Consider the following 55509-nt stretch of genomic DNA (forward strand, 5'->3'; position numbering starts at 1 on the left):
GACATCGCGATGGCGCAGCTGCTCTACCCGGGCACCGACGTCTGGCTCAACAACCCGCTGCGCCCGCTCGAGGCGTGCGGCACCTCGGGGATGAAGGCGGCGCTCAACGGCTCGCTCAACCTCTCGATCCTCGACGGCTGGTGGAACGAGTACTTCGACGGCGAGAACGGCTGGGCGATCCCCTCCTCCGACCGCGCGCTCGACCCGGAGGCCCGCGACACGCTCGAGGCCGAGGCGCTCTACGAGCTGCTCGAGACCGAGGTCGTGCCGCGCTACTACGAGCGTGACCACGACGGCGTGCCCCGGCGGTGGGTGCGGTCGATCCGGCACACCCTCGCGACCCTCTCGCCCGAGCTCTCCGCCGAGCGGATGGTGCGCCAGTACGTCGAGGCGCTCTACTCGCCGGCCGCCGAGGCCGGGCGCGCCGTCGCCGCCGATCACTTCGAGCCGGCCAAGGAGCTGGCAAGCTGGAAGCGGCGGGTCCGCGCCGACTGGGCCGGAGTCGCGGTCGCGTCCGTCGAATCCGGCGGGATCGACGCGGTGCCCCAGCGCGGGGACCGGCTCGCCGTGCGGGCGGGCGTGCGCCTGGGCGAGCTCTCGCCGGCGGACGTCTCGGTCGAGGTCGTGTACGGGACGACGTCCGCTGACGGCTCGCTCACCGAGGTCCGCCACCACGAGCTCGAGGTGGTCGAGGAGTCGGGTGCCGTGGTGCCGGCCGACGCGGTCGGGCGCGTGCCCTACGCCGGAGTGGTCACCCTCGACCGCAGCGGATCCTTCGGCTACACCGTCCGCGTCGTACCGCGGCATCCCCTCCTGGCCCGCTCCGCCGAGCTGGGCCTGGCCGCCGCCGCCGGCTGACCCCGCCCGGTCCCTCTCCGCGAGATGCCGCTCCGGTGCGCCTTCCTCGACGCCTCGCGGACCGGAGTGGGATCTCGCGGGAGGAGGACGGCGCATCGAGCGAAACGGCGCCCGGAGGAGGACGGCGAGGGATCGGGGGTCAGCGCGCGATGTCGGCGAGGAGGGCGGCCGTCGCGGCGACGAGGTCGGCGGGGGTGAGCTCGATGTCGAAGCCCCGGCGCCCGCCCGACACGAGCACCGTGTCGTGGAGCTCGACGGTCTCGTCGATCACGGTGCGATGCCGCGTCCTCTGCCCGAGCGGCGAGATGCCGCCGAGCACGTAGCCGGTCCGGCGCTGGGCCAGCACGGGGTCGGCCATCGCCGCCCGCCTGCCTCCGACCGCGGCCGCGAGCTCCTTCAGCCCGAGGGAGCCGGTGACGGGCACGACGCCCACCACGAGCTCGCCGTCCACGTCGACCATCAGGGTCTTGAACACGCGCTCCGGCTCGACGCCGAGCGCCTCGGCCGCCTCGAGCCCGTAGCGCGTCGTGGCCGGGTCGTGCCGGTACTGGCGGGGAGTGAAGGGGACGCCCGCCGCCGTCAGCGCGACGGTCGCCGGGGTCCCCGGCCCGCTCCGCGCCATCAGGCGTCCTGCTCGGCCGCCGGCCCGTGCGCGGCGAAGAGCTGCATCGAGGTGCCGGCCACGCGGATGACCTGCCCCGGCTCGAATGACTCGCCGTGCTCCAGCGGCTCCGGCTCCTCGCTGTTCCACAGGCGCGTGTAGCCGGTGACCCCCTCGCCGTCGGCGAGCACGACCGTGGTGTCCTGCTCGACGCCGTGCACCACCAGCAGGACGCGGTCCGGCTCGCCCTCGACCGGCGTCGAGGCGGCGAGGTACTGCAGCGTCCGGTTGGCGGCGGAGGTCCAGTCGTGCTCGCTCATCCCGCGCCCGTGGGCGTCGAACCACGTCATGGTCGTGGCGCCCGGCTCGCTCGCGTCGCCGCTGCCGTAGCGGGAGGGACGCAGCGCCGGGTGCTCACGCCGCAGGCGCAGCAGGGTGCGCGTGTGCGCGCGGAGCGCGAGCTGCCAGTCGGCCAGGCCCTCCCAGCGCACCCAGGTCAGGTCCGAGTCCTGGCAGTAGGCGTTGTTGTTGCCGCGCTGGCTGCGCCCGGTCTCGTCGCCCGCCGTGATCATCGGCACGCCGGCCGACAGCAGCAGGGTGCCGAGGAGGTTCCGCATCGCCTTGCGCCGCGCCAGCGTGATCCGCTCGTCGGTGGTGGGGCCCTCGAAGCCGTGGTTGAAGGAGCGGTTGGTGTCGGCTCCGTCGCGGTTCGACTCGCCGTTGCCGATGTTGTGCTTGACGTTGTACGAGACCAGGTCCGCCAGCGTGAAGCCGTCGTGCGCGGTGACGAAGTTGACCGACGCGAGGGGGCCCCGCTCCGCCGAGAAGGTGTTGGAGGAGCCCGAGAGCCGGGTCGCGAAGCCGCCGATGCCGACGGGGGCCGTGCCGGCGCGGCGGGCGTAGTCGATGTCCGAGAGCCAGAAGTTGCGGGCGCGGTCGCGGTAGCGGTCGTTCCACTCCGACCACCCGGCCGGGAAGTTCCCGGTCTGCCAGCCGCCCATTCCCACGTCCCAGGGCTCGGCGATCATCTTCACGCCGGCCAGCGCTGGATCCTCGACCGCGGCCCGCAGCAGCGGGTGGTCGCTCCGGAAGTGCGCGATCTCGTCCCGGCCGAGGGTCGCGGCCAGGTCGAGCCGGAAGCCGTCGATCCCGACCTCGCCCGACCAGTAGCGCATCGAGTCCAACGCGAGGCGCTGCGCCGCGGGCCGGCCGAAGTCGATCGTGTTCCCGCAGCCGGTGACGTCCACGTAGTGGCCCTCGGGCGTCTGGCGGTACCAGCCGGCGTCGTCGATCCCGCGCAGGCTCGACATCGGCCCGCCCGGCCCCTCCTCGGCGGTGTGGTTGTAGACCACGTCCAGGATCACCTCGAGGCCGGCCTCGTGCAGGAGCTTCACCATCCCCTTGAACTCGCGGAGCACCGCGGTCGGTCCGCCGCGCTGCGCGGTGGAGGAGGCGTACGAGGCGTGCGGGGCGAAGAAGTTCAGCGTGTTGTAGCCCCAGTAGTTGGTCAGCCCCTGCCGCAGCAGGCGCTGCTCCGACACGAACGCGTGCACGGGCAGCAGCTCGACCGCCGTCACGCCCAGATCGAGCAGCGCCGAGACCGTCGACTCGTGCGCCAGGCCGGCGTAGGTGCCGCGCAGCTCCACGGGCAGCGCCGGGTTCAGCCGGGTCAGCCCCTTCACATGCGCCTCGTAGATCACGGTGCGGTCCATCGGGGTGCCGGGCCGGGAGGAGAAGCCCCAGTCGAACGCGTCGTCCACGACGACCGAGCGCCACTCGTTCTCCGCCACCCGGTGCAGGCCGCGGGAGTACGGCTCCAGCAGGGCCCGGCGGGGGTCGAAGCGGTGCCGGGGGCCCGTCGGCCCGTCGACGCGCAGGGCGTAGCGGCGGCCGGGGGCCAGCAGATCGGAGCGCGCGGACCAGACCGCGGCGTCGTCGCGCGCCAGCGGGACCGTGCGGGTCACCCAGGTCGGGTCCTTCTCGTCGTACAGCAGCAGATCGACGGCGCTCGCGCTCTCGGACCAGACCCGCAGCTCACCGCCCTGATCGTCCACGGTCACGCCGAGCCGGGCCAGGGGATCGTGAGAGGTCATGCGACTTACAGTAGTGACGGGCACCGGCTCCCTCCGTGCCCCCGACGCGGGACGAAGGGCTGCTGTGATCTACCTCGACCACGCCGCGACCACCCCGCTGCGCGCCTCGGCGCTCGCCGCGTTCGCGGAGGCGTCCGCCCACGGCGGCAATCCCTCCTCCGTCCACGGCTCCGGCCAGGAGGCGCGCCGCCGGCTGGAGGACGCCCGGTCGGCGCTCGCCGGGGTGCTCGGCTGCGAGCCGATCGAGGTGATCCTCACCGCCGGCGGCACCGAGGCGGTCAACCTCGGGATCAAGGGCCTCTACTGGCAGCGCCGGAGCGAGGACCCGGCTCGCGTCCGGGTCCTGGTCGCCGAGGGGGAGCACCACGCGACGCTCGACTCGGCCGCCTGGCTCGCCGAGCACGAGGGCGCCGTCCTCGAGTGGCTGCCTCTCGACGACGAGGGCACCCTGCGGCCGGAGGCGCTCGCCGCGGCGCTGGAGGAGGACCCCGGCTCGGTCGCCCTGGTCACGGTGCTCTGGGTCAACAACGAGATCGGGACGATCAACCCGATCGCCGAGCTGGCGGCCGCGTGCGCCCGCGCCGGCGTCCCCCTCCACGTCGACGCGGTCGCCGCCCTCGGACACGTGCCGCTGCGGATCGCCGAGATCCGCCGCGCCTCCGGCTCCGGGCGCGGCGCGGGACTGGCCGCCGTCAGCGTCTCGGGTCACAAGGTCGGCGGGCCGATCGCGACCGGTGCGCTCGTGCTCGCTCGCGACGCCCGCGTGGTCCCGGTGCTGCACGGAGGCGGACAGCAGCGGGGCGTCCGCTCCGGCACCCAGGACCTGCCCGGCGCCGCGGCCTTCGCCGCCGCCGCGGTCGAGGCGGACGCCGAGCTGTCGGTGGAGGCGCAGCGCCTGGCGGCCCTGCGCGACCGGCTCGTCGCGGGCGTCCTCGCCGCCGTGCCGGGGGCAACCCTGACCGGGCCCGCCCTCGACTCCGGACGCCGGGTCGTCAACAACGCGCACCTCGCCTTCCCCGGTGCGCAGGGCGACTCCCTCCTCTTCCTCCTCGACACCGCGGGCGTCTCCGTCTCGACCGGGTCCGCCTGCACGGCGGGGATCCCGGAGCCCTCGCACGTGGTCCTCGCGCTCGGCCGGAGCGAGGACGAGGCCCGCGGGGTGCTCCGGATGACGCTCGGCCACACCTCGACCGACGCGGACGTCGACGCCCTCCTGGCCGCGCTGCCCAGCGCCTACGCCCGCGCCGCCCGAGCCGGACTGTCGAACCGCGCGGTGCTGCCCGCCTGAACCCCTGCCGGCCGCGCCCGCGGGAAACGTAGACTCGCACGGTGAAGGTTCTGGCGGCGATGAGCGGTGGAGTGGACTCGGCGGTGGCCGCGGCCCGCGCGGTGGAGGCGGGGCACGACGTGGTGGGCGTACACCTCGCCCTGAGCAGGATGCCCGGCACGCTGCGCACCGGCAGCCGGGGGTGCTGCACGATCGAGGACTCGATGGACGCGCAGCGCGCCGCGAACGTCCTCGGCATCCCGTACTACGTGTGGGACTTCTCCGAGCGGTTCAAGCTGGACGTCGTCGACGACTTCGTCGCCGAGTACTCGGCGGGCCGCACCCCGAACCCCTGCATGCGCTGCAACGAGCGGATCAAGTTCGCCGCCCTGCTCGAGAAGGCTCTCGACCTCGGCTTCGACGCGGTCTGCACCGGTCACTACGCCTCCCTCCGCACCGCCGCCGACGGCTCCCCGGAGCTCCATCGCGCGAGCGACGAGGCGAAGGACCAGTCCTACGTCCTCGGCGTGCTGACGGAGCAGCAGCTGCGGCACTCGATGTTCCCGCTCGGCTCCACGCCGTCCAAGGCGATCGTGCGCGCGGAGGCGGCCGAGCGGGGCCTCAGCGTCGCGAGCAAGCCCGACAGCTACGACATCTGCTTCATCCCCGACGGCGACACCCGCGGCTGGCTCGCCGAGCGCGTCGCCCCCGAGACCGGAGCGGTCGTCGATCGTGACGGCGCGGTGGTCGGCTCCCACGAGGGCGCTCACGGGTACACGGTGGGCCAGCGCCGGGGCCTGCACCTCGGCGTCCCGGCGCCCGACGGCCGGCCGCGCTTCGTCCTGGAGGTGCGGCCGGTGAGCAACGAGGTCGTCGTCGGTCCGCGCGAGGCGCTGCGCATCGGCGAGATCGCCGGCGAGCGGTTCACCTGGGCGGGGGCCGCTCCCGAGGACGCGGACGCGCCCTTCCGCTGCGACGTCCAGATCCGCGCCCACGCCGACCCGGTCCCCGCCTCCGCGGTGGTGTCGCACGTCGATGGCAGGGTGGAGCTCGTGATCACTCCGGACTCGCCGCTCGACGGCGTCGCCCCCGGCCAGACGGCCGTCGTCTACCTCGGCACCCGCGTGCTGGGCCAGTGCACGATCGACCGCACGGTCGCGGCCGACGCCGCGGTGCTCCGGTGAGCGCCGTCGAGCCCGCCGCCCGCGTCGAGGAGCTGCGGGCGCGGATCCGGTCGGCGAGCGACGACTACTACGCGGCCGACTCCTCGCCGCTGTCCGACGCCGAGTACGACGCCCTGGTGCGCGAGCTCGCCGCGCTCGAAGCCGAGCACCCCGAGCTCGCCGCCGAGGACTCGCCGACGCGGACCGTCGGCGGGATCGTCGGAGCGGGCCTCGCCCCGATCGACCACGCCGAGCGGATGCTCTCCCTCGACAACGTGTTCTCGGCCGAGGAGCTGCGCGAGTGGTGCGAGAAGACGGTGGCCTCGGCCGACCGCCCCGTCGCCTGGCTCACGGAGCTCAAGATCGACGGGCTCGCGATCTCCCTCCACTACGAGGACGGCCGCCTCGTCACGGCGGCGACCCGCGGTGACGGCCGCACCGGCGAGGACGTCACCGTCAACGCCCTCCGCGTCGCGGGCATCCCCGAGCGCCTCTCCGGCGAGGGCCACCCGGCACTCGTCGAGGTCCGCGGCGAGGTCTTCATCCCCGTGGCCGCCTTCGCCGAGCTGAACGCCCTCCAGGAGACGCTGCGCGACGAGGCGGTCGAGGAGGCGCGGACCCGCTGGTCGTCCCGCCCGCCCGCCACCCGAGGCGTCTTCGAGGAGGAGAAGGCGCGCACGAGCGCACTGCGGCGCTTCCCGACCTTCGCCAACCCGCGGAACGCGGCGAGCGGCGGCCTCCGCCAGCAGCTCGACAAGAAGTCGGGTCTCGACCTGCGCGCCGGCGAGGCGCGCGTCGGCTCCCTCGCGCTCTACGTGCACGGCATCGGCGCCTGGCCGGACCCGCCGGTCGCGACCCAGTCCGAGGTCTACGGGCTCCTCTCCTTCTGGGGACTGCCGGTCAGCGGCCACAACCGCGTCTCGGCCTCGGTGGAGGAGGTGCTCGCCTTCGTCGACCGCTACGGCCGCGAGCGGCACTCGGTCGAGCACGAGATCGACGGCGTGGTCGTGAAGGTGGACGAGCTCGAGCTGCACGACGAGCTCGGCGCCACCAGCCGGGCGCCGCGCTGGGCGATCGCCTACAAGTACCCGCCCGAGGAGGTCCACACGAAGCTCCTCGACATCGTCGTGAGCGTCGGGCGCACCGGCCGCGCGACGCCGTTCGCCCAGATGACCAAGGTGAAGGTCGCGGGGTCCGAGGTGCGCCAGGCCACGCTGCACAACGCCGACGTGGTCAGGGCCAAGGGCGTGCTCATCGGCGACACGGTCGTGCTGCGGAAGGCCGGGGACGTCATCCCCGAGGTGCTCGGCCCGGTGGTGGAGCTCCGCGACGGCTCCGAGCGCGAGTTCGTGATGCCGACGCAGTGCCCCGAGTGCGGCACCACGCTCGCTCCGGCCAAGGAGGGCGACGTCGACCTGCGCTGCCCCAACGCGGAGTCCTGCCCCGCGCAGGTCCGCGGGCGCGTCGAGCACATCGGCAGCCGCGGCGCGCTCGACATCGAGGCGCTCGGCGAGGTCAGCGCCGCCGCCCTGACCCAGCCCCTGGTGCCCGCCGAGCCGCCGCTGCGGACCGAGGTCGGCCTGTTCGAGCTCACGGTGGCCGATCTCTTCCCGATCGAGGTCGTCGTCCGCGACTCCGAGACGGGTCTGCAGAAGCTCGACGCGAAGGGCGATCCGAAGGTCGTCACGCCCTTCAAGCGCAAGCGGCAGCTCGCCAAGGACGGCGCCTTCGACCCGGAGGCGGGAGCCTTCGCGGGGGACGCCGCCTCCGTGCCCTCCACCAACGCCCTCCGGCTGATCGAGAACATCGAGCGGGCGAAGACCAAGGAGCTGTGGCGCCTGCTGGTCTCGCTCAGCATCCGGCACGTCGGCCCGGTCGCCGCGCGCGCGCTGGCGGGCTACTTCGGCTCGCTCGACGCGATCCGCGTGGCGAGCCGCGACGAGCTCGCCGCGGTCGACGGGGTGGGCGGGATCATCGCCGACGCCCTGATCGCCTGGTTCGAGGTCGACTGGCACGTCGAGATCGTCGACCGCTGGGCCGCGGCCGGAGTGCGCTTCGCCACGCCCGGCCACCCCGGTCCCGGTGCCGCGGACGCCGCTGGCGGGGTGCTCGCGGGTCTCACGGTCGTGGCGACCGGCAGCCTGGAGGGGTACTCCCGCGAGGGGGCGCAGGAGGCCATCCTCGCGGCCGGCGGCAAGGCCGGCTCGAGCGTCTCCAAGAAGACCGACTACGTCGCCGCCGGTCCCGGCGCCGGCAGCAAGCTCGGCAAGGCCGAGGCCCTGGGGCTCCGGATCATCACCGCGGCCGAGTTCCACCTCCTGGTGACGGAGGGACCGGACGCGATCGCGCTGCCGGAGGAGGCGTCCGCCGACGCTCCCGAGGAGGCCGCCGCCGGCCCGGACGGGGACGTCGCCGGCGCATCGCGCTCCGACGCCTCGCCGGAGGACGACGCCGTGCCGGAGACCGACGCCGTCCCGGACGCGGCCGCCCCGAGCACGGAGGAGCCGACCGGGCCCGATGCCTGACGCGGGCGGCGGGGAGCGGCGTGCGGTCCTGCGCCGCTCCCTCGCCGACGCAGCGTCGCTCGCGCTCGACGCCGCGGTTCGGCCCACCGCCGCCGAGCGCCGGACCGCCGAGGTGCTGGGCCGGATCGACCACCTGGTCGTGCTCTCCTTCGCCGGCCGCAGCCGCGACCAGGTCCTCGGCGCGCTCGACGATCCGGACGGTCCGGTATTCACCGGTGATACGGACGCCGTGATGACCGCGCCCGGCCCGGACGATCCTCCGGGCGCGCGCTTCGCCCCCGAGATGCTGCCGGTGCACGCGCTCCTCGCCACGGCCTTCGCTCGGGCCGACCACTGGCGCGCCGACGGCCGCGATCCGCTGCCGGCGGCCCTGCGCGCGGCCCGGGAGACCGGCACCGGCTGGGCTCTCGCGGTCGACGAGCGGCAGGGCGTCTCGACCACGCTCCTCGCCGATCCGGAGTGGCCCCACCGCGATCCGGGCGCCGCCGGCTCCCGCGGCGGGCGCCTCCTTCCCATCGACGCGCTGGCCGCCGAGGCCGCAGCCGGCACCCTGCCTCCGCTCGTCCTGGTCGAGCCGCGGTCCCTCGTCGATCCGGCCGACTTCGCCGACGCCGCAGCCGCCGGCACCGATCGATCCGCCGATGCGCGCCTCGCGGAGCAGCTGCTGCACGTCGTGTTCGACGCCGTCCGCGACGCGGAGCGGGCGGGGCGGCGGATGCTGTTCCTCGTCACCGCGCGGGGGAGCGCGGAGCGGCCTGGCACGGTGCCGGCGCTCGTGCTCGCCTCGGCCGTCCCCTCGGGTGCACGGATCGGCGTGCCGCTCGGTCCGGAGACTCCCGCGCAGCTCGTCCGCGCCCGGGCGGGCGTGCGCCGGGCCCTCGTCGATCCGCAGGTCCGTGAGCTGGCCGCACTCCTCAGCGGTCCCGACCGGTCCCTCGCGCGCTGGCCCCGCACGGCGCCGGCGTTCGCGCCGCCCGCGCCGGTCGGGCGCCGCCTCCGCGACGCGGCCCGCCGCGCGCACGTCGACCCCGAGCCGGAGTCGGGACTGCTCGCCCGCGTTCGAGCCGCCGTCCCGGGCGCGTCGCTACACTCCGAGCAGGCGCAGGCGGCGCAGGAGAGGCGGCGGAGATGACCAGCGAGCGGACGCCCTCGGAGCACGACGACGGAGCTCCCCGCTCCCGCTCGCGCCGCCGCTTCCTGGCCGGCACCGCCGCCGCCGGAGTCGGAGCCGGAGCTCTCGCCGGTGGCGCGATCGGCGCGGCCGTCGCCTCCGGCCCCCGCCGCGAGGAGGAGCCGCGACTGCCCGCCCGCACGGAGCCGGGATTCGACCACGTCGTCGTGATCATGTTCGAGAACCGCTCCTTCGACAACGTCCTCGGCCGCCTCTACGGACCGGACGACCTGCCCGCGGGCGAGAGCTTCGAGGGCCTCCTCCCCGACGAGCGGACGAACACCAGCGCCGGGGGACTGACCGTCGGCACGCACGTCTACGAGGGCGCCACCGACTCCGTGATGCGCCAGCCCGACCCGGACCCGGGCGAGGAGTACCCGCACGTCAACACTCAGCTCTTCGGCACGGTGGATCCGCCCGAGAACGCCGGCCGCACCGTCGGCGCCATGACCGCGCCCTTCAACGCGCCCGCCGACGCCTCCGCCCCGACGATGAGCGGCTTCCTCGAGGACTACGTCCAGCACCTGAGGGTGATGAAGAAGGGGCAGGAGCCCACGGCGGAGGAGGTGCGGACGATCATGGGCGGCTTCTCGCCGGAAATGCTGCCCGTCTTCTCCACCCTCGCCCGCGAGTTCGCCGTCTTCGACCAGTGGTTCTGCGCCGTCCCCTCCCAGACCTTCTGCAACCGGTCCTTCCTGCACGCGTCGACCTCGCACGGCTTCGTCACCAACAAGCAGGGCGGCGGCTACGAGAAGTGGCTCGCGGACGACCTGACCGACGCGCCGACGGTGTTCAACCGCCTCGAGGAGGCGGGGAGGACCTGGCGCGTCTACTTCGACGCGCTGCAGGTGGTCTCCTACACCGGCTTCCTGCACGCGCCGGTGCTCGAGAAGTACTGGAAGACCCACTTCTCGACGATGGACCGCTTCTACGCCGACGTGGAGAACGGCGAGCTGCCCGACTACGCCTTCCTCGAGCCGCGGCTCGTCTTCGACCACAACGACATGCACCCGCCGACCGGGGTCCTGCACGAGGACGAGGTCGACGGCACGCCCGTCTACGACAGCGCGCTGTCCGACGTCCGCGCCGGCGAGCTGCTGCTGCACCAGGTGTACTCGGCGATCCGGGAGAGCGCGAGCACGACCGGCTCGAACGCGGTGAACACGCTCCTGCTGGCGACCTTCGACGAGCACGGCGGCCTCTACGACCACGTCCCCCCGCCGTCGGCGACTCCGCCGGGCGACGGCCGCGAGGGCGAGATGGGCTTCGCCTTCGACCGGCTCGGCTGCCGCGTGCCGGCGATCGCGGTCTCGGCGTACACGAGGGCCGGCACGATCGTGCACGACGAGCTGCACCACGGCGCCGTGATCCGGACCCTCAGCGCCCTGCACGGCCTCGAGCCGCTGACCGCTCGCGACGCCTCCGCCCCGGACCTCTTCGGGGTGCTGACCCTCGACGAGCCGCGGCAGATCGGCGACTGGCCGACCACGGTGCCGCAGTACCTGCCGCCGAACCCCGAGGCGGCACCGGCGCATCCGGCGCACGTGAACCGCGACAAGCCGCTGAGCCCGCCCGCCGTCGGCCTGATGGGCCTGCTGCTGGCCCGGTACGGCGAGCCCGGCGAGGACCTGCCGACCACCTACGAGGGCGCGTACAACGCCCTCCTGAAGCACGGCGCCAGCCTCTTCGGCGGCTCCTGACGGGCGGGCGGCACGGGCGGAGGCGGTGCGGGCGCGCCGAGTAGACTGGCGGCCGGAAATCCCCCCGAACCACCAGACGGAGACGCATGTCCGAGATCACGGCCGACACGGTCGCCCATCTGGCCCAGCTGGCCAGGATCGACCTCACTTCCGACGAGATCGGGAGCCTCACCAGGGAGCTCGGCCAGATCGTCGACTCCGTGCGCGCGGTCCAGGCCGTCGCCACGCCCGACGTGCCGGCGACCAGCCACCCGATCCCGCTCGAGAACGTCTTCCGGCCCGACGTGGTCGGCGAGACCCTCACGCTCGAGCAGGCGCTCTCCGGCGCGCCCGAGCACGACGGCAGCCGCTTCCAGGTCTCCGCGATCCTGGGGGAGGAGCAGTGAGCGCGCACGGCGACGAGCTCGTCCGCCTCAGCGCGTCCGCCCTCTCCGGGAAGCTGGCCGACGGCTCGGTCTCCTCGGTCGAGGCCACCCGCGCCCACCTCGAGCGCATCGACGCGGTCGACGGAGCGGTCCACGCCTTCCTCCACGTCGCGCGCGAGGGCGCGGTCGCGTCCGCCGAGGCGATCGACCGCCGGCGGGCCGACGGCGAGTCGCTGCACCCCCTCGCCGGGGTGCCTCTCGCGGTCAAGGACGTCATCGTCACGAACGACATGCCGACCACGAGCGGCTCCCGCATCCTCGAGGGCTGGCGCCCGCCCTACGACGCGACCGTCATGCGCAAGGTCCGCGAGGCCGGGCTGGTCCCGATCGGCAAGACCAACATGGACGAGTTCGCGATGGGCTCGACCACCGAGCGCAGCGCCTACGGCCCCACCCACAACCCGTGGGACCTCGACCGCATCCCCGGCGGCTCCGGCGGCGGGTCCGCCGCGGCCGTCGCGAGCTACGAGGCGCCCCTGGCCCTCGGCTCCGACACCGGGGGATCGATCCGCCAGCCCGCGCACGTGACCGGCACCGTCGGCGTGAAGCCGACCTACGGCGGCGTGTCCCGCTACGGAGCGATCGCGCTCGCCTCGAGCCTCGACCAGATCGGCCCCGTCTCCCGGACGGTCCTCGACTCCGCGCTGCTGCACGACGTCATCGCGGGCCACGACCCGCGCGACTCGACGTCGCTGCGCGACTCCTGGCCCTCCTTCGCCGACGCGGTGCGCCGCGCCGACGTGACGGGCCTCCGGATCGGCGTGGTCAAGGAGCTCGACGGCGGCGAGGGCTTCCAGCCCGGCGTGCTGGCGCGCTTCCACGAGGCGCTCGAGATCCTTCAGGGCGCCGGAGCCGAGGTCGTCGAGGTGAGCCTCCCGAGCGTCGAGCATGCGGTCGCCGCCTACTACCTGATCCTCCCCGCGGAGGCCTCCAGCAACCTCGCCAAGTTCGACTCGGTCCGGTTCGGCCTCCGCGTCACGCCGGAGGGCGGCGGCACGGTCGAGCAGGTCATGTCCGCGACCCGCGAGCAGGGCTTCGGCCCCGAGGTCAAGCGCCGGATCATCCTCGGCACCTACGCCCTCTCGGCCGGCTACTACGACGCCTACTACGGCAGCGCGCAGAAGGTCCGGACCCTGGTGCAGCGGGACTTCGACGCGGCCTTCGCGGACGTCGACGTGATCGCCTCGCCGACGGCACCGACGACCGCCTACCGCCTCGGCGAGAAGCTCGACGACCCGCTGGCGATGTACCGCGGCGACGTCGCGACCATCCCGGCGAACCTGGCCGGCATCCCCGGCATCTCCGTCCCCGCCGGCCTCGCCGACGAGGACGGGCTGCCCGTCGGCATCCAGTTCCTCGCTCCCGCCCGGGAGGACGTGCGCCTCTACACCGTGGGCGCCGCGCTCGAGGCGCTGCTCGAGGAGAAGTGGGGCCGCCCGCTCCTCGCGCAGGCCCCCGACCTGACCCACTCCGTGCTCTCCGCGACTGAGGAAGGTGCCGTCTGATGGCCTCCGCGCACACGTCCGCTCCCGAGCTGATGGACTACGACGAGGTCTTCGAGACCTTCGAGCCGGTGCTCGGCTTCGAGGTGCACGTCGAGCTCAACACGAAGACCAAGATGTTCTCGGACGCGCCGAACGAGTTCGGGTCCGAGCCCAACACGAACGTGACCCCGGTCGACCTCGGCCTCCCGGGCTCGCTGCCGGTCGTGAACGAGCAGGCCGTCCGCTACTCGATCAGCCTCGGCCTCGCCCTGGGCTGCTCGATCGCCCCGTCCAGCCGCTTCGCGCGCAAGAACTACTTCTATCCGGACCTGGCGAAGAACTACCAGATCTCGCAGTTCGACGAGCCGATCGCCTTCGAGGGCTCGGTCGAGATCGAGCTGGCCGACGGCTCGCTCGTGCAGATCCCGATCGAGCGCGCGCACATGGAGGAGGACGCCGGCAAGCTCACGCACGTCGGCGGCGCCACCGGCCGCATCCAGGGCGCCGAGTACTCGCTCGTGGACTACAACCGCGCGGGGGTCCCGCTCGTGGAGATCGTCACGAAGCCCATCTACGGCGCGGGGAAGAGCGCGCCCGAGTACGCGAAGGCCTACGTCGCGACGATCCGCGACATCGTGCTGGCGCTCGGCATCTCGGACGCCAAGATGGAGCGCGGCAACCTGCGCTGCGACGCGAACGTCTCGCTCCGCCCGATCGGTCAGGAGAAGCTCGGCACCCGCACCGAGACCAAGAACGTCAACTCGCTCCGCTCGGTCGAGCGCGCCGTCCGCTACGAGATCCAGCGCCAGGCGGCGATCCTCGCCGCGGGTGGCACGATCACGCAGGAGACGCGCCACTGGCACGAGGACACCGGCCGCACCTCCGCGGGCCGGCCGAAGAGCGACGCCGACGACTACCGCTACTTCCCGGAGCCCGACCTGCTCCCGGTCGTGCCGAGCCCGGAGTTGATCGAGGAGCTGCGCGCCGCGCTCCCCGAGAAGCCTGCCGACCGCCGTCGCCGCCTCAAGCAGGAGTGGGGCTTCACCGACCTCGAGTTCCAGGACGTCGCCAACAGCGGCCTGCTGGTCGAGATCACCGAGACCGTCTCCGCGGGAGCCGCTCCGCAGGCGGCCCGCAAGTGGTGGACCGGGGAGATCGCGCGCCTCGCGAACGCGGCGGGCGAGGACCCGGCATCCCTGGTCACCCCGGCCCAGGTCGCCGAGCTCGCCGGTCTGATCGAGAGCGGCACGCTGACCGACCGCCTCGCCCGCGAGGTCCTCCAGGGCGTCATCGCCGGAGAGGGCACCCCGCAGGAGGTCGTCGACGCCCGTGGACTCGCGGTCGTCTCGGACGACGGAGCGCTCATCGAGGCGATCGACGCGGCACTGGCCTCGCAGCCCGACGTGCTCGCGAAGATCCGCGACGGCAAGGTGCAGGCCGCCGGTGCCGTGATCGGTGCCGTGATGAAGGCCATGAAGGGGCAGGCCGACGCCGCCCGCGTCCGCGAGCTCGTCCTGGAGCGCGCGGCCGGCTGAGCCGGTGCGCGGGGAGGTGCGGTCATGAGCGGTGGAACCGGCGACGCGCCCCTTCCCGCGCGGCTCGAGCTGCCGGCGGGCGCCCTCCTGCGTCCTCTCGTCTCCAGCGACGCGGACCTCCTGCACGCGGTGATCGGCGAGCAGAGACCGTGGCTCGCGGCTCTCCTCCGCGTGGACGATCCGGCCGCCCTGCCGTCGGCGTCCCTCGGCGACGACGTGCGCGGTCTCCTGCGCCTCGAGGAGGAGTCGCGTGCGGGCAGAGCGCACGCGTTCCTGCTCGTCGGCCCGGACCGCACCGAGGCGCTGGGCGCTCTGAGCGTCCGGCCCGGCGGCGGCGACTCCGCCGAGGCCTCCTGGTGGGTCGTCCCCGCCGTCCGGGGCTCGCGGCTCGAGGAGGAGCTCGACGCCTACGCGCGCCGCTGGCTCCAGCAGCACTGGCCCTTCGCCTCGGTCACCACGCCCGACAACCACCCCGACGATCCCGCCTCCCTGGCCGGGGCGAACATCGTGGCGCTCGTGCCCGTCGCGCCGGAGCGCACGGCCCTCCCCGACGCCGACGCCGCCTCGGCGGCGCTCCTCTGGGCGGAGTACCGCTCCACGCATCCGGGAGTCGACGAAGCGCTCCCGCCGGTCGAGGCGTTCGGCGACAGCACGGCGATGGCGGACGAGCTGCTGGGCCTCGTGCGGCGCGGAGTGAAGACGGCCACGGCGTCCCTCGCCGAGGAGGGGGCGCCCGTCGCGGGCGACCACTGGATCGTCTGCGACGGCGCGGGAGCGGCGCGTGTCGTCCTCGTGACGGACGAGGTGCGGACCGGTCCGCTCGACTCCGTCGACGACGCGTTCGCCTGGGCCGAGGGCGAGGGGGACCGCACGCGCGCCTCCTGGCTCGACGGCCACCGCCGCTACTTCGCCCGCGTCTCACCGGGCGGCATCGGCGACGTGGTCTTCGAGCGCTTCCACGTGGTCTGGCCGGAGGCCGACGCCGAGCGCGCCGCCGCCTTCGCCCGCTCGGTCGGAGCGTTCCGGCCCGAGGAGCTCGACGGGACTCCCGCGCAGACCTAGGGGGTTTCCCGGATGCCCCGCTCAGGCGCCCTGCGCCAGAGTGGAGTCATGGCTACTCTCGTGCGCCCCCGTCGGGGCAGGATCATCGCCGGCGTCTGTGCCGGTCTCGCCCGCCGATTCGGCTGGAGCCCCTTCGTGGTGCGTCTCCTGTTCGTGCTCTCGTGCCTCCTCCCGGGGCCGCAGATCATCGCCTACCTCGTGATGTGGGTGGTCATCCCGAAGCAGAAATGACCGAGGCCCCCGCTCCGAGCAGCCTCTGAGAGAACGCTCAGCACCCGGAGCGACGAGGGGCCTACGGTGGCGGTGTGCGTCCGTCGGGCGCCGAGGAGGAGATCATGGGATTCCTGGACCGACTGCTGGGCCGCGACGAGCAGCCCGAGAGCGCACGCCGCTCGACGTACGCGCCGCCGCAGGCCGCGGAGCGCAGGCCCGAGTACGGCTCCCCTCCGGCGACGTCTCCGCGCACCGACGATGAGCGTGCCATCGAGCGCTACCGCTATCTCCTCCGCACCGCGCCGCCCGAGGCGATCGAGCAGGTGCACCGCGAGGCCTTCGAGCAGCTGACCCCGGAGCAGCGCCAGCAGGTCTTCCGAGAGCTCAGCGAGGGGGCCCCTGTCGGCGACGCGCCGAAGGACGACGATCCCCGCACGCTCGCCCAGTCCGCCACGAGGAGCGAGCTGCGCCAGCCCGGATTCATGGAGCGGCGCTTCTCCGGCGGCGGAGGCATGGGCTTCGGCGGCGTCCTCGCCTCCTCGATGCTCGGCACGATCGCCGGGTTCGCGATCGGCTCGGCCATCGCGGGCGCGTTCCTCCCCGACGCGGGAGGCGACTACGCCGGCGGTGACGGCGGGGGAGACGCCTCGGCCGACGGCGGAGCGGATGCGGGAGGTGCGGACGCCTCCGGTGCGGACGCCGGAGACGGCGGCGGCTGGGGCGACTCCGGCAGCGGCGACTTCGGTGGCGGAGGCGACTTCGGCGGGGGCGGCGACTTCGGAGGCGGCGACTTCGGCTTCTAGCCTCGTTGCAGAGGGCCCCCGATCACGGACAGTGGTCGGGGGCCCTCGCTCGTTCCGGGCTAGTCCTCGTCGGTCAGCATCGCCTTCACCTGGCGGCGGAGGACCTTGCCGATCATGCTCCGCGGCAGCTCGTCGACGACGGTGATCCGCTTGGGCACCTTGTAGGGGGTCAGCGCCTCCCGGACGGCCTTGCGGGCGGCTGCGACGTCGAGCTGCGCGCCCGGCTCCAGGACGACCGCCGCCGCCACGGACTCGCCGCTGCGCGGATCGGGCAGGCCGACCACCGCCACCTCCTTGATCTCGGGCAGGCGGAGCAGCACCTCCTCCACCTCGGACGGCGAGACGTTGAAGCCGCCCGTGATCACGAGCTCCTTGATCCGGTCGACGATGCGCACGAAGCCGTCCTCGTCGATCGTCGCGATGTCGCCGGTGCGGAACCAGCCGTCGCCGGTGAAGGTCGCCGCCGTCTCGTCGGGCTTGCGGTGGTAGCCCCGGAACACCTGCGGACCGCGCACGACCAGCTCGCCCTGGTCGCCGGTCGCCACCTCCGTGTCGGGATCCTCGGGGTCGACGATCCGCACGTCCGTGCCGGGCAGCGGGAGCCCGACCGTCCCGGCGCGTCGCGTCGGACCGACCGGGTTGGCCATCAGGACCGGAGAGGTCTCCGAGAGGCCGTAGCCCTCGACGAGCGTGCCTCCGGTCAGCGCCTCGAACGACTCGACCAGCGCCGGGTCGAGCGGCATCGCGCCGGAGATGGCGATCTCGATGCCGCGCAGGGAGACGCCCCGCTGCTGCGCGCTGCGCGCCAGGCGCTCCGCGATCGGCGGAACGGCCGGGAGGAAGGTGGCGGGGTGCTTCTTGACGACCTTCAGCACCAGCTCCGGGTCGAACTTCGGGAACAGCACCAGGCGCGCGCCCATGCTCATCGCGAAGGTGAGGCAGAGCGTCAGCCCGTAGGCGTGGAACATGGGGAGCACTGCGTATACCACGCAGTCGCCGCGGCGGACCGTCGGCACCCAGGCGCGCGACTGGGCGGCGTTCGCCGTCAGGTTCGCGTGGGTCAGCTCGGCGCCCTTGGGCGTGCCGGTCGTGCCGCTCGTGTACTGAATGACCGCGAGGTCCTCCGCGACCGGGCGCGGGTGCGCCGGGTCGATCCGCCGCCTCAGCAGCGACTCCCACTCGATCGCACCGCGGACCGGCCCGGTCAGCGCGGCGCGCGACTCCCGGGCCTTCTTCAGCGGCAGGCGGAGGGCTGCGCGCATCGAGGCGGGCATCGCGCGGGTGAGGTCGACGGCGACGACGGTCTCGACGCCGAGGTCGGCAGGGAGGTCCTGCACCGTCGGCACGACGCGGTTCCAGGCGATCGCGACACGAGCGCCGTGGTCCTCGAACTGGTGGCGCAGCTCGCGCGGGGTGTAGAGCGGGTTGTGCTCGACCACCACGGCGCCGAGCCGGAGGACGGCGTAGAAGGCGACGACGTGCTGCGGGCAGTTCGGGAGGACGAGGGCGACAGGATCGCCCGCGCGGACGCCCAGGCGGCGGAGGCCCTCTGCGGCCCGCTCCACCTCGTCGGCGAGCTGGGAGTAGCTGGTCGAACGGCCGAAGAACTCGAGCGCGACCTGGTGGGGATACCGCTCGGCCGACTCGGTGACGATGTCGACGAGCGAGCCGGTCGGGAGCTCGAGCTCCGTCGGCACGCCGGGCGCGTAGCTGCGGATCCAGGGGCGGGGCGGGTGGGTGCTCACCCGCCCCACTCTAGGAGGAGGTGCCGGGGCTCAGGCTCCCTGAGCCACCGCGTCCTCGATCGGGGTGGGACCGGAGACGATCTCCCACGTCTTCGCGATGGAGGTCGGCTGCGCCAGGGCGGCGATCACCGTGGCGGCGACGTCCGCTCGGGGGATGCTCCCCTTCTCGACGGAGGTGCCGAGCGTGATCGTGCCGGTGCCCTCGTCGTCCGTCAGCCCGCCCGGGCGGAGGATCGTGTAGTCGAGGCCGGAGTCGCGCAGTGCCGCGTCGGCGTCGCGCTTGGCCTCGACGTAGGCCTTCCAGCCCTCCTCCGTGTCCTCGGGGAGCGGCTCGTCCACACCGATCGCGCTGACCTGCACGAAGTGCTGGACCCCGACGATCGCGGCGGCCTTCTGGCTGAGGACGGACGCCCCCAGGTCGACGGTGCGCTTGCGCTCCGGGCCCGAGTCGGGCCCGGCTCCGGCGGTGAAGACCATGCCGTCGACGTGGCCCAGCGCCTCGGCGAAGGCCTCGGGCGTCGTGTCCTCGAGGTCGTGCACGAGCGGCTCGCCGCCCAGCCGGACGATGTCCTCGGCGTGATCGGGGTTGCGGATCACTCCGACCGACTCGTGGCCGGCGTCGTAGAGCAGGTGCAGGATCTGCTGCCCCACCTTGCCGTGGGCTCCGATGACGGCGATGCGTGTCATGGACGTTCCTCTCCTCGTCGGGGCGGGTCGCCCCGTGTTCGTGGTCCACTCCATCCTGCCGCGGCGTCCCTGGACGCCCCCAGGCCTTGACGGCGTCCGGGCGCCGGGCCGTCAGGCGGCGATCCGGTCGTCGCGTCCGGTGATGGCGAGCAGGCGGCTCTGGAGGGAGGCGGCGTCGTCGACCGGCACGGGCGCGGCGTAGAGGCCGCTCGCGCGCAGGGTCTCCTCCTGGGGTGCGAAGAGCTCCCAGACCGCTGCGACGAGCTCCTCGTCCAGCCGCTCGTCGCTGCCGGTCGCGCGGGCGAGGTCCCAGGCGTGGACGGTCACATCGGCCGTCTGCTCCTGCAGCAGCTCGACGGCGCTGACGGTGTCGCGCCCCAGCTGCACGGTCGCCGCCGGGTCGACGGTGCGGACAGCGACGCGCAGGCGGTCGGTCACGCGGCGCCACTCGCTACTCAGATCGGTGGCGACGGACTCGAGTCGCAGCGCCGACTCGTCGCCGCCCGAGAGGAGCGTGTGCGCGCGCTGCTGCTCGCGGACGACGTGCAGCACGAGCGCGCGCGTGTCCCACTCGGTGTCGGGCGTGGGGGCCGACCAGTCCTCGACGGCGCTCAGCCGGAGCTCGAAGGCGCGGTGGGCGCGGTCCTGCAGATCGAGCCAGCGGCTCATCTCGGCGCCGGGGCCGGTCTCGGTGGCGGTGGGGGAGTCGGGCTGCTCGTGCGTCATGGTCTCTCCGGAGCGTCGTGGTGCTCGGGTCAACCGCGAGTGGTCGGCGCTCATTCCCGGCCGGCCCGCGCGCAGCGGTCGAGCGGCCGATGTCGGTGGTGCGTGCGAGCATGTCCCAGGGCGTGGGCGAGCAGGACGGAGCGGCGTGAGCAGGCAGGACGGCACGGCGTGAGCGAGCAGGACGGCACCGCGTGAGCAAGCAGGACGGCACGGGGCGGCAGGTCACGACCGAGCCCTTCGACGACCCGCGCGCGAGCATCATGCACATCGACATGGACGCGTTCTTCGCCTCCGTCGAGCTGCTCGACCGGCCGGATCTGCGCGGGAGGCCGGTCATCGTGGGGCACCACGGAGCGCGCTCCGTCGTCACAGCGGCGACCTACGAGGCGCGCCGCTACGGCGTCAACTCGGCGATGCCCATGGCGGTCGCCCTCCGCCGCTGCCCGCAGGCCGTGGTCCTCGAGCCGCACATGGAGCGCTACCGCGAGGCTTCTCGCCGCGTCATGGCGATCTTCGACTCCTTCACGCCGCTGGTCGAGCGCCTGAGCATCGACGAGGCGTTCCTCGACGTCGCGGGTGCCCGCCGCATCTCGGGCTCGCCGTTCGCGATCGGCACCGAGATCCGCCGCCGGGTGCACGCCGAGCTCGGGCTGACCTGCTCGGTCGGGATCGCCAGCACCAAGTTCGTCGCCAAGCTCGCCTCCGGCCGCTCCAAGCCCGACGGTCTGCTGGTCGTCCCCGCCGACGGCGTCCGCGAGTTCCTCGATCCGCTGCCCGTGAGCGCGCTGTGGGGAGTCGGCGCGAGCACGGAGGAGGCGCTCGTCCGCCGCGGTCTGCGCACCGTCGCCGACGTCGCGACCACCCCGCTGCCGTCGCTGGTGTCCGCCCTCGGCGAGGCGACCGGGAGGCGCCTGCACGCCCTGGCGAACGGGGTGGATCCGCGGCCGGTCGACACCCGCCAGATCGAGAAGAGCGCCGGACACGAGATCACGTTCGCCGACGACGTGGCCGACCCCGAGCTCGTCCGTCGTGAGCTGCTGCGGCTCTGCGACAAGGTCGCCGTGCGGATGCGCCGCTCGGGAGTGCGCTGCCGCACCGTCGCGGTGAAGGTGCGCTTCGGCGACTTCAGCACCCTCACCCGCTCCCGCACGCTCGTCGAGGCGACGGACGTGGCCCGGGTCCTCTACGAGGCCTCCTCCGCGCTCCTCGAGGCGGCCAACCCGATGCGGCGGCCCGTGCGGCTGATCGGCGTGCGCGGCGAGCAGCTGGTCGAGGGCGACGACGTCGCGTTCTCCCTGTGGAGCGACTCCGACGACTGGCGCGACGCGGAGCTCGCGGTCGACGGCGTGGCCGCCCGCTTCGGCTCCGGGGCCGTGCGTCCCGCCTCGCTCCTGTCCCGGTCGGCTCCCGAGTCGGCCAAGGGGATCGACCTCAGCGACACGCTCGCTACGCGGAACCGATCGTCAGACTGATCGGGCGGTGGTCGGAGCCGTTCGGCGGCAGGACCGCGACGGTCGCGGCGGTGACGCCGTCGGCGAGCGCGTGGTCGAGCGAGACGAGCGGCAGCAGGGACGGCCAGGTCGCCGGGAAGCCGACTCCGCCCGTGCGGACGAGACCCGCCTCCGCCAGCACCGGAGCGAACAGGTGGTCGTCCGTCGGCGTGTTGAAATCGCCGATGACCAGCGTCCGCTCCGACTCGTCGTCTCGGAGAGCGGTGGCGAGGTTCGAGAGCATGGTGTCCCGCTCCTCGTGGTCGCCCGGCCGGAACGAGGCCAGGTGCACCACGAACAGGCGAGCGCTGCCGACCGGCGTGTCGACGTCGACGGCGAGCGCGCGCTCCCAGCCGAGACCGAGGTCGAGCGGCTCCTCGTCGGTCAGCTCGGTCCGGCTCCAGACGCCGACGGTGCTCGAGACGGACGAGTACGGGTACTCGTCGGCCAGCTCGGCGTCGACCGCGTCCACGGCGTCTCCGTCGAGCTCCTGCAGCGCGATCACGTCGGGGCCGCGGGCGGCGAGCGAGGCGGCGAGCCCGCCGGCGTCGCCGCTCGTCTCGATGTTCTGGCTGACGACGGTGAACGAGCCGGAGCGCACGGCCGGCGCCGGCAGTGCGACCGGCAGCACCAGCACGCCGTAGACCATCGCCAGCACGGTGACCGCGGCCGCCGTCCGGCGCGACCGGAGGGCCGCCGCGGCCGCGATGAGGAGCAGCACGAGGAGCCCCGTCCAGGGGATCCCGACCTCGAGGACCGACAGCCAGCCGATCGGATCGGGCAGTGCGCGGTGGAAGGCGAGGAAGGCGGCGAGCACGAGGCTCGCGACCGCCACCGCGGCCGAGCGCACGGGGCGGCGGCGGCGGGTGCGGGCGGACATCCGTCGATCATGGCAGCAGGTCCCCGGAGGTCCATGGACGAGTCCTGTGCGCCCCGGCGGGCCGCTTGTCGCCGCGGAGAGCCGCGGAGTACCGTCGCACCATGCCCAACATCGCAGTCTCCCTGGCCGACGCCGTCACCACCGCGGGTACCGCGACGATCTACGGCGAGCCCGTCACCGTCGACGGCGTCTCGCTCGTCCCCGTCGCCCTCCGCTGGTTCGGTTTCGGCGGAGGCAGCGGCTCCGAGGACGGCCAGGAGGGCGGCGGCGGAGGCGGCGGCGCCACGGTCATCCCGATCGGCGCCTACATCAAGGACGACCTCGGCCTGCGGTTCCAGCCGAACGTGATCTCGGTCCTCGCCGTCGGCATCCCCTTCGTGTGGGTGACCGGCAAGGCCCTCGCGCGCATCATCCGCGCCCTCAAGAAGTAGCCGGAGCGGCCCCGCGTCAGCTGGCGCGCTGCTGGCGCGCGGGGTACCACTTCTTCTTCGTCCGGCCGAAGCCGACGATCAGACGCTCGGCGTCGTCCGGCCGGCGGGGGTCGTAGATCACCGCGGCGGGCTCACCGGCCATCCACGCGTCCCCCCGCTTCAGCGGGTACTTCTGCGCGCGCTTCTCCACACCCTCGGCGGTCCGGTAGACGACCAGGAGCCTGCCCAGATCCCGTGCCGAATCGCGATCGCCGCGTGCCGGATCCGGCCCGACGACGCGCGCCGGCACCCGCGTGCCGTAGCTGAGCAGCTCGCGGCGGATCCGCGCACGGCGCTGCCAGAGCAGGGCCTGCAGCAGGACGATCAGCAGCACGGCCAGGACGACGACCACCGACCACGACATGACGTCTATGATTGCCGATGAACACGGGAGTCCGGTGCACCGGGCTGAGAGGAAGGCAGCAGCCTTCGACCGTCGAACCTGATCTGGGTCATGCCAGCGAAGGAACGTTTCGATCTCCTCTTACCAACCCGTGCCCTCCATTCGCTTCCACGAAAGGGCACGTCAGTGCAGAACACGAACGCGCAGAACACGAACGCGCAGAACACGAACGCGCAGAACACGAACGCGCAGAACACGAACGCGCAGAACCTCACCTCCTCCGCCCCGGCCCGGCGCGATCTGCGCTGGCGGGTCGTCGACATCGTGGTGGCGAGCGTCGTCGCCGTCGCGAGCGGGATCGTCTTCTGGGCCTGGGGCCTGGCGACGAACGTCCTCGGCCTCGCCTTCGAGTTCCTGCCCGGGCTCGGCGGGCTCCTCGGCGGCGGCTGGCTCTTCGCCGGCGTCCTCGGCGGCCTGATCATCCGCAAGCCCGGAGCCGCGCTCTACACCGAGCTGGTCGCCGCGGCCGTGTCGGCTCTGATCGGCACCCAGTGGGGCTTCACCGTGCTGATCTCCGGACTCGTGCAGGGACTCGGCGCGGAGATCGTCCTGGCGCTCTTCCTCTACCGCAGCGGCCGTCCGCTCGTCGCGATGCTGGCCGGTGCCGGTGCGGGGCTCGCCCTCGCGATCAACGACCTGCTGTCGTACTACGCCGTCAACGACGCGCTCTTCAAGACCGTCTACGTCGCCTCCTCGATCGTCTCGGGCGCGCTCCTGGCCGGGCTGCTGTCCTGGTTCGCGGTGCGGGGGCTCGCGGCCTCGGGAGCGCTGGACCGCTTCGCCTCCGGGCGCGAGGGCCGGACGGTCGAGGGAGCCGGCGCGGGCGCTCGATGAGCGGCGCTTACGTCCGGGCGCGGGGCTGGAGCTGGCGGCACGCGGGACGCTCCCGCGACGCCCTCTCCGGCCTCGATCTCGCGCTGGAGCCGGGGGAGCGCGTGCTGCTCCTCGGCCCCTCCGGCGCGGGAAAGAGCACGCTGCTGCACGCCCTGGCCGGCGTCCTCGGCGGGGAGGAGGACGGCTCCGCGGCGGGCGAGCTCGAGATCGACGGAGCCGCGCCGCTCACCCGGCGCGGTGTCGCGGGGCTCGTGCTGCAGGATCCGGACACTCAGGCGGTCCTGGCGCGGGTCGGCGACGACGTCGCGTTCGCCTGCGAGAACCTCGGCGTGCCGCGCGAGGAGATCCCCGCGCGGGTGCGGGAGGCACTCGGCGACGTCGGGCTCGACGTGCCGTTGGACCACTCCACCTCGGCGCTCTCGGGCGGGCAGAAGCAGAGGCTCGCCCTGGCGGGTGTGCTCGCCATGCGTCCGCGGCTCCTGCTCCTCGACGAGCCCACCGCCAACCTCGATCCGGACGGTGTACGCGAGGTGCGGGCGGCGGTGGAGCGCACGGCCGCCCGCACGGGGGCGACGCTGATCGTCGTCGAGCACCGGGTCGACGTGTGGGTCGGCCTCGTCGACCGGGTCGTGGTGCTCGGGCGGGACGGCGCGGTCGTCGCCGACGGCGCTCCGGTCGAGGTACTCGATCGAACGCACGACGTGCTCCGCGCCTCCGGCGTCTGGCTGCCCGGTGACACCCCCGCCAGGCGCGGGGCGAGCGTGCTGCCCTCGCCCGCCGCCCTGAGCGCGCACGACCTCGCCATCGGCCGGCCCGTCCTCGGGCGCCGCCGCTCGACCATCGTGGCCTCGGGGCTCGAACTCGCCGTCGACTCCGCGCGGGCCACGGCCGTGCTGGGACCCAACGGCGCGGGGAAGTCGACCCTCGCGCTCACGCTGGCCGGTCTCCTGCCGCCGGTCGCGGGGCGGGTGACCGCCTCCGAGTCGCTCCGCGCCGGTGCGGGCCCGGAGCCGATCCGCTGGACCTCGGCTCAGCTCGCCGGACGGATCGCGATGGTGTTCCAGGAGCCGGAGCACCAGTTCCTCACCGCTCGCGTGCGCGCCGAGCTCGCGCTGGGCGCCCGCGACGAGACGGAGCGGCATCGGGCGGAGGAGCTCCTGGAGCGCCTCGGCCTCGCGCACCTCGCCGACGCCAACCCGTTCACCCTCTCCGGAGGCGAGAAGCGGCGCCTGGCCGTCGCGTCCGCCCTCACCCGGTCGCCGTCCGTGCTCGTCCTCGACGAGCCGACGTTCGGGCAGGACCGCCTGACCTGGGAGGTGCTCGTCGACCTCCTCGCCGAGCAGCGCGACGCGGGCACGGCGGTGCTCGCCGTCACCCACGACGAGGCGCTGGTCGCCGCCCTCGCCGACTCGGTCGTCACCCTCGGCGCCCGCGAGGTGGTGTCGGGATGACGCTCCTCGACTCCGTTCCCGCGCGCAGCCGGATCGCCCGGGCCAACCCGGTGGCCAAGCTCCTCGCCAGCCTGGTCATCGCGTTCGCGCTCCTCCTCACGGTCGATGCGGTCTCCGCGGCGACGGCGCTGGCGCTCGAGCTGCTGGTTCTGCCCTTCGCGGGGCTCCGAGCGGGTGAGCTCGTGCGGCGGACGGCTCCCGTCTGGATCGCGGCTCCGCTCGCCGGCCTCTCGACAGTCCTCTACGGGCGCGACAGCGGCGCCGTCTACGCGGAGTTCCTCATCGTGTCGGTCACAGAGGGATCCGTCGCCCTCGGGCTGGCCATCGCGCTGCGCGTCCTGGCGATCGGACTGCCGAGCGTGGTCCTCATCGCCACCACCGACCCGACGGACCTGGCGGACGGCCTCGCGCAGATCCTGCGCCTGCCCTCGCGCTTCGTGCTCGGCGCTCTCGCCGGCATGCGGCTCGTCGGTCTGCTCGTCGACGACTGGCGCACCCTGTCGATGGCCCGCCGGGCCCGTGGGGTCGCCGACGGCCGCGGGCCCGTCGAGGCGCTCCGCAGCCTCGCGGCCCGCACGTTCTCGCTGCTCGTGCTGGCCATCCGGCGGGGGAGCAGGCTCGCGACGGCGATGGAGGCGAAGGGCTTCGGCTCCGGCGTCCCGCGCACCTGGGCGCGGCAGTCGCGCCTCGGAGCCGGCGACCTCCTGCTGCTCGCGGGCGGAGTGCTGATCGCTGCCGTCGCCGTGACCGCCGCCGTCGTCACCGGCTCCTGGAGCTTCGTCCTGCATGGCTGAGCGGATCCTGCCGCTGACGGATCACACGGCGGGCGACCTCGCCCGCTCCGTGATCGCGCGGCGGCGTCGGACGGTGCTGCTGGACGGACCGAGCGGCTCCGGCAAGTCGACGTTCGCGCGCGCGCTGGTCGAGCAGCTCCGTCTCGCGCCGGCGGCACCGTCGGTCACGCTCGTGCGGATGGACGACCTCTACCCCGGCTGGACGGGCCTGGACCGGGCGTCGCGGGAGACGGCCGGGACGCTCGTCCGCCCCCACGGCCTCGGCCTCGTGGCGCACTGGCGGCCCTGGAACTGGGCCGCGGGGACGACGGCCGGGCGCCGCGCCGTCCGCGAGAAGCTTCTGGTGTTGGAGGGCTGCGGGTCGGCCGGCGCCGCCGCGCGCCGCCACGCCGATCTGGTGGTCTGGCTCCAGGCCGACGACGAGGTTCGGCGCGTGCGCGCGCTGGAGCGCGACGGCGAGCTCTTCGCTCCGCACTGGGACGCCTGGGACCGCGACTTCCGCTCCTACTGCGCTCGGGAGCGGACCCGGGAGAACGCCGACCTCGTGCTGGACACGGGCGGCGGGGGAGCGGTGCGCGGCTGAGGGGTCCCGTCCGAGCGCGGCGACGCGCGGATTCCCGTGGGGGCTCTCCCTCGGCGGTGATCAGGCCCAGCCGAGCTCGTGCAGCCGGTCGTCGTCGATGCCGTAGAAGTGCGCGATCTCGTGGACGAGGGTGACGTGGATCTCGTCGCGCAGCGCGTCCAGATCGTCGCACGCGGCGAGGTGTGGCTCGCGGAACAGCACGATGCGGTCGGGCATCTCGCCGAAGCCGTAGCGCTCACGCTCGGTGAGAGCGACGCCGTCGTAGTAGCCGAGCAGATCCAGGGTCCCGTCCTCGGGCCGGTCCTCCACCACGAACACGACGTTGTCGAGCCCGTCGACCATGTCGTCCGGGAGCGCGTCGAGCTCGGAGATCACCAGGGCTTCGAAGGCGTCCTCGTCCAGCTCGAGCATCCGGGACCTCTCTGCGTCGGCGATCGCTGCCGGTCGCCGGATGTGCGAAGAGGCCCGGAGTCGGAACTCCGGGCCTCTTCCGCTGCATGCACAGCCACTGGGGTGAGTAACGGGGCTCGAACCCGCGACCTCCTAGACCACAACCAGGCGCTCTGCCAACTGAGCTATACCCACCAGGAGCGTGTTCCGGCGGGGTGACCCGCCGAAGCAACTGTACGAGAGTACTACATCCGCGAGGCGAACTCGTCCACGACGGCGGCCGACACGGCCTGCACCTCGGCGGTGCTCGGCCCCGGCTGCTCCACGAACACGGCACGGCGGTAGTACTGCAGCTCGCGGATGCTCTCGAGGATGTCGGCGAGAGCGCGGTGTCCGCCGTGCTTCTTGGGCGCGTTGAAGTAGATGCGCGGGAACCAGCGCCGTGCCAGCTCCTTGATCGTGCTGACATCGACGTTGCGGTAGTGCAGGTGGCCGTCGAGGCGCGGCATGAACTTCGCGAGGAAGGCGCGGTCGGTGCCGATCGAGTTGCCGGCGAGGGGGGCCTGCTGCTCGGCCGGGACGTGCTTCAGCACGTACTCCAGCACCTCGTACTCGGCCTCCGCGACGCTGACGCCGGAGGGGATCTCGACCAGCAGGCCGGAGGTCTCGTGCATCGACCGGACGAAATCGCCCATGTTCTCGAGCGCGGTCGCGTCGGGCCGGATGACGAGGGAGAGCCCCTCGTCGAGCGGGTTCAGCTCGAAGTCGGTGACGACGACGGCGATCTCGACGAGCTCGTCGACGGAGAGGTCGAGCCCCGTCATCTCGCAGTCGATCCAGACAAGACGGTCGGGGGCGCTACTCATGCGGGGCAGTCTATCGGCGGCCGCCGACACCCGGTCCGGCCGTCCCGCTCCTCCTACACTGGACCCTCGTGATCACGCTCGCCTGCTGCCTCCTGATCGTCAACGCCGTGTGGAACGCGATCGTCTGGCCGCCCTTCCTCCGCCGCGTCCGCAAGGACCCGCGGGCGCGCGACGCGGACGGCCGCGCGACGACCTTCCTCCGCGTGCACACGGTGCTCATCGGCGTGTCGCTCGCCCTCGCCGTGGTCTCCCTGGTCGTGGGAGTGCTGGGACTCGTCCGGGGCGCCTAGGCCCCGGCGGGCGCGGCCTCTGCGCTTCGGTATCGTGGTCGGAGTCCGCCCCCGTAGCTCAGCGGATAGAGCAGGAGCCTTCTAATCTCTTGGTCGCAGGTTCGATTCCTGCCGGGGGCACCATCGGATCGGGAGCGCGCCGGTCGCCGTCCCTAGTCTTGTCCCGGTGGCGTGCGGATCAGCGTCGACGCCTCGCGCCCGTCCTTCGACCGCGTCGCGGCCTCTCCTCGGGCGGCGCTGCGCTCCTCCGAGGAGTGACGCCCGGCACCCACGGGGTTTTCCTCCGCTCCGGTGACCCTCGGACGAGGACTCGCGGTCGCTCCACCAGTAACACACCGGCAAATCGGAGGCAACACCGGCGTGTTTCCCACCCGAAGTCGTTTGAGTGTCATTCAGGCACCTAGTCTTGGGGTGTCCGGAATTACAACGACGTAACGAACGGAGGTACGACAATGCTGATCCTCGCCATCCTCGGTGGAATCGCCGTCGCGTGGACGATCGTCGCGGCGCCCCTCGCCGTACTGGTCGGCCGAGTCGCCCGTGCACGTGATGCACACAGCTAGTCAGTACACGCACCGCCCGCACCACGGAGAAGGCCCCGATCGCACTCGCGATCGGGGCCTTCTTCTCGTGGTCGGGAGCACTCAGACCGAGCTGCGGTCCTGGCCTCGGTCGTCGTCCGAGGCGGACCGCTCGAACCGGGCCTCGTCCGCCCGGACGACCGCCTCGTCGTCGGCCGGCACGTCGTCGCGGTCTCCGTCGGCCGGAACCGACGGCGTCGCGTCGTGCTCCGCGTCCGGCTGCGGCTCGGCGGCAGGAGCCGAGCGCTGCGGGTCGACGGGCGGCAGCTCCTCCACGGGACGCTCGCGCGACGGCACCTCCAGGCGGTCGACGTCGGCGAGCAGGCGGCGGGTCTCCTCCTGCGAGGCGTCCCCGGCCGACGCGGGAAGGACGATCGTGGGCGTCTGCGGGGCTGCAGAGCCGGAGGCGGAGCCCGCGCCGACGACGACCGGTGCGACGGCGGTCGGTGCGGCGGCCGGGGGAGCGGTGCGCTGGGGAGCGGCCTCGGCGGTGCTCGCGGCCCGATCGGACGACGGAGCGGACTCGGCGGAGCGGTCTCGACCCGTCTCCGAGAAGCGCCAGCGCTCGAGGTCGGCGAGGAAGGCCTTCCGGGCGCGCCCGGGCTTGTCCCGCCACTGCACGAGGCGGTCGCGGAACTCGCCCACGCTCGCCTGCGTCTGGTAGCCGCCGGTGCTCGACGTGTGCTTCAGCTCGGCGAGCTCGTGAGCGGCCCAGTTGGCCGCGACTCCGGAGCCCTTGACGGGCAGGAGGCGCAGGTGCGTCTCGGCCTGCGCGGACGCGCGGTCGCTGAGGACGCGCTCCGGGCTGCTGAGGACGTTCCAGGCCGAGGCGTCGACCGCGGCGTCGACGAGCGTCGCGATGACCGCGTTCTTCCGCTCGTGATCCTGCTGACGGATGAGGCGCGCGATGGAGGCCCGGAAGACGGAGCCGATCACGATCGCTCCGACCACCACGGCCAGCAGGACCACAGCGGCCGTGAAGACCGCCTGGTGCCCGTCGCTCGTGCGGATCCAGGACATGAACTCGTTCCACCACTGCATGGGGCGAACGCTATCCGGGGCGGTCGCCGCCGCCCGTTCGGCACGCCGCCGACCGGGCGGATCGGCGCGTCAGGCGACGCGGAAGACCTCGATCGCGTCGTCGACGCTCCAGAACTCGCCGAACTCGGCGCCGGCGGGCATGCCCGCCCGCAGCAGCCGGGCGCGGTACCGCTCGCCGAGCGGATCCTCGACCAGCTCGATGTGGCCGACGACGGCACCCGAGCCGGTGCTCACGCGCCACAGCCGGGCGTTGACCCGGGTGAGCGTCGGCGGGGTGCGGGTGGCGTGCAGCGTGGACAGGGACATCGGTTCCTCCTGCTCGAGTCTCGGAGCACCCACCGGCCGAGTGCTGTCGCAGACTACGGCCGACCACCGACATCCCCGCCGGGGCGTCAGCGCAGGGTCGTCCCGTGCACCGCGAACTCCTCGATCGCGTCGATCTCCTCCTGCGAGAGGGGGCCGGCGTCCAGCGCGGCGACGTTCTGCTCGAGCTGCGCGACGCTCGACGCGCCGATGATGGCGCTCGTGACGGTGGGCACCCGGAGCACCCAGCTCAGGGCGAGCTGGGCCAGCGACTGGCCGCGCTGCTGCGCGATCGCGTTCAGGCCGCGGGCGCGTGTCAGGTACGCCTCGTCGATCCGGTCGGAGGAGAGGAAGCGCGACGTCGCCGCGCGGGACCCCTCCGGCACGGTGCCGTCGAGGTAGCGGTCCGTCAGGAGCCCCTGCGCCAGCGGCGAGAAGACGATGCAGCCGGTGCCGAGCTCGTCGAGCACGGGGAAGAGGCCGTCCTCGGGTCCGCGGTCGAAGAGCGAGTAGCGGGGCTGGTGCAGGAGGAGCGGCACTCCGCTGCCCGCCAGTGCCGCCTGCGCGGCCCGGGTCTGCTCGGGCGAGTAGTTCGAGATGCCGGCGTAGAGCGCCTTGCCCGACTCCACCGCCGAGACGAGAGCGCCCATGGTCTCCTCGATCGGAGTCTCCGGGTCCGGCCGGTGCGAGTAGAAGACGTCCACGTAGTCGACGCCGATCCGCTGCACGCTCTGATCGAGCGAGGAGAGCAGGTACTTGCGCGAGCCGCCGTCCCCGTACGGGCCGGGCCACATGTCGTATCCGGCCTTGGACGAGATGACGATCTCGTCTCGGTACGGGCGGAGGTCCTCCGCGAGGATGCGGCCGAAGGCCGTCTCGGCGGCGCCGTAGGGCGGTCCGTAGTTGTTCGCGAGGTCGAAGTGGGTGACGCCCAGGTCGAACGCGCGGCGGAGGATCGCGCGCTGCGTGTCGAGGGAGCGGTCGGATCCGAAGTTGTGCCAGAGGCCCAGCGACAGGGCGGGCAGCAGCAGGCCGCTCCGTCCGGTGCGTCGGTAGTCCATGCGGTCGTAGCGGGCGGGGGCGGCGTCGTAGCTCACGCCGCGACTCTATTGCAGGGGGCGGATCCGCGGAATGCAGGGGGCGGTGAGCGTGTTGGACCGACTGACGCCTCCGGCACCCCGGACGCGTCGACGCGACAGGAAGTGAGTCACACGCAATGCGCACATTCGTACTCGCCGGAGGATGCTTCTGGTGTCTGGACGCCGTCTACCGCGTCCTCGACGGCGTGACCGACGTCGTCTCCGGCTACACCGGCGGCCGCACGACCGAGCCCGACTACGAGGACGTCTGCTCCGGGCGCACCGGCCACGCCGAGGCCGTCGCCGTCACCTTCGACCCCGAGGTCATCCCCGAGCAGGTCGTCCTCGACGTCTTCTTCACCCTGCACGACCCGCGACAGCTGAACCGCCAGGGCAACGACGTCGGCACGCAGTACCGCTCGGCGATGTTCTACTCCTCCGACGAGGAGAAGGAGCTGTTCGAGACCGCGCGCGACCGTGCGTCCGAGTGGTGGGACGGCCCGATCGTCACCGAGATCTCGCCGCTGGGCGTCTACTACCCCGCCGAGGACTACCACCAGGACTTCTTCGCGAAGAACCCGGGCCAGGGCTACTGCATGGCGGTCGCACTGCCCAAGGTGAACAAGATCCGCAAGTCCTACTCGAGGTACATCATCGCATCGTAACGCTCCTCCACATGGGACGATCCGCTCGTCCTCTCCCCAGAAGGGCCCGCCTCCACCTCGGAGGCGGGCCCTTCGTCGCGACACTGGCCCTGCGGCGCCCGAGTGGTACCAGCCCCCTCCGCCCGGGCGCCGTGCCCGTCGCAGCCGTGGCGGGGCAGGAGTAGAGAGGACACGACCATGACCGACACCCTGACCGTCATCGGGACCATCGGCACCGAGCCCCGGAGCATCGACACCTCCAGCGGCACCGCGATGACCAGCTTCCGGCTCGCCTCGACGCAGCGGCGCTACGACCGCTCGGAGCAGCGCTGGGTCGACGTCTCGACCAACTGGTACACCGTCACCGCGTTCAACGGCCTGGCCGGCAACGCGCTGTCCTCCCTGTCGCGCGGCGACCGGATCCTGGTCACCGGGCGGCTCGGGGTGAGGGCCTGGGAGGCGGGAGGCAAGGCCGGTACCGATGTGGTCCTCACGGCCGAGGGCATCGGGCACGACCTCGCCTGGGGGACCAGCAGCTTCACGAAGACCGTCGGGCGCGCCTCTGCTCCCGCCCCCGCCGCCGAGCCCGCGTGGAGCGAGGAGGCGCCGCGCGAGGGCGCCGCGGCGGGGGACAGGGGCGCGTCGGGCCAAGACCGCGGTGATGCCGTGCCCGAGCCGCCGGTGGCGGCGGGCGTCGGCGGAGGCGCTCCCGGTCTCTCGGTAGGATCCGGGGAGACCCCGTTCTGATCCGGGGGACCGGAGCGAGAGCCGTCCCGGTCGGGAGGAGCCGGGCGTGACACGGAACCGAGCGGCCCGCATCGCGCTCGTGCTCGGCGGTCTCGCCGTCTGCCTCTCCGGTTGCACGTCGCCGTCGGCGCCGGACCCCGTGGTGTCCTCCTCCGCGGCCGAGGCGCCGGCACCGGCGGAGTCCGCCGCACCCGTCGCCTTCGTGCCGGGCGGGACGACGGAGCAGAACCTCCCCGTGTTCGAGCAGACCCTTCGCGCGGCGGCCGAGCCCGATCCGGAGGTGAGCGGCTCCAGCGTGGTCGACGCGCTCGTCGCGGCGGGGTTCTCCCGCGAGTCGATGCAGCTGACAGCGGACGAGACCTCGGTCGGACTCGACGCGGACTCGGTGCAGGTCTCCGTCAAGCTCGGGGAGTCGTGCCTCATCGGCCAGTACGGCCCGAAGAGCGGCGGGGTGCGGGCGGTGATCGCGGCTCCGATCGCGACCGGCGCCTGCCTGGTCGGCCGGACCGTCCCGATCCAGGGCTGACGCGCTCGCTTCGACCGGGAACCGCTCCGCCATGAGCCCCGGTCGGGGTCGGAAAGGACGAAAGGATCCTCGACAAGGCCCCTCGCCCGTCGAGTCCGAGAGAGCCCGGTGTTCGCCCGTCGCTCCTGCAGGACCACTCCGACCGGTACGGATCCGAGCGTGAGCACCGCCTCGTGCGAGCGGACAGGTCGGCGATCCCGGTGGTCGGCGGCGCCCTCCCCTCCCCGGGACGCCGCTCCGCACGGTTAGGCTGCCCGGACCGACACGTGTGCCCCAGCGCGGGCACCGCGACGGACGTGCCGACGGGAGTGCTCGGCACGAGGACCACGACGAGGGGGAACTCGCCATGACCACATCCCGACCGCAGACGACGACGCGAGCGAGGTGGAGGCGCACCGCCATCGCGGTCGCGAGCACGGCAGCCGTCGTCCTCGGAGTGACGACAGGAGCCGGAGCGGCCGCCGCCGCGGAGAAGCGTCTGCTGACGAAGGTCACCCCCTACAACTGGTCGACCACCGAGACGTTCTCGGCCGCTCAGACCGCTCCCGTCGCGGGAGACGTCACCGGGCTCAACGTCACGCTGTCCGACTCCGCCCGGCCGACGGGGAGGTACCCAGCGTTCACGACGTACAACTGGGTGATCGGCGACTACGCCCTCACAGGGGCGGTGGACCTCGACGCCGGGGATCGCACCTTCCGCATCGACCTGAAGCAGCCTCTCTCCTCGTTCGGCGGTGGGACTGTCGCCCTCCAGATCACGGCGCAGAAGCAACCGCTGGAGGAGAACCAGAGTCCGATCGGCCAGCCGGTCGACAGCGGCTTCGAGCTGACCACGTCGGCCACCCTCTCCGTCGCCGGAGCCTCCGGCGCCGGCGGTGTCGGCGGGGTCGACCTCAGCAGCAGCGCACAGACGCTCCAGCGGAGCGCCGCGTACTTCGCGTACGAGAAGGTCGACACGGCTCTGGACGTCAAGGGTGGCGACACCGTCGTCCTCGAGTCCAACCGGGACGGCTTCTACGACCTCCAGGGGCTCGCCGCCTACGTCGGTCCCAGCAGGACCGAGCGGATCCCCGCCCAGGTGGTCGCGGACAACGATCAGTCCAAGGTCACCGTGACGATCCCGTCCAGCGCCTACGACGCCTACAAGGACCGCGTGAGCAGCCTGCTCCAGGTCACCGGCATCAGCAACGGCAGGGTGGAGCAGCCCCGCGGAGCGACCATCACGTCGGACGCCGCGGTCCGTGTGACGGGAAGCGGAGCCACCACCCCGCCGGTCACGCCGTCCCCGACGGCCACCGCGACCACCCCGCCGGTCACGCCGACCCCGACCACTCCTCCGGTCACGCCCACGCCGACCGCAACGCCGACCGCCCCGCCCGCCGGCTCGCCGGCCGTCTCGCGTATCTCGGGCACCGACCGTCAGGGCACCGCGGTCGAGGTGTCCAAGCGCACCTTCCCGGCGAACGTCCCCGTCGTCTACGTCGCCACCGGGCAGAACTTCCCGGACGCGCTCAGCGCCGGACCCGCCGCGGCCAAGGCGGGCGGGCCGCTGCTCCTGGTCGACCGCGACTCGATGAGCCAGGTCGTCCGCACCGAGCTGACGCGTCTCAAGCCCGCGAAGATCGTCGTCGTCGGCTCCGAGCTCAGCGTCGGCAGCCAGGTCTACAACGACCTGGCCGGGTATGCGCCGAAGGGGAAGACCACACGCATCGGCGGAGTCGACCGCTACGACACCTCGAAGCTGATCCTCCAGGACGCCTTCAGGGGCGGCTCCTCGATGGCCTGGCTGGCCACGGGCGAGAAGTTCCCCGACGCCCTGAGCGCCAGCGCCGCAGCCGGCGCGAATCGCGCTCCGGTGGTGCTGACCAACGGAACCGGCTCCACGGTGGACCCCCTCACCCAGCAGATCATCAGCGGCCTCAAGGTCAGTAGCTTGACGATCGCGGGCTCGACGCTCTCGGTCAGCGCCGGCATCGAGCGCTCGGTCACGGGCCCGGTGATCACCCGCATCGGCGGGACCGACCGGTACGACACCTCGGAGAAGCTGAACAAGGCGGCCTTCACCTCGGCGACGACCGTCTACCTCGCGACCGGTGAGAAGTTCCCCGACGCCCTGGCCGGAGCCACGGCGGCGGGCTACACCAGGAGCCCGCTCTTCGCGGTCCAGCCCACCTGCGTGCCCCGGGCGGTCCTCGCCGACATCACCGCGTCCAAGGCGACGCAGGTGATCCTGCTCGGCAGCACGGACACGCTGTCCGAGGCGGTGGAGCGCCTGACGCCCTGCAGCTGATCCGCACCGTCGTCCGCTGACGCGATCCGCCCTCCCCACCGGCCCGGCCGGAGCGGAGGGCGGTTCGCGTTCAGGCGCTCCCTCCGACGCGGACCGGCGAGTTCCCGTTATCCTCGACTGGTGCGGACGGTCCCGCGGCCTGCGCTCCGCGTCGGCCGGGGCCCGGCGTCCCGCCCCGGTCCGAGCCTCCGTCAGCGCCTCCGCGCGGAGCAGGGGACCGGCGGGCGACCCGACTCCGCGCAGACCGACGGACTTGAGGACTGGGCATGGCTGAATACATCTACTCGATGGTGCGCGCGCGGAAGGCGGTCGGCGACAAGCTGATCCTGGACGACGTCACCATGTCGTTCCTGCCGGGAGCGAAGATCGGCGTGGTCGGGCCCAACGGCGCCGGCAAGTCGACGATCCTGAAGATCATGGCGGGGCTGGACACGCCGAGCAACGGCGAGGCTCGGCTCAGCCCGGGCTACACCGTCGGCATCCTGATGCAGGAGCCCGAGCTCGACGAGACCAAGACGGTACTCGAGAACGTCCAGGAGGGCGTGGGCGAGATCAAGGGCAAGATCGACCGCTTCAACGAGATCTCCCTCGCGATGGCCGACCCGGACGCCGACTTCGACAGTCTCCTCGCCGAGATGGGGACCCTGCAGGAGGCGATCGACGCCGCCGACGCCTGGGACCTGGACTCGCAGCTGGAGCAGGCGATGGACGCGCTGCGCACCCCGCCGGGGGACTCCCTCGTCACCAACCTCTCGGGTGGCGAGAAGCGCCGCGTGGCGCTCACCAAGCTCCTCCTGCAGAAGCCCGACCTGCTGCTCCTCGACGAGCCCACCAACCACCTCGACGCCGAGAGCGTGCTCTGGCTCGAGCAGTTCCTCTCGAAGTACCCCGGCGCCGTGCTCGCCGTCACCCACGACCGGTACTTCCTCGACAACGTCGCGGAGTGGATCGCCGAGGTCGACCGCGGCCACCTCTACCCCTACGAGGGCAACTACTCGACGTACCTCGAGAAGAAGAGCGCCCGCCTGGAGGTCCAGGGCAAGAAGGACGCCAAGCTCGCCAAGCGGCTCACCACCGAGCTCGACTGGGTGCGCAGCAACGCCAAGGGCCGTCAGGCCAAGTCGAAGGCGCGCCTGGCGCGCTACGAGGAGATGGCGGCCGAGGCCGAGAAGACGCGCGTGCTCGACTTCGAGGAGATCGTCATCCCGGTGGGCCCCCGTCTGGGCTCCCAGGTCATCGACGCGAAGAAGCTGCACAAGCAGTTCGGCGAGCGCGTCCTCATCGACGACCTCAGCTTCACGCTGCCCCGCAACGGCATCGTCGGCGTCATCGGCCCGAACGGCGTCGGCAAGACCACGCTCTTCAAGACGATCGTGGGCTTCGAGCCGCTCGACTCGGGCGACCTGAAGATCGGCGAGACGGTCGACATCTCCTACGTCGACCAGAGCCGCGGCGGCATCGACCCGCAGAAGAACCTGTGGGAGGTGGTCTCCGACGGGCACGACTACATCACCGTCGGGAAGACCGAGATCCCCTCCCGCGCCTACGTCTCGCAGTTCGGCTTCAAGGGCCCGGACCAGCAGAAGAAGGCCGGCGTCCTCTCCGGCGGCGAGCGGAACCGCCTCAACCTCGCGCTGACGCTCAAGCAGGGCGGCAACCTGCTCCTGCTCGACGAGCCCACCAACGACCTCGACGTCGAGACCCTGGGCAGCCTCGAGAACGCGCTCCTCGAGTTCCCCGGCTGCGCCGTGGTCATCACTCACGACCGGTGGTTCCTCGACCGGATCGCGACCCACATCCTCGCCTACGAGGGCACCGAGGAGGACCCTGCCAACTGGTACTGGTTCGAGGGCAACTTCGAGGCGTACGAGGAGAACAAGATCGAGCGCCTCGGCCCGGACGCGGCGAAGCCGCACCGCTCCGCGTACCGCAAGCTCACCCGCGACTGATGCGCCTGCACGTCGCCATCCCGCTGCGCTGGTCGGACTTCGACGCCTACGCGCACGTGAACAACGCCGAGATGCTGCGCCTGCTCGAGGAGGCGCGCATCCAGGCGTTCTGGAAGCCGGACTCGCCGCAGCCCGGCGGGATGGCGACGGCGGTGCTCGACGCACGGCCGGGCGCCGAGTCGATCAGCCTCATCGCCCGGCAGGAGATCGAGTACCTCGCGCCGATCCCGTACATGCGCGCGCCGATCGACGTGGAGCTGTGGATCGGGCGGATCGGCGGGGCGAGCCTCGAGGTCTGCTACGAGCTCTACTCGCCCGCCGGCGTCGTCCCGCGGGTGCTCTTCACGAAGGCGGCCACCACTCTGGTGCTGGTCACGGCCGCGACGGGCAGGCCCCAGCGCATCCCGGAGGAGCTCCGCGAGGCGTGGGGCCCCTACGTCGAGGAGCCCATCACCTTCTCGAAGCGGGGCTGAGCTCAGCCCAGGGGGACGCGGACCATGCCCTCCTGGGCGACGCTCGCCACGAGCACGCCCTCCTGCGTGTAGATGCGCCCGAGCGAGAGCCCGCGTCCGCCGGACGCGCTCGGCGCCTCCTGCACGTAGAGGAGCCACTGGTCCACGCGCGCGGGGCGGTGCCACCACATCGCGTGGTCGAGGCTCGCGATCCGCAGGCCCGGCGACGTCCACGCCGCACCGTGCCGGCGGAGCGTGGATTCGAGGATCGTGTAGTCGCTCGCGTAGGCGAGGGCGGCGCGGTGCAGCATCGGATCGTCCGGCAGCGGTCCGAGCGAGCGCATCCACACGCTCTGGTGCGCGACCCGCTCGGGGTCGGCCCGGAGGTACACCGGCTGCTCGACGTGCCGCACGTCGAAGGGGCGCTGCGTGGCCCAGAAGCTGCCGACCGGGTGGTCGACCCCCGCGAGGATCTCAGCGGTGCTCGGCAGCGACTCCGGGTCGGGGATCCCCTCCGGCATCGGCGCCTGGTGATCGAGGCCCTCGTCCTCGGTCTGGAACGAGGCGATCATCGACAGGATGGGGCGTCCGTTCTGGTAGGCCTGCGTCCGACGGGTGCAGAAGGAGCGGCCGTCGTGGATCCGGTCGACCGAGAACGTGATCGGCAGGGAGACGTCCCCGGGGCGGAGGAAGTACCCGTGCATCGAGTGCACGGAGCGCCCCTCGACGGTGCGACCGGCCGCGATGAGCGACTGCGCGAGGACCTGGCCGCCGAAGACCCGCCCCTCGGGCATCCACTGCGAGGGACCCGTCGAGATGTCCTCGCTGGTGCGGGCGCCGGTGTCCGTCAGGTCGAGCGCGGTGAGGAACGAGGACAGGGGATCGGGCACGGTACCTCCGGGGTGTCGGGCGGTGGGGCGAGCGGCCTCGGGTAAGTTTATCGACGCGATGAGTTCGTCCTTCTCCCTGGCGGATCCGCCCAGCCTGTCGGATCTGCGCGTCTTCCTCGGCCGTTCGGCCCGGGTCGAGGACGGTGCGGTCCGGCTCCTCGCCGACGACCACGTGCTGGCCGCCTACACCGCGATCCTCCAGCCCCGCGGTCTGCTCGACCGCTCCGCGACCGTGCTGGGCCTGCGCGTCTTCGCGCTCGACGAGCCCGCCGGTTTCGACCGGGTCGTGCCGATCCGTGCGCTGTCGGACCGCCTCGCCCGCCTGCAGTGGGAGCCGGGCGGAGCGGACGGCAAGCCGGTCGTGCTGCCCGACGGCGACGACGCGACGGCGGGACCCTGGGCGGGCGTCTCCCCGCCCCGCGGCGGCTGGACCCGGCGCGAGCCCGTGGACCCGGGCTTCCTGGAGCGCGTCGCGCGCGAGGGGATCGACGAGATCGCGGCGGCCGTCGGCTCCGAGACGGGCGAGCAGATCGTCGGCCGCGTGCGGTCGAGCGTCTGGGGCCGCCCGCTCGACGGCCTCGAGGACGTCCCGGCGGGAGCGGCGTTCGCCCTCTTCGCGCTCGGGTTCCTCGGCGCCGACGACCCGGTCGCCCTGCTCGAGAGCGGCGCCTGGCGCCGCCTCACCTCACGGCGCGGACACGTGCTGGTCCGCACCCCGGGCTGAGCGGCTACTCCTCGAAGGTGTTCACCATCGCGTGGGCGGCGCGCTCCAGGTAGTCCCAGAGCAGGGCGTCGTCGGCCGGAGCGAGCTCGAGATCGTCGACGGCCGTCCGCATGTGCTGGAGCCAGTGGTCGCGGGCCTCGGGGTTGATCCGGAACGGCTGGTGCCGCATCCGCAGGCGCGGGTGGCCGCGCTCCTCGCTGTAGGTGCCCGGGCCGCCCCAGTACTGCTCGAGGAAGCCGGTCAGCCGCTGGATCGCGCCCTCGAGGTCGTGCTCGGGGTACATCGGCCAGAGGACCTCGTCCTCGCGGACGCCCTCGTAGAAGCGGCGGACCAGGCGCTCGAACGTCGGCCGGCCGCCGATGTGCTCCCAGAAGCTGCGCAGCGGAGGCGTGCCGCCGATCTGCAGGCCGCTCACGAGCGCGCTCCCGTCGGGCCGGAGGTGCCGCCGCCGTCCTGGGGCGGCGTCCCGCTCCCGCGCCGCAGCGCGCGGGGGAGTCGCACGGGCTTGCCGTGCTCGGTGCTGATCGTGGGGGAGGGCGTGGTCCGCGGCGGCTTGGCGCCTCCGACGCTCGTCGCCCCCTCGAAGCCCTCGAGGACGACGGTGGCCAGCGAGGGGAGCTTCACGTCGAGCGCGTCGAGCGACTTCTTCAGGCGCAGGCGCAGCTCGCGGGCGACGTCGTCCTTGGCGGTGGTGCGGGTCTTGACCACGACCCGGATGACCAGGGCGTCGTCGGCGATGGACTCCAGGCCCCAGAGCTCGGGCTTGTCGATGATCCGGGCCCGCCAGCGACTGCTCGCCGCCAGCTCGTTCGCTGTCGCGAGGACCGTGGACTGCACCTGCTCGAGGTCCGTCTCGTAGGGCACGGCCAGGTCGACGATGACGCGCGACCAGCCCTGCGACATGTTCCCGACCCGGACGATCTCGCCGTTGCGGACGAACCAGAGGGTGCCGTTGACGTCGCGGATCTGCGTCACCCGGACGCCGACCGACTCGACCACGCCCGTCGCCTGCCCGGTGTCGACGACGTCGCCGACACCGAGCTGGTCCTCCGCGACCATGAACAGCCCGTTGAGGACGTCCTTGACGATGTTCTGCGCGCCGAAGCCGAGGCCCGCGCCGAGGGCGGCCGTCAGCAGGGCGAAGGAGCCGATGAGGTCCTTGTCGATCGTCGTCACGATCATGACCAGGGCGATGACGACGATCAGGATCGAGCTCAGGTTGTTGAGGATCGACCCGAGCGTGCGCGTGCGCTGCACCACCCGCACGGCCGCGAGCGGCGACGCGGCGATCGACTGGGTGTCCTCGACGCGCTGGCGGCGCTTCACTCCCGACACGATCTGATCGACGACGCGGCCGATCACGAAGTGGGCGATGACGCGCACCAGCAGCGCGCCCAGCACGATCCCGAGGATCGCGACCACCTTCCAGAAGGGCTCGGACTCGAAGAAGGAGACGGTGGCGGCGACAGGGTCCGGCGTGGAGGTCTGAAGAAGCAGCATGACCGCTCCAGGCTACGGGACGCCTCTCTCCGAGACGGGTGCACGAGCCCCGAGCGCGTATAGATTCGAGGCGGGTCCGCTCGGACCCGGACACCGCCCTGGGAAGGACGCCCGATGCTCCACTCCACCCGGACTCCCGCCGAGAAGCGCCGCCTCTTCCGCGAGCGCCTCGCCTCGGGCGAGCTGCTGCAGCTGCCCGGCGCGTTCACTCCGCTCTCCGCGCGCCTCATCGAGGCGAAGGGCTTCGACGGGATCTACGTCTCGGGCGCCGTGCTCTCGGCCGAGCTGGGGCTGCCGGACATCGGGCTCACCACGCTCAGCGAGGTGGCCGGCCGCTCGCAGCAGATCGCGCGCCTGACCGACCTGCCGGTCCTCGTCGACGCGGACACCGGCTTCGGTGAGCCGCTGAACGTCGCGCGGACGGTGCAGATGCTCGAGGACGCCGGAGTCGCGGGGCTGCACATCGAGGACCAGGTGAACCCCAAGCGGTGCGGGCACCTCGACGGCAAGGCGGTCGTCGACGAGGCGACCTCGGTGCGCAGGATCGCGGCCGCCGTCGACGCGCGCCGCGACTCCGACCTGGTGATCATGGCCCGCACCGACATCCGCGCCCTCGACGGCCTGCCGGCCGCGATCGACCGCGCCAAGCGCCTCGTCGACGCCGGAGCCGACGCGGTGTTCCCCGAGGCGATGCGCGACCTGTCCGAGTTCGAGGCCGTGCGCGCCGCGATCGACGTGCCGATCCTCGCCAACATGACCGAGTTCGGCAAGAGCGAGCTGTTCACCGCGCAGCAGCTCGCCGACGTCGGCGTGAACGTCGTGATCCACCCGGTCTCGCTGCTCCGGATCGCGATGGGCGCCGCGATGCGGGCACTCGACGCCCTCAAGGCGGAGGGCTCGCTCCGCTCGGAGGTCCCGGGCATGCAGACGCGCGCCGAGCTCTACGAGCTCCTCGACTACGCCTCGTACAGCCGCTTCGACGAGGGCGTCTTCGACTTCTCGCTCGCCGACCACTACGGCGCCTGAGCGCGCCGACCCGCACGAACCGGCGGCGCTCCCCGGCGCCGCCGCCCGCCTCTCGCGAAGGAGCGAAGGATGAGCACGACTGATCAGGACATCCGCAAGGGACTCGTGGGGGTCGTCGTCGACACGACGGCCGTCTCGAAGGTCGACCCGGCGTCGAACTCGCTGCTCTACCGCGGCTACCCCGTGCAGGAGCTCGCGGCGGGGACCTCGTTCGAGGACGTGGCCTGGCTGCTCTGGCACGGCGAGCTCCCCACTGCGGAGGAGGCGGCCGGGCTGGCCGCCGTGGAGCGGGCCCACCGCGCCCTGGCCCCCGAGGTGCGCACCGTGATCGACCTGCTGCCGCTGTCGGCGCACCCGATGGACGTGGTGCGAACGGCGGTGAGCGTCCTGGGCGCGCTCGAGGAGGATCCGGACGCCGACGCCGACGCCGACGCTGCCGAGGCCGTGCTGGAGCGCTCCGTGCGGCTCTGGGCGGCACTGCCGGCGATCGTCGCCTACGCTCAGCGCCGCCTGCGCGGCCTCGAGCCGATCGATCCGCGCGACGACCTCGACTACTCCGAGAACTTCCTCTGGACGACCTTCGGCGAGGTGCCGGAGCCGGTCGTCGTCGACGCGTTCCGCGTCTCGCTGGTGCTCTACGCCGAGCACTCCTTCAACGCCTCGACCTTCACGGCCCGCGTCGTGACGTCGACGCTGTCGGACGTCCACTCCGCCGTGACCGCCGCCGTGGGAGCGCTCAAGGGACCGCTCCACGGCGGGGCGAACGAGGCCGTGCTGCACGTGCTCGACGAGGTCGGCACCGGACCGGAGGCGGACCGGCGGTCCCGCGAGTGGCTCGCCGAGGCGCTCGGGCAGCGCCGGAAGGTCATGGGGTTCGGCCACCGGGTCTACAAGTCGGGCGACTCGCGGGTGCCGACCATGGACGCCGCTCTCCGGCGGCTCGCCGAGCACGAGGGGGCCGGCGAGATGATGGAGCTGTACGACGCCCTGGCCGCGGCGATGGCCGAGCGGACGGGGATCCTGCCGAACCTCGACTACCCGTCCGGCCCCGCCTACCGGCTGATGGGCTTCGACACCGGGATCTTCACTCCGCTGTTCGTCGCCGCGCGGGTGGTGGGCTGGACGGCCCACGTGATCGAGCAGCGGGGCTCGAACGCGCTCATCCGGCCGCTGTCCGCCTACGACGGGCCGGAGCGCCGCTCGGTCCCGCAGCGCTAGGCGCCGGGAGCGGGGAGAGCCGCCCGGTCCCGCAGCGCCGAGCGCCGGGGGACCGGGCGGCTCACTGTCAGCCCCGGGTGTCGCGCTCCTGGGCGCGGAGCGCACGCTCCACGCCGGCCAGGTTCTCGATCACGAGTCGGCGCAGCGCCGGGACCTCCGGGTTCGCGTCGAGCCAGGCGCGGGTGGCGTCGACGATCTCCTGCGAGGGCGTGGCGGCCGGGTAGAAGCCGACGACCAGGTACTCGGCGATCTTGTAGCTCTTCGACTCCCAGAGGGAGCGGAGGGCGTCGAAGTAGACCGGGACCATCGCGTCGAGCAGGCGCGGGTCGGCGGCGCGCTGGAAGCCCAGGCCCGTCGAGCGGACGATCGTGTTCGGTGCCGAGTCGTCGGCCGTGACGGAGTCCCACGCCGCGCGCTTCGCCTCCGCGGTCGGCTGCGCGGCACGGGCGTGCGCGGCCGACTGCTGGCCGGTCGCCGTGTTGTCCGAGGCGAGCGCCGCGTCGATGTCGTCCGCACCGGCCCGCCCGCCGGCGACGAGAGCGATCAGCAGCTCCCAGCCGAGGTCGGTGTCGATGTCGAGGCCGTCGAGGGCGGTGGAGCCGTCGAGCAGCGCCTGCACGGCCTCGAGGTGCGCCGGGGTGGACGCGATCGCGGCGAAGAACTTCACGAACTGGAACTGCGCGTCGCTGCCCGGCTCGGCGCTCTGCGCGAGCGTCCACAGCTGATCGCCCGCCTCCTCGACGACCTCGGCCCGGTACTCCGGAGCGACGTACTGGGTGGCGGTGGCGACGAGCTGGTTGAGCACCGTCCGCAGGGTCGTGGACTCGGTCTCGGTCGCGACGTTGCCCAGGACGAGGCGGACGAAGTCGCGCGGCGCCGACTCGGCGTCGCGGGTCGAGTCCCAGACCGAGCCCCAGACCAGCGAGCGGGCCAGGGGGCTGTCGATGCTCGCGAGGTGCTCGACGGCCACGGCGAGCGAGGCGTCGTCGAGGCGGACCTTCGCGTAGGCGAGGTCGTCGTCGTTGAGCAGCACGAGCGCCGGACGGGTGCGGCCGATCAGCTCGGGCACCTCGGTGCGCTCCCCGTCGACGTCCAGCTCGAGGCGGTCGACGCGGACGAGGCGCTCGCCCTCGAAGTCGTACAGGCCGATCGCCAGGCGGTGCGGGCGGATCGTCGGGTACTCCTCGACCGCGGTCTGCAGGATCGCGAAGGACGCGATCGCTCCGCTCTCGTCGACCGCGATCTCGGGGCGGAGCGTGTTCACGCCGGCCGTCTCGAGCCACTGCGCCGACCACTCGGTGAGGTCGCGCCCGCTGGTGGCCTCCAGCTCGACCAGCAGGTCGCGCAGCTCCGTGTTCGAGAAGGCGTGCTTGACGAAGTACTCGTGGACGCCGGCGAGGAACTCCTTCTCGCCGACCCACGCGACGAGCTGCTTGAGCACCGAGGCGCCCTTGGCGTAGGTGATGCCGTCGAAGTTGACCTGGACGTCCTCGAGGTCGTTGATGGTCGCGACGATCGGGTGGGTCGAGGGCAGCTGGTCCTGGCGGTAGGCCCAGCTCTTCTCCATCGCGGCGAAGGTGGTCCACGCCTCGGTCCACTCCGTCGCCTCCGCGGTGGCGAGGGTGGAGGCGTACTCGGCGAACGACTCGTTGAGCCAGAGGTCGTTCCACCACTTCATCGTGACCAGGTCGCCGAACCACATGTGGGCGAGCTCGTGGAGGATCGTGACGACCCGGCGCTCCTTGATCGCGTCCGTCACCTTGGAGCGGAACACGTAGGTCTCGGTGAAGGTCACCGCTCCCGCGTTCTCCATCGCACCGGCGTTGAACTCGGGGACGAACAGCTGGTCGTACTTCGCGAACGGGTACGGGACGCCGAACTTCTCCTCGTAGAAGGCGAAGCCCTGCTTCGTCTTCTCGAACACGTAGTCGGCGTCGAGGAAGGGCGCGAGCGAGGCCCGGGCGAAGACCCCCAGCGGGATGGTGCGGCCGTCGGAGGAGACGAGCGAGTCGGTCTCGACTACGTAGGGTCCGGCGACGAGTGCCGTGATGTAGGAGGAGATGCGCGGGGTGGGCTCGAAGCTCCAGGTCGCGATCCCCTCGCCCGCCGGGACCGGCTCGGGAGTGGGCTGGTTCGACACGACCTGCCACTGCGCGGGTGCGGTGACGGTGAAGCGGAACTCGGCCTTGAGGTCCGGCTGCTCGAACACCGCGAAGACGCGGCGGGAGTCGGGCACCTCGAACTGCGAGTACAGGTACACCTCGCCGTCGACGGGGTCGACGAAGCGGTGCAGGCCCTCGCCCGTGTTGGTGTAGAGCATGTCGGCGACGACGGTGAGCTCGTTGTCCGCAGCCAGGGAGTCGAGGCGGATCCGGACGCCGTCGGCGACGTCGGCGGGGTCGAGCTCCGCGCCGTTGAGGGTGACGGAGTGGACCGTGCCCGTGACGGCGTCGATGAAGCTCGAGGCGCCCTCGGTGGCGGAGAAGCGCACCGTGGTGGTGCTGAGGAAGGTCTCGGCTCCCCGGGTCAGGTCGAGGGCGATGTCGTAGTCGTGGACCTGGATCAGCGAGGCGCGCTCCTGCGCCTCGTTCCGGGTGAGGTTGTCTCCTGGCACGGGGGTGCTCCATCCGTTCGTCTCGGGCGCTGCCGCGGGCGCCGGGGTGCGGGCGCCGCCGATCCACCCTAGAGCTGCCGGGACCCGCCGTGGAGCCCCGTGGCGCCGATCCTGCGGAGCCGCCGGGGAGCGCGGACGCGGCCCCGGCGAGCGGCGTAGCGTGTCCCCATGACCTCTGTGGACTTCTGGTTCGACCCCTCCTGCCCGTGGGCCTGGATGACCTCGCGATTCGTGGACGAGGTGACGCCGGCGCGCGACCTCGACGTGCAGTGGCACATCATGAGCCTCGCCGTCCTCAACGAGGACAAGGACGTGGACGACTCGTACCGCGCCTTCCTCCCGCGCGCGCTGCGATACACCCGCCTGGTCGCCGCCGTCGCCGAGCGCGAGGGCCGCGAGCACGTCAAGCCGCTCTACGACGCGCTCGGCACCCGGATCCACCCGGGGGGGCGCACCGACGTCGACGCGGTGATCGCCGAGTCGCTCGCCGAGCTCGGCCTGCCTGCGGAGCTCGCCGCCCACGCCGACTCGGACGAGCACGACGAGCCGATGCGCGCCTCCCACTTCGACGGGATCGAGCGGGTCGGCCAGGACGTCGGCACCCCGGTCATCGCGATCGGGGACGTCGCCTTCTTCGGCCCCGTCATCTCTCCGATCCCGAGGGGCGAGCAGGCGCTGACCCTCTGGGACGGCATCGTCGCCGCCGCCTCCTTCGACGGCTTCTTCGAGCTCAAGCGCTCGCGGACCCGCGACCCGCAGTTCGACTGAGCCGACCCGCGGTACTCTGGCTCCCGGCCCGGGCACCGCGGGCCCCAGACGGCTCTTCCGGAGGAGTTCTCTCGTGCGCATCCACATCGCCACGGACCACGCAGGGCTGGACTTCAGCCGTCACCTGATCGAGCACCTCGGCGCCGCCGGTCATGACGTGATCGACCACGGCCCCACGTCCTACGACCCGCTGGACGACTACCCGTCCTTCTGCATCAACGCCGCCGCCGCGGTCGTCCGCGATCAGGAGGCGGGGGTCGAGGCTCTCGGCGTCGTCTTCGGCGGCTCGGGCAACGGCGAGCAGATCGCGGCGAACAAGGTCGCGGGCGTGCGCGCGGCGCTCGTGTGGAATCTGAGCACCGCCGTGCTGGCCCGCCAGCACAACGACGCGAACGTCATCTCGATCGGGGCCCGCCAGCACTCCGTCGAGGAGGCCACCGGCTTCATCGACGCGTTCGTCGCCGAGCCCTTCACCTTCGAGGAGCGGCACGTGCGCCGCATCGCGCAGCTCGCCGAGTACGAGGCCACCGGCGACATCGCCGGCCGGGTCGTCGACTCCGCCGCGAAGGAGCGCTGAGTGCCCGAGGGGCACTCCGTCCACCGGATCGCCCTGCAGTTCGAGCGCGACGTCGTCGGGCACCGCGTCGCGACCAGCAGCCCCCAGGGTCGCTTCACCGAAGGAGCCGCGCTCCTCGACGGGCGCGAGGTCCTCGAGTCCACGGCCGTCGGCAAGCACCTGCTGCTGCGCTTCGAGGGCGACCTGACGCTGCACGTCCACCTCGGCCTCTACGGTGCGTGGGACTTCCTCGGGCACGTCTCGCCGCTGTTCCCGGACGGCAAGGCGGGCAGCAGCATCGGCGCTCCCCGGCGCCGCCGCGCCGTGCGCCTCTCCGAGACGGAGCACGAGACCGACTCCGATCTCGACGAGTTCCCGCCGCCGCCCGTGGGCGCGGTGCGCGTGCGCATCATGACGGAGGAGACGGTCGCCGACCTGCGCGGCCCCACCGCCTGCGAGGTGATGGATCCCGCCCAGGTGGAGGCCCTCCTCGCCCGCCTCGGTCCGGATCCGGCCGACGACGACTCCGACGAGGCGCGCGACCGCTTCGTGAACCGGCTCCGCAGGACGGCGACGCCGGTCGGGCTGGTGCTGATGGACCAGTCCGTGGTCAGTGGCATCGGCAACATCTACCGCGCGGAGCTGCTCTACCGCGCCGGCCTCGACCCGCACACTCCCGGCAAGCAGGTGCCGCTGGAGCTCGCACAGGAGCTGTGGCGGGACTGGGCGGACCTGCTCGAGGACGGCATCCGGACCGGGATGATGATCACGCGCCGCGGCCTGACGAAGACCGAGCGCTCGAAAGCCGTCCGCAGCCGCGCCGAGCGCAACTACGTCTACAAGCGCGAGGGCCTGCCCTGCCGCGTCTGCGGCACGAACGTGCTGCTCGAGGAGATCGGCGCGCGCAAGCTCTACTGGTGCCCGGTGTGCCAGTCGTGAGCGCGGGTGGAGAGCGGTCGGCCCGGTCGCGCACCCGCCGAGCCGTCCGCCCCGCGCTCCGCGAGGCCGCCCGATGACCGGCGGTCTCCTGCTCCGGGGCGCCCGCCTCCTCGGCTCGTCCCGACCCGGTGCCGTGCTCCTGCGCGACGGCCGCGTGGAAGCGGTCGGACCGGACGCCGCCGCCGCCCCGGGCGACGAGGTGCGCGACCTCGACGGGCGCTGGGTGCTCCCCGGCCTCTGGGACGAGCACGTCCACTTCTCCCAGTGGGCGATGACGGCACCGCGCCTGGACGTCTCGTCAGCCGACTCGGCCCGCGGAACGGCGGACGCGGTCCGACGTCGCCTGGCGGAGGAGCCCGGTACCGGCACGCTGATCGGCTTCGGCTTCCGCGACGGCCTCTGGCCGGAGCCGCCCACGACCGCGCTCCTGGACGAGGTCTCTCCGGAACGGCCCGTCGTGCTGATCAGCGGCGACCTGCACTGCGCCTGGCTGAACTCCGCCGCGTACCGGCGCTACGCCGTCGCTCCCGAGCCCGAGCTGCTGCGCGAGGACGCCTGCTTCGAGCTCGTCACCGCACTCGGAGCCCTCGGCGACGACGAGCTCGACGCGCTCGCCGACGCGGCGGCCCGGCGGGCTGCGGCCCGCGGGGTGGTCGGCGTCGTCGACCTCGAGATGCGCTGGAACGCGGGGGACTGGCCCCGTCGCGTCGACGGCGGAACCCGCTCCCTCCGCGTCGACACCGGCGTCTACCGCGACCACCTCGACCGCGCCCTCGCGGAGGGACTGCGCACGGGCGACGAGCTCGACGGCGGTGACGGGCTGCTGCGGATGGGCCCGCTGAAGGTCCTGATCGACGGCTCCCTCAACACGAGGACCGCCTACTGCGCCCACCCGTACGCCGACCACGACGGCTACGGCGTCCTCACCGTGGAGCCCGCCGAGCTGGACGAGCTGCTCGCCCGCGCGGCCGCCGGGGGCATCCGCTCCACCGTGCACGCGATCGGAGACGCCGCGGCGACGCTGGCTCTGGACGCGCTCGGCCGGGTCGGCGGGGGCCGGATCGAGCACGCTCAGCTGCTCGCGGAGACCGACCTTCCGCGGTTCGCCGCGCTCGGCGTGGAGGCCGGAGTGCAGCCCGCGCACGCGCTCGACGACCGCGAGGTGGCGGAGCGGTACTGGCCGGGACGGACCGGCCGGGCGTTCCCGCTGCGCTCGCTGCTCGACTCCGGGGCCCGCGTGGTGCTCGGCTCGGACGCTCCGGTCGCTCCGCTCGACCCGTGGGTCGCGATCTCGGCCGCGGTCGCGCGGGCGCTGCCGGGCGACGAGCCCTGGCATCCGGAGCAGCGGGTGAGCGTCGAGGAGGCGATCGTCGCCTCGACCCGGGTGCGCCGGCTCACGCCCGCGGCCGGCGATCCCGCCGATCTGGTGGTGGTCGACCGCGATCCACTCGCCGCCGATGCAGGAGCCCTCCGATCCATGCCGGTCGCCGCGACCCTCCTGGCGGGCCGCTTCACGCACGGCGGCTGACCCGCGCCCGTCGCGACTCCGGCTGCTCCGGATCGCGCGGACGGGCCGGGGAACGACGACGGCCCGCGGGATCCGAGGATCCGCGGGCCGGTCGAGGCGTGGTGCTCAGCTCTCGCTGACGTGGGCGAAGAGGAACCAGCGGTCCTTCTCGAGGCCGCGGCCGATCTCGATCGCGACGTCCTGGCTGCTCGCGTCGATCTCGGCGAGCTCGGCGATCGCCGTGTTGACGGTCGCGATGGCGACGTCCATCTGGCGGATGATCTCGACGATCGCGTTCTCGGAGCGCTGGAAGCCGGGGGTGAGGGGTTCGGACTGCGTCGCCGAGGCGACGGTCTGGATGCGGGCGTCGACCGGGAGGCCGAGGGCGACGACGCGCTCCGCGGCGAGGTCGGCCCACTCGATGGCGCGGCCGACGATCGCGTCGAGCAGCTCGTGGACGCCGATGAAGTTGGCGCCGCGGACGTGCCAGTGCGCCTGCTTGCCGTTGACGGCGAGCGCGGTCATCTCGACGACGACGGGGCTGAGGAACTGGGCGACTCCGGATGCGACATCCGGGTTCGACGAGGTGAGCGACGTGACGGACGTGGTGGACATCGTCTGGTCCTTTCGAGAGGGGGTGACTGATCGTCAACAGTACGCAGATCCCTCGGCGCCGCAAGGAAGCGCAGGCTCGGCTCATTCCGGTGAAGGACAGGCTCACCTCTGTCGCGGAGGGGCGTCACGGGGGCTTCCCCCCGGGTGCCCGGAGCCGTGCCGCCGGTACGCTCGACCGGGTCGCGGCGGCGGCGGGAGCGGACAGGAGGCGCGGATGAGCGGAGTATCGACGGCCCTCGGCGAGGCCTCGCGCGCCTACCTCCGGCTCTGGCGCGGACTGCCCCGGGAGGTGCTCGCGCTGGTGGCCGCGATCCCGGTCGCGCTCCTCGGCGCCTTCTGCGCCGGCGTCGCGCTGGCCGTCGCGCTCGGGCTCGTCGGAGTCCTGATCGGCCTGGTGTTCCTGCCCGCCGCCCTCTACACGGCGCGCTTCTTCTCGCAGGCCGCCGTCGGCCTCGACGTGCTGGCCGGACGGCCCGCCGTCCCCCGGCCGCAGTGGCGGCGACCGCCCTCCGCCGTCACTCCCTCGACCTTCGCCCTCTACGGTCCGGTGATCGACGGGCACTACTGGCTCGCTCTCCTGCACACGCTCGTCGTGGCTCCGGTGCTCGCGCTGCTGTCCGGACTGCTCCTCGCGCTGTGGACCTGGGCGGGCCCGGGCACGGTGGCCGCCGCGCTCACGGGGGCCCCCGGTCCGGCCCGCCTGCTGGCCGAGAGCGGAGCAGCTCTGCTGGGCGCCCCGCAGCCTCCGGCGGGACTGGTCGCCGCGGCGACGGTCGCCACGACCGTCCTCTTCGTCTCGACCCTGCCGTTCGCCACCCGCGGCCTCTCCCTCCTGCACTGGCTGGTCGACCGTCTCCTGCTCGGCCCGTGGGAGTCGGAGGCGCTCCAGCGCGAGGTCGCCGAGCTGAGCGCCTCCCGCGGCGCAGCCGTCGCCGCCGAGGACCGCGCGCTGCGCCGGCTCGAGCGCGACATACACGACGGCCCGCAGCAGCGCCTGATCCGGGTCCAGATGGACCTGGCCTCGGCCCGCAACCGACTCGCCGCCGACCCGGAGTCCGCCGCCCGCCTGGTCGACGAGGCTCGCGAGCACGTGCGCGCCGCGCTCGACGAGCTGCGCGCCCTCTCCCGCGGAGTGGCGCCGCCGATCCTGCAGGACCGGGGCTTCGAGGCGGCGGTGCACTCGCTCGCCGAGCTCAGCCCGGTGCCGGTCGAGGTCCTCACCGAGCACCCCGTGGCGGACGTCCCGCCCGAGGTCGAGCGCAGCGTCTACTTCGTCGTCGCCGAGCTGCTCGCCAACGCCTCCAAGCACTCCCGTGCCCGATCGGTGCGGGTGCACCTCGACACCCGCGACTCCGGCACTCCGGGGGAGCGATGGCTCGACGCCTGGGTGGTGGACGACGGAGTCGGCGGGGCGTCGCCGGTCGCCGGTCACGGTCTCGAGGGGGTCGGCGGGCGCGTCCGGGGCCTGCGCGGGATCCTGAGCGTGGAGTCGCCGGTCGGCGGGCCGACCACGGTCGGGGTGCACGTCCCCTACCGCCCGGCCGCCCTATCCTGAGGGCGTGCCCGTGATCCGCGTCGCCATCGCCGAGGACTCGGTCCTCCTGCGCGAGGGCCTGGTCCGCCTCTTCGAGGACGCGGGGTTCGCCTCCGTCGGCGCCTTCGGGGACGCGGACGCCCTGCTCGCCGATCTGGCGCGGGACCCGGCCGGGGTCGACGTCGCCGTGCTCGACGTCCGGATGCCGCCGACCTTCCGCGACGAGGGCGTCCGCGCGGCGCTGGAGATCCGCCGGCGCTACCCGCAGGTGTCGGTTCTGCTGCTCAGCCAGTACGTCGAGGTCACCTACGCGCAGGAGCTGCTCGGCTCCGGCGACGGCGGACTCGGCTACCTCTTGAAGGACCGGGTCGCCTCCGTGGAGGAGCTGCGCGACGCCGTCGAGCGCGTCGCAGCGGGCGGAACAGTCCTCGACCCGCAGGTCGTCGCCTCGCTCCTGCAGCGCAACCGCGACCCGCTCGCCTCGCTGACCCCGCGGGAGCGGGAGGTGCTGGAGCAGATGGCCCAGGGGCGCACGAACGCGGGCATCGCCTCCGCTCTCTTCGTCGGCGTGGGCGCCGTGGAGAAGAACGTGACCGCGATCTTCCAGAAGCTCGGGCTCGAGGACTCGGGCTCCGACCACCGGCGGGTGCTGGCGGTCCTCGCCTTCCTGCGCGCCGGGCGCTGACCACCGGAGAAGAGGAGAACCCGATGCCGTCGAGTCCTGCGGAGGGCGCCCGCGTCCTCGCCCTGACCGGGGGACGCGCCCCGGAGATCGCCGACACCGCGTGGGTCGCTCCGGGCGCCACCGTGATCGGCTCCGTGCGCCTGGGGGAGCGGGCGAGCGTCTGGTACGGCGCCGTCCTGCGCGCGGAGCACGCGCGGATCGAGCTCGGCGCCGGCAGCAACCTCCAGGACGGCGTCGTCGTCCACGTCGACGCCGACTACGACGCGGTCATCGGCGCCGGAGTCTCGGTCGGGCACAACGCCGTGCTGCACGGCTGCACCCTCGAGGACGACGTGCTGGTCGGCATGAGCGCGACCGTCCTGAACGGGGCCGTCATCGGCACCGGCTCGCTGATCGCCGCGGGCGCCGTCGTCCTCGAGGGGACGGTCGTCCCGCCGGGCTCGCTCGTGGCGGGCGTCCCCGGGAGGGTCCGGCGGGAGCTGACGGAGGAGGAGCGCGAGGGCATCCGCCGGAACGCCGCCTCGTACCTCGCCCTGACGGAGGAGCACCGCGGCGCGGTCGGCTGAGCACGCCCGGAACGACGAAGAGCCCCGGACATCCGGGGCTCTTCGAGAGGAGAGGGGCTGACGAGAATCGAACTCGCATCATCTGTTTGGAAGACAGAGGCTTTACCACTAAGCTACAGCCCCGAATCGCTGGTCTGACGACCGCGAACCGGTGCGACCGGGTCTCTCGACCGGGCACCAGGACAGCGTAGTACATCGCGCGAGCACCGTGGACACCCCGGTCGTCCTCCGCCGCGCGGTTCCGGTCGCCGCTGCCGCGGTGCAGTACACTTGCGAAGGCCATTTCGGCGTGTCGCGCAAGCGCACGTGCGGGGACGGCTCGACGAGAGTCTCACGCACGGTGCCCAGGCCCGCGCATCCGGGGCGTAGCTCAGCTTGGCTAGAGCGCCCGCTTTGGGAGCGGGAGGTCGCAGGTTCGAATCCTGTCGCCCCGACCACGAGTACTCATCGTGACGACATCGACCCGTGACGACCGTCATCCGGCGCCGACACCAACCAGCACAGGAGATCCCCTCACGTGAAGACCACGGTAGAACAGCTGAGCCCGACCCGCGTGAAGCTCGCGATTTCGGTCACCCCGGACGAGCTCGGCCCCAGCATCACGCACGCCTACGGCCACATCGCCGAGCAGATCAACGTCCCCGGCTTCCGCAAGGGCAAGGTCCCGCCCGCCATCGTCGACCAGCGCGTCGGCAAGGCCGCGGTGCTCGAGCACGCGGTCAACGAGGGCCTCGACGGCTTCTACCGCGAGGCCGTCCGCGAGACCGAGGTCCGCCCCCTGGGCCGCCCGCAGGCCGACATCGTCGCCTGGCCGAGCGACAAGGACTTCACCGGCGACCTCGAGCTCGCCATCGAGGTCGACGTGCGCCCCGAGATCACCGTCCCGGACTACGACGGCATCGAGCTCACCGTCGAGGCGGCCGAGGTCACCGACGCCGACGTCGACGCCGAGCTGGACAAGCTCCGCAGCCGCTTCGGCACCCTGGTCACCGTGGACCGCCCGGCGAAGACCGGCGACTTCGCGCAGATCGACCTGGTCGCCTCCATCGACGGCGTCGAGGTCGACACCGCCAACGCCATCTCGTACGAGCTGGGCTCGGGCGAGCTGATCGAGGGCATCGACGAGGCGCTCGACTCGCTCACCGCGGGCGAGAGCACCACGTTCACCGCTCCGCTGCTCGGCGGCGACCACGCCGGCGAGCAGGCCGAGATCGCCGTCGCGCTCACCGCCGTCAAGGAGCGCGAGCTCCCCGAGGCCGACGACGACTTCGCGCAGATCGCCAGCGAGTTCGACACCATCGCGGAGCTGCGCGAGTCGCTCAAGGAGCAGGCCGCTCAGCAGAAGACCTTCGGGCAGGGCGGCGAGGCCCGCGAGAAGCTCGTCGAGGCGCTGCTCGCCCTCGTCGAGGTCCCCGTGCCCGCCGGTCTCGTCGAGGACGAGGTGCACCGCCACCTCGAGGGCGAGAACCGCCTCGAGGACGACGAGCACCGCGCCGAGGTCAAGGAGGCCAGCGAGAAGACCTTCAAGACCCAGATCCTCCTCGACCACGTCGTCGAGCAGGAGAAGGTCCAGGTCAGCCAGGACGAGCTCACGCAGTACCTCATCCAGGGTGCGGCGCAGTACGGCATGGAGCCGAACGAGTTCATCAAGATCCTGTCCGAGAACAACCAGATCGGCCAGATGGTCGGCGAGGTCGCCCGCAACAAGGCGCTCGCGATCGTCCTCGGCAAGGCGAAGGTCACCGACACCGAGGGCAACGCCGTCGACCTGACCGCGTTCACCGCGGTCCCCGGTGACGACGAGGCCGTCGAGGCCTCCGACGAGGCCGTCGCCTCGGACGAGACCGAGGTCGCGGAGGAGGCTCAGGCCGCCGCCGACGCCGAGGTCCCCGCCGAGCCCGTCGCCGAGGAGCCCGCCGCCGAGGAGGAGCCAGCCCCGGCCCCCAAGAAGAAGCGCGCGCCGGCCAAGAAGAAGGCCGCCGCTCCCGCCGAGGAGACCCCGGCCGCGGAGTAGTCGCCGCGAGCACGTCAGGAGCCGCCCCCCGATCCGTCGGAGGGCGGCTCCTCTCGTTGCGGGGCTCCGGTCCGCCCCGGGCGAACACGGGCGACTCCCGCTCCGCCCCGGGCGAACACGGCCGGATCGGCCTGGCGGCGTCCGATAGATTCGCCTCCGAAGCGACAACTGAAACGGAGCAATACATGGCCGACATGGTTATGCCCAACAGTGTTTTCGACCGCCTGCTCAA

54 protein-coding genes, 4 tRNA genes and 1 riboswitch (2 of these 59 cut by a window edge) are annotated in these 55509 nt (G+C 72.9%); of the genes, 39 read left to right on the plus strand and 19 right to left on the minus strand.

Translation table 11 applies throughout. The annotated features are described in order from the left end of the window. Positions 1-858: the final stretch of an alpha-glucan family phosphorylase gene (gene glgP, locus C5D09_RS08430; RefSeq protein WP_104269081.1), read on the plus strand. The gene continues 1716 nt to the left of window position 1, outside the view; the window shows 858 of its 2574 coding nt (coding positions 1717-2574); its start codon lies beyond the left edge, outside the window; it ends in the stop codon at positions 856-858. Between the two features lie 139 nt (positions 859-997). Here glgP and ybaK read toward each other — a convergent pair whose 3' ends face one another. Both ybaK and glgX read right to left on the minus strand, forming a co-directional pair. Beyond that, positions 998-1480, minus strand: a complete 483-nt coding sequence (gene ybaK, locus C5D09_RS08435; protein WP_104247616.1) for a Cys-tRNA(Pro) deacylase — start codon at positions 1478-1480, stop codon at positions 998-1000. After that, entirely contained in the window at positions 1480-3552 is a 2073-nt protein-coding gene (glgX, locus tag C5D09_RS08440) for a glycogen debranching protein GlgX (RefSeq protein WP_104226854.1), read from the minus strand. Before glgX ends, ybaK begins: the two co-directional genes overlap by 1 nt. A 64-nt stretch (positions 3553-3616) precedes the next feature. Here glgX and C5D09_RS08445 point away from each other — a divergent pair, with 64 nt between their 5' ends. From C5D09_RS08445 to C5D09_RS08495, 11 genes are all read left to right on the plus strand, one after another. Beyond that, positions 3617-4840, plus strand: a complete 1224-nt coding sequence (locus C5D09_RS08445) for a cysteine desulfurase family protein (protein WP_308471883.1) — start codon at positions 3617-3619, stop codon at positions 4838-4840. Between the two features lie 41 nt (positions 4841-4881). Further along, entirely contained in the window at positions 4882-6003 is a 1122-nt protein-coding gene (gene mnmA / locus C5D09_RS08450) for a tRNA 2-thiouridine(34) synthase MnmA (RefSeq protein WP_181028759.1), read from the plus strand. Then, on the plus strand, positions 6000-8507 hold the full coding sequence (ligA, locus tag C5D09_RS08455) for an NAD-dependent DNA ligase LigA (protein ID WP_104269083.1): 2508 nt from the start codon (positions 6000-6002) through the stop codon (positions 8505-8507). The genes mnmA and ligA overlap by 4 nt, the downstream gene beginning before the upstream one ends. Continuing rightward, the gene (locus tag C5D09_RS08460) at positions 8500-9639 is read left to right on the plus strand and encodes a hypothetical protein (RefSeq protein WP_104269084.1); all 1140 of its coding nucleotides are present in this window, start codon (positions 8500-8502) and stop codon (positions 9637-9639) included. Before ligA ends, C5D09_RS08460 begins: the two co-directional genes overlap by 8 nt. Next, positions 9636-11378 (plus strand): alkaline phosphatase family protein, encoded by a 1743-nt coding sequence (locus C5D09_RS08465; protein ID WP_104269085.1) that lies wholly within the window; start codon positions 9636-9638, stop codon positions 11376-11378. Before C5D09_RS08460 ends, C5D09_RS08465 begins: the two co-directional genes overlap by 4 nt. 86 nt (positions 11379-11464) lie before the next feature. Beyond that, positions 11465-11764, plus strand: a complete 300-nt coding sequence (gene gatC / locus C5D09_RS08470) for an Asp-tRNA(Asn)/Glu-tRNA(Gln) amidotransferase subunit GatC (RefSeq protein ID WP_104223877.1) — start codon at positions 11465-11467, stop codon at positions 11762-11764. After that, on the plus strand, positions 11761-13308 hold the full coding sequence (gatA, locus tag C5D09_RS08475) for an Asp-tRNA(Asn)/Glu-tRNA(Gln) amidotransferase subunit GatA (protein WP_104223876.1): 1548 nt from the start codon (positions 11761-11763) through the stop codon (positions 13306-13308). Before gatC ends, gatA begins: the two co-directional genes overlap by 4 nt. Then, positions 13308-14822: an Asp-tRNA(Asn)/Glu-tRNA(Gln) amidotransferase subunit GatB gene (gene gatB / locus C5D09_RS08480; protein ID WP_104269086.1), complete on the plus strand. Its 1515-nt coding sequence runs from the start codon at positions 13308-13310 to the stop codon at positions 14820-14822. Before gatA ends, gatB begins: the two co-directional genes overlap by 1 nt. A gap of 24 nt (positions 14823-14846) precedes the next feature. Beyond that, complete coding sequence (locus C5D09_RS08485; RefSeq protein ID WP_104269087.1) at positions 14847-15884, plus strand: ASCH domain-containing protein; 1038 nt, start codon at positions 14847-14849, stop codon at positions 15882-15884. A gap of 48 nt (positions 15885-15932) precedes the next feature. Continuing rightward, positions 15933-16115 carry a PspC domain-containing protein gene (locus tag C5D09_RS08490; RefSeq protein WP_104223873.1) on the plus strand — a complete coding sequence of 61 codons (183 nt, stop codon included), beginning with the start codon at positions 15933-15935 and terminating at the stop codon, positions 16113-16115. Positions 16116-16219: 104 nt separating this feature from the next. Further along, positions 16220-16900, plus strand: a complete 681-nt coding sequence (locus C5D09_RS08495; protein ID WP_104269103.1) for a hypothetical protein — start codon at positions 16220-16222, stop codon at positions 16898-16900. Between the two features lie 59 nt (positions 16901-16959). On the opposite strand, the gene C5D09_RS08500 is transcribed toward C5D09_RS08495, so the two are convergent. The 3 genes from C5D09_RS08500 to C5D09_RS08510 all read right to left on the minus strand — a co-directional run bounded on the left by C5D09_RS08500 (position 16960) and on the right by C5D09_RS08510 (position 20058). After that, on the minus strand, positions 16960-18645 hold the full coding sequence (locus C5D09_RS08500) for a long-chain-fatty-acid--CoA ligase (RefSeq protein WP_104269104.1): 1686 nt from the start codon (positions 18643-18645) through the stop codon (positions 16960-16962). A gap of 30 nt (positions 18646-18675) precedes the next feature. Continuing rightward, a complete protein-coding gene (locus tag C5D09_RS08505; protein WP_104223727.1) occupies positions 18676-19332 on the minus strand; it encodes an SDR family oxidoreductase in 657 nt (218 codons plus the stop codon). Between the two features lie 111 nt (positions 19333-19443). Then, positions 19444-20058: a TIGR03086 family metal-binding protein gene (locus C5D09_RS08510; RefSeq protein WP_258066953.1), complete on the minus strand. Its 615-nt coding sequence runs from the start codon at positions 20056-20058 to the stop codon at positions 19444-19446. A gap of 191 nt (positions 20059-20249) precedes the next feature. Between C5D09_RS08510 and dinB the strand changes: the two genes are divergently transcribed. Next, positions 20250-21530: a DNA polymerase IV gene (gene dinB, locus C5D09_RS08515; protein ID WP_104223726.1), complete on the plus strand. Its 1281-nt coding sequence runs from the start codon at positions 20250-20252 to the stop codon at positions 21528-21530. Here dinB and C5D09_RS08520 read toward each other — a convergent pair. Beyond that, positions 21505-22428, minus strand: coding sequence for an endonuclease/exonuclease/phosphatase family protein (locus C5D09_RS08520; RefSeq protein ID WP_104250548.1), 924 nt, complete (start codon positions 22426-22428; stop codon positions 21505-21507). The genes dinB and C5D09_RS08520 overlap by 26 nt on opposite strands. 101 nt (positions 22429-22529) lie before the next feature. On the opposite strand from C5D09_RS08520, the gene C5D09_RS08525 reads away from it, so the two are divergent. Continuing rightward, a complete protein-coding gene (locus C5D09_RS08525) occupies positions 22530-22859 on the plus strand; it encodes a hypothetical protein (RefSeq protein ID WP_104269088.1) in 330 nt (109 codons plus the stop codon). A gap of 16 nt (positions 22860-22875) precedes the next feature. Here C5D09_RS08525 and C5D09_RS08530 read toward each other — a convergent pair whose 3' ends face one another. Then, a complete protein-coding gene (locus C5D09_RS08530) occupies positions 22876-23262 on the minus strand; it encodes a DUF3592 domain-containing protein (RefSeq protein WP_104223723.1) in 387 nt (128 codons plus the stop codon). Positions 23263-23276: 14 nt separating this feature from the next. Continuing rightward, positions 23277-23384, plus strand: a riboswitch (TPP riboswitch). A gap of 43 nt (positions 23385-23427) precedes the next feature. On the opposite strand from C5D09_RS08530, the gene C5D09_RS08535 reads away from it, so the two are divergent. The 4 genes from C5D09_RS08535 to C5D09_RS08550 are packed head-to-tail and all read left to right on the plus strand — an operon-like array spanning position 23428 to position 26963. Continuing rightward, on the plus strand, positions 23428-24135 hold the full coding sequence (locus tag C5D09_RS08535; RefSeq protein ID WP_374953804.1) for an ECF transporter S component: 708 nt from the start codon (positions 23428-23430) through the stop codon (positions 24133-24135). Further along, entirely contained in the window at positions 24132-25586 is a 1455-nt protein-coding gene (locus tag C5D09_RS08540; protein WP_104232520.1) for an ABC transporter ATP-binding protein, read from the plus strand. Before C5D09_RS08535 ends, C5D09_RS08540 begins: the two co-directional genes overlap by 4 nt. Beyond that, positions 25583-26380: an energy-coupling factor transporter transmembrane protein EcfT gene (locus C5D09_RS08545; RefSeq protein ID WP_104223720.1), complete on the plus strand. Its 798-nt coding sequence runs from the start codon at positions 25583-25585 to the stop codon at positions 26378-26380. Before C5D09_RS08540 ends, C5D09_RS08545 begins: the two co-directional genes overlap by 4 nt. Further along, the gene (locus C5D09_RS08550) at positions 26373-26963 is read left to right on the plus strand and encodes an AAA family ATPase (RefSeq protein WP_104269089.1); all 591 of its coding nucleotides are present in this window, start codon (positions 26373-26375) and stop codon (positions 26961-26963) included. Before C5D09_RS08545 ends, C5D09_RS08550 begins: the two co-directional genes overlap by 8 nt. 60 nt (positions 26964-27023) lie before the next feature. On the opposite strand, the gene C5D09_RS08555 is transcribed toward C5D09_RS08550, so the two are convergent. From C5D09_RS08555 to orn, 3 genes are all read right to left on the minus strand, one after another. Next, positions 27024-27374, minus strand: coding sequence for a metallopeptidase family protein (locus C5D09_RS08555; protein WP_104223719.1), 351 nt, complete (start codon positions 27372-27374; stop codon positions 27024-27026). Positions 27375-27472: 98 nt separating this feature from the next. Beyond that, positions 27473-27548: transfer RNA gene (locus tag C5D09_RS08560), tRNA-His, on the minus strand. 50 nt (positions 27549-27598) lie between these two features. Beyond that, complete coding sequence (gene orn / locus C5D09_RS08565) at positions 27599-28219, minus strand: oligoribonuclease (protein ID WP_104223718.1); 621 nt, start codon at positions 28217-28219, stop codon at positions 27599-27601. 68 nt (positions 28220-28287) lie between these two features. Between orn and C5D09_RS08570 the strand changes: the two genes are divergently transcribed. Next, positions 28288-28509 (plus strand): SCO4848 family membrane protein, encoded by a 222-nt coding sequence (locus C5D09_RS08570; protein ID WP_104223717.1) that lies wholly within the window; start codon positions 28288-28290, stop codon positions 28507-28509. A gap of 47 nt (positions 28510-28556) precedes the next feature. Continuing rightward, positions 28557-28632 (plus strand) — tRNA-Arg (locus tag C5D09_RS08575). A gap of 521 nt (positions 28633-29153) precedes the next feature. Here the strand turns inward: C5D09_RS08575 and C5D09_RS08580 are convergent. The 3 genes from C5D09_RS08580 to C5D09_RS08590 all read right to left on the minus strand — a co-directional run bounded on the left by C5D09_RS08580 (position 29154) and on the right by C5D09_RS08590 (position 31531). Then, positions 29154-30131 carry a hypothetical protein gene (locus C5D09_RS08580; protein ID WP_104269090.1) on the minus strand — a complete coding sequence of 326 codons (978 nt, stop codon included), beginning with the start codon at positions 30129-30131 and terminating at the stop codon, positions 29154-29156. A gap of 69 nt (positions 30132-30200) precedes the next feature. Further along, on the minus strand, positions 30201-30437 hold the full coding sequence (locus C5D09_RS08585) for a hypothetical protein (protein WP_104269091.1): 237 nt from the start codon (positions 30435-30437) through the stop codon (positions 30201-30203). A gap of 86 nt (positions 30438-30523) precedes the next feature. Then, a complete protein-coding gene (locus C5D09_RS08590) occupies positions 30524-31531 on the minus strand; it encodes an aldo/keto reductase (RefSeq protein WP_104269092.1) in 1008 nt (335 codons plus the stop codon). 119 nt (positions 31532-31650) lie between these two features. Between C5D09_RS08590 and msrA the strand changes: the two genes are divergently transcribed. The 6 genes from msrA to C5D09_RS08620 all read left to right on the plus strand — a co-directional run bounded on the left by msrA (position 31651) and on the right by C5D09_RS08620 (position 38142). Next, the gene (gene msrA / locus C5D09_RS08595; protein ID WP_104262818.1) at positions 31651-32178 is read left to right on the plus strand and encodes a peptide-methionine (S)-S-oxide reductase MsrA; all 528 of its coding nucleotides are present in this window, start codon (positions 31651-31653) and stop codon (positions 32176-32178) included. A gap of 177 nt (positions 32179-32355) precedes the next feature. Then, positions 32356-32904, plus strand: a complete 549-nt coding sequence (locus C5D09_RS08600; RefSeq protein ID WP_104269093.1) for a single-stranded DNA-binding protein — start codon at positions 32356-32358, stop codon at positions 32902-32904. 46 nt (positions 32905-32950) lie between these two features. Next, positions 32951-33430, plus strand: a complete 480-nt coding sequence (locus C5D09_RS08605) for a DUF6993 domain-containing protein (RefSeq protein WP_104223710.1) — start codon at positions 32951-32953, stop codon at positions 33428-33430. A gap of 346 nt (positions 33431-33776) precedes the next feature. After that, the gene (locus tag C5D09_RS08610) at positions 33777-35720 is read left to right on the plus strand and encodes a cell wall-binding repeat-containing protein (protein WP_104269094.1); all 1944 of its coding nucleotides are present in this window, start codon (positions 33777-33779) and stop codon (positions 35718-35720) included. Between the two features lie 266 nt (positions 35721-35986). Continuing rightward, positions 35987-37669, plus strand: a complete 1683-nt coding sequence (gene ettA / locus C5D09_RS08615) for an energy-dependent translational throttle protein EttA (protein WP_104223708.1) — start codon at positions 35987-35989, stop codon at positions 37667-37669. After that, the gene (locus C5D09_RS08620; protein ID WP_104223707.1) at positions 37669-38142 is read left to right on the plus strand and encodes a thioesterase family protein; all 474 of its coding nucleotides are present in this window, start codon (positions 37669-37671) and stop codon (positions 38140-38142) included. Before ettA ends, C5D09_RS08620 begins: the two co-directional genes overlap by 1 nt. Positions 38143-38144: 2 nt before the next feature. Here the strand turns inward: C5D09_RS08620 and C5D09_RS08625 are convergent, their stop codons facing one another. Beyond that, positions 38145-39011 (minus strand): acyl-CoA thioesterase II, encoded by an 867-nt coding sequence (locus tag C5D09_RS08625; protein WP_258062278.1) that lies wholly within the window; start codon positions 39009-39011, stop codon positions 38145-38147. A gap of 58 nt (positions 39012-39069) precedes the next feature. On the opposite strand from C5D09_RS08625, the gene C5D09_RS08630 reads away from it, so the two are divergent. Continuing rightward, the gene (locus C5D09_RS08630; protein WP_104223706.1) at positions 39070-39735 is read left to right on the plus strand and encodes a hypothetical protein; all 666 of its coding nucleotides are present in this window, start codon (positions 39070-39072) and stop codon (positions 39733-39735) included. A 4-nt stretch (positions 39736-39739) separates the two neighbouring features. Here C5D09_RS08630 and C5D09_RS08635 read toward each other — a convergent pair whose 3' ends face one another. Next, on the minus strand, positions 39740-40150 hold the full coding sequence (locus C5D09_RS08635) for a globin (RefSeq protein WP_279630823.1): 411 nt from the start codon (positions 40148-40150) through the stop codon (positions 39740-39742). After that, positions 40147-41235 (minus strand): mechanosensitive ion channel family protein, encoded by a 1089-nt coding sequence (locus tag C5D09_RS08640; RefSeq protein WP_104223705.1) that lies wholly within the window; start codon positions 41233-41235, stop codon positions 40147-40149. The genes C5D09_RS08635 and C5D09_RS08640 overlap by 4 nt, the downstream gene beginning before the upstream one ends. Before the next feature lie 114 nt (positions 41236-41349). Between C5D09_RS08640 and prpB the strand changes: the two genes are divergently transcribed. Then, positions 41350-42261 carry a methylisocitrate lyase gene (gene prpB, locus C5D09_RS08645; protein WP_104223704.1) on the plus strand — a complete coding sequence of 304 codons (912 nt, stop codon included), beginning with the start codon at positions 41350-41352 and terminating at the stop codon, positions 42259-42261. Positions 42262-42330: 69 nt separating this feature from the next. Further along, positions 42331-43479, plus strand: coding sequence for a bifunctional 2-methylcitrate synthase/citrate synthase (locus C5D09_RS08650; RefSeq protein WP_104269095.1), 1149 nt, complete (start codon positions 42331-42333; stop codon positions 43477-43479). Between the two features lie 67 nt (positions 43480-43546). Here the strand turns inward: C5D09_RS08650 and pepN are convergent, their stop codons facing one another. Beyond that, entirely contained in the window at positions 43547-46093 is a 2547-nt protein-coding gene (gene pepN, locus C5D09_RS08655) for an aminopeptidase N (protein WP_104269096.1), read from the minus strand. Between the two features lie 168 nt (positions 46094-46261). Between pepN and C5D09_RS08660 the strand changes: the two genes are divergently transcribed. From C5D09_RS08660 to C5D09_RS08675, 4 genes are all read left to right on the plus strand, one after another. Continuing rightward, positions 46262-46861 (plus strand): DsbA family protein, encoded by a 600-nt coding sequence (locus C5D09_RS08660; RefSeq protein ID WP_104232533.1) that lies wholly within the window; start codon positions 46262-46264, stop codon positions 46859-46861. 73 nt (positions 46862-46934) lie between these two features. Then, positions 46935-47438: a ribose-5-phosphate isomerase gene (locus C5D09_RS08665; protein WP_104223700.1), complete on the plus strand. Its 504-nt coding sequence runs from the start codon at positions 46935-46937 to the stop codon at positions 47436-47438. Next, complete coding sequence (locus tag C5D09_RS08670; RefSeq protein ID WP_104262810.1) at positions 47439-48356, plus strand: Fpg/Nei family DNA glycosylase; 918 nt, start codon at positions 47439-47441, stop codon at positions 48354-48356. 73 nt (positions 48357-48429) lie between these two features. After that, a complete protein-coding gene (locus C5D09_RS08675) occupies positions 48430-49884 on the plus strand; it encodes an amidohydrolase (RefSeq protein WP_104269097.1) in 1455 nt (484 codons plus the stop codon). Positions 49885-49989: 105 nt separating this feature from the next. On the opposite strand, the gene C5D09_RS08680 is transcribed toward C5D09_RS08675, so the two are convergent. Continuing rightward, positions 49990-50478 (minus strand): Dps family protein, encoded by a 489-nt coding sequence (locus tag C5D09_RS08680; protein ID WP_104226731.1) that lies wholly within the window; start codon positions 50476-50478, stop codon positions 49990-49992. A 214-nt stretch (positions 50479-50692) separates the two neighbouring features. Here C5D09_RS08680 and C5D09_RS08685 point away from each other — a divergent pair, with 214 nt between their 5' ends. Genes C5D09_RS08685 through C5D09_RS08695 form a run of 3 tightly spaced genes read left to right on the plus strand, consistent with a single transcriptional unit; the run spans position 50693 to position 53263 of the window. Then, positions 50693-52033, plus strand: coding sequence for a histidine kinase (locus C5D09_RS08685; protein ID WP_104269098.1), 1341 nt, complete (start codon positions 50693-50695; stop codon positions 52031-52033). Between the two features lie 4 nt (positions 52034-52037). Further along, entirely contained in the window at positions 52038-52697 is a 660-nt protein-coding gene (locus tag C5D09_RS08690; protein WP_104247297.1) for a response regulator transcription factor, read from the plus strand. 23 nt (positions 52698-52720) lie between these two features. After that, entirely contained in the window at positions 52721-53263 is a 543-nt protein-coding gene (locus C5D09_RS08695) for a gamma carbonic anhydrase family protein (RefSeq protein ID WP_104226728.1), read from the plus strand. A gap of 52 nt (positions 53264-53315) precedes the next feature. On the opposite strand, the gene C5D09_RS08700 is transcribed toward C5D09_RS08695, so the two are convergent. Continuing rightward, positions 53316-53386 (minus strand) — tRNA-Gly (locus C5D09_RS08700). Positions 53387-53622: 236 nt separating this feature from the next. Here C5D09_RS08700 and C5D09_RS08705 point away from each other — a divergent pair. The 3 genes from C5D09_RS08705 to C5D09_RS08715 all read left to right on the plus strand — a co-directional run. After that, positions 53623-53700, plus strand: a tRNA-Pro gene (locus C5D09_RS08705). An 80-nt stretch (positions 53701-53780) separates the two neighbouring features. After that, on the plus strand, positions 53781-55277 hold the full coding sequence (tig, locus tag C5D09_RS08710; RefSeq protein WP_104257383.1) for a trigger factor: 1497 nt from the start codon (positions 53781-53783) through the stop codon (positions 55275-55277). Positions 55278-55462: 185 nt separating this feature from the next. Continuing rightward, on the plus strand, positions 55463-55509 hold the start of the coding sequence (locus tag C5D09_RS08715; RefSeq protein ID WP_097165884.1) for an ATP-dependent Clp protease proteolytic subunit. It continues 544 nt past the right edge of the window; only the first 47 of its 591 coding nucleotides appear in the window; the start codon lies at positions 55463-55465; its stop codon lies off the right edge, out of view.

It is taken from the genome of Rathayibacter sp. AY1C9 (assembly GCF_002932315.1).
Classification (GTDB): Bacteria; Actinomycetota; Actinomycetes; order Actinomycetales; family Microbacteriaceae; genus Rathayibacter.

Excerpts from the sequence above, each read along its gene's own strand:
- ybaK (WP_104247616.1), bottom strand. The coding sequence starts at position 1,480 with ATGGCGCGGAGCGGGCCGGGGACCCCGGCGACCGTCGCGCTGACGGCG.
- glgX (WP_104226854.1), bottom strand. The coding sequence starts at position 3,552 with ATGACCTCTCACGATCCCCTGGCCCGGCTCGGCGTGACCGTGGACGAT.
- C5D09_RS08460 (WP_104269084.1), top strand. The coding sequence starts at position 8,500 with ATGCCTGACGCGGGCGGCGGGGAGCGGCGTGCGGTCCTGCGCCGCTCC.
- C5D09_RS08465 (WP_104269085.1), top strand. The coding sequence starts at position 9,636 with ATGACCAGCGAGCGGACGCCCTCGGAGCACGACGACGGAGCTCCCCGC.
- gatC (WP_104223877.1), top strand. The coding sequence starts at position 11,465 with ATGTCCGAGATCACGGCCGACACGGTCGCCCATCTGGCCCAGCTGGCC.
- gatB (WP_104269086.1), top strand. The coding sequence starts at position 13,308 with ATGGCCTCCGCGCACACGTCCGCTCCCGAGCTGATGGACTACGACGAG.
- C5D09_RS08485 (WP_104269087.1), top strand. The coding sequence starts at position 14,847 with ATGAGCGGTGGAACCGGCGACGCGCCCCTTCCCGCGCGGCTCGAGCTG.
- C5D09_RS08490 (WP_104223873.1), top strand. The coding sequence starts at position 15,933 with ATGGCTACTCTCGTGCGCCCCCGTCGGGGCAGGATCATCGCCGGCGTC.
- C5D09_RS08495 (WP_104269103.1), top strand. The coding sequence starts at position 16,220 with ATGGGATTCCTGGACCGACTGCTGGGCCGCGACGAGCAGCCCGAGAGC.
- C5D09_RS08505 (WP_104223727.1), bottom strand. The coding sequence starts at position 19,332 with ATGACACGCATCGCCGTCATCGGAGCCCACGGCAAGGTGGGGCAGCAG.
- C5D09_RS08510 (WP_258066953.1), bottom strand. The coding sequence starts at position 20,058 with ATGACGCACGAGCAGCCCGACTCCCCCACCGCCACCGAGACCGGCCCC.
- C5D09_RS08520 (WP_104250548.1), bottom strand. The coding sequence starts at position 22,428 with ATGTCCGCCCGCACCCGCCGCCGCCGCCCCGTGCGCTCGGCCGCGGTG.
- C5D09_RS08525 (WP_104269088.1), top strand. The coding sequence starts at position 22,530 with ATGCCCAACATCGCAGTCTCCCTGGCCGACGCCGTCACCACCGCGGGT.
- C5D09_RS08530 (WP_104223723.1), bottom strand. The coding sequence starts at position 23,262 with ATGTCGTGGTCGGTGGTCGTCGTCCTGGCCGTGCTGCTGATCGTCCTG.
- C5D09_RS08540 (WP_104232520.1), top strand. The coding sequence starts at position 24,132 with ATGAGCGGCGCTTACGTCCGGGCGCGGGGCTGGAGCTGGCGGCACGCG.
- C5D09_RS08545 (WP_104223720.1), top strand. The coding sequence starts at position 25,583 with ATGACGCTCCTCGACTCCGTTCCCGCGCGCAGCCGGATCGCCCGGGCC.
- C5D09_RS08550 (WP_104269089.1), top strand. The coding sequence starts at position 26,373 with ATGGCTGAGCGGATCCTGCCGCTGACGGATCACACGGCGGGCGACCTC.
- C5D09_RS08555 (WP_104223719.1), bottom strand. The coding sequence starts at position 27,374 with ATGCTCGAGCTGGACGAGGACGCCTTCGAAGCCCTGGTGATCTCCGAG.
- orn (WP_104223718.1), bottom strand. The coding sequence starts at position 28,219 with ATGAGTAGCGCCCCCGACCGTCTTGTCTGGATCGACTGCGAGATGACG.
- C5D09_RS08580 (WP_104269090.1), bottom strand. The coding sequence starts at position 30,131 with ATGCAGTGGTGGAACGAGTTCATGTCCTGGATCCGCACGAGCGACGGG.
- C5D09_RS08585 (WP_104269091.1), bottom strand. The coding sequence starts at position 30,437 with ATGTCCCTGTCCACGCTGCACGCCACCCGCACCCCGCCGACGCTCACC.
- msrA (WP_104262818.1), top strand. The coding sequence starts at position 31,651 with ATGCGCACATTCGTACTCGCCGGAGGATGCTTCTGGTGTCTGGACGCC.
- C5D09_RS08600 (WP_104269093.1), top strand. The coding sequence starts at position 32,356 with ATGACCGACACCCTGACCGTCATCGGGACCATCGGCACCGAGCCCCGG.
- C5D09_RS08610 (WP_104269094.1), top strand. The coding sequence starts at position 33,777 with ATGACCACATCCCGACCGCAGACGACGACGCGAGCGAGGTGGAGGCGC.
- ettA (WP_104223708.1), top strand. The coding sequence starts at position 35,987 with ATGGCTGAATACATCTACTCGATGGTGCGCGCGCGGAAGGCGGTCGGC.
- C5D09_RS08620 (WP_104223707.1), top strand. The coding sequence starts at position 37,669 with ATGCGCCTGCACGTCGCCATCCCGCTGCGCTGGTCGGACTTCGACGCC.
- C5D09_RS08630 (WP_104223706.1), top strand. The coding sequence starts at position 39,070 with ATGAGTTCGTCCTTCTCCCTGGCGGATCCGCCCAGCCTGTCGGATCTG.
- C5D09_RS08640 (WP_104223705.1), bottom strand. The coding sequence starts at position 41,235 with ATGCTGCTTCTTCAGACCTCCACGCCGGACCCTGTCGCCGCCACCGTC.
- prpB (WP_104223704.1), top strand. The coding sequence starts at position 41,350 with ATGCTCCACTCCACCCGGACTCCCGCCGAGAAGCGCCGCCTCTTCCGC.
- C5D09_RS08650 (WP_104269095.1), top strand. The coding sequence starts at position 42,331 with ATGAGCACGACTGATCAGGACATCCGCAAGGGACTCGTGGGGGTCGTC.
- C5D09_RS08660 (WP_104232533.1), top strand. The coding sequence starts at position 46,262 with ATGACCTCTGTGGACTTCTGGTTCGACCCCTCCTGCCCGTGGGCCTGG.
- C5D09_RS08675 (WP_104269097.1), top strand. The coding sequence starts at position 48,430 with ATGACCGGCGGTCTCCTGCTCCGGGGCGCCCGCCTCCTCGGCTCGTCC.
- C5D09_RS08680 (WP_104226731.1), bottom strand. The coding sequence starts at position 50,478 with ATGTCCACCACGTCCGTCACGTCGCTCACCTCGTCGAACCCGGATGTC.
- C5D09_RS08685 (WP_104269098.1), top strand. The coding sequence starts at position 50,693 with ATGAGCGGAGTATCGACGGCCCTCGGCGAGGCCTCGCGCGCCTACCTC.
- C5D09_RS08695 (WP_104226728.1), top strand. The coding sequence starts at position 52,721 with ATGCCGTCGAGTCCTGCGGAGGGCGCCCGCGTCCTCGCCCTGACCGGG.